Raw genomic sequence first — 56,056 nt, forward strand, 5'->3', positions numbered from 1 at the left:
GATCCGCGTACCGAAAACCCTCGCCCTGCTGGAAGAACAGCTGATCCGCCTGCACGGCCAGCTGTCGCCCGGCGCGCAGGTGATCGCCGCGGCGATGATCAAGCACCTGCCGCGCGCCGCCGGTGATCTGCTAGAGCAGTACATCGGCGCGGTGCAGGCCTCGCTGGCAGTGAAGAAGGCACGTCTGCTCAGCGCAACGGCGAGCGAGAAACCGGCGCCGCAGTCGCCTTACCCGACTCGCTACCGGCTCGATCAGCCAAAACTCGAACTGCTCAACCACGCCAACCTGTTCTGCCGCGAAGGCTTGGACATTGGCACGCGCGCCTTTCTGCCACATCTGCCACAGGCACTCGGTGCACTGCGCGTGGCCGATCTCGGCTGCGGCAACGGCGTGCTCGGCATCGTCTATGCGCTGGGCAATCCGCAGGCGGAGCTGACCCTGGTGGACGAGAGCTACATGGCGGTGCAGTCGGCTCGGGAGAACTGGCAGGCGATCCTCGGCGAACGTCCGGCCGACATCCGCGCCGGCGACGGCCTGGCCGAGCAGGCGCCCGGCTCGCTGGATCTGGTGCTCTGCAATCCGCCATTCCACCAGCAGCAGGTGGTCGGCGATTTCCTCGCCTGGCGCATGTTCACCCAGGCCAAGGCGGCACTGGCCAAGGGCGGCGAGCTATGGATCGTCGGCAACCGTCATCTCGGCTACCACCTCAAGCTCAAGCGCCTGTTCGGCAATGCCGAGCAGGTCGCCGCTACGCCGAAATTCGTGATCATCAAGGCAACCCGCGCCTAGGATTGCTTGCCCAACAACGCCTTGCTGATCGCCTGGCCGACCTGCTCGAACAACTGCCCCGCGTCCCTGCCCTCATCGAGCGCTTCGGCGCAGGCCACCACGACGATCGCGCGGCTCTCGTCCTGCGGCTCGATCACGCCGATGTGACAGGCGCGCTCGAGCTGGGTGCCGGTCTTCTGGATGAAGGGCACGTCCTCCGGCAGCCCGGCCTCGAGCCGGTAGTTGTCATAGGAATCGAGCTTCATGAAGCCGTACAGCAGATCACGGCTCTCGACCGACAGCAGCTCCCCGCGCACCAGTTTTTCCAGCATCGTGCCGTAGGCCACCAGGCTGCTGGAGTTGAGCTTGCGCGCGTAGTAGCGCTCATAGGCCTGTTCCATGCTTGCGGCCTTCAGCTCATCGGCCTGCAGGTTCAGTACCCGCGCCAGCGCCTCGTAGCGCGGCTTGCTGAACGGCGCTGAGGCCAGTTCCACCAGCTGCATGTTGTCGAGCTTGGCTGCATCCGGGTGCACCTCGCCATATACGTCGCGGCGCACCTGAGTGAAGGAGGTGATGGCCTCGAAATCACCGCCCATGCTCTTGCGGGTGCGCGCGTTGAGCTCGTCCTCGCCGACCAGGCGGATCAGCATGTTGGCCGCGGTGTTGTCGCTTTCGATGAGCATTTCCTTGAGCAGATCGCGCAGCGAGTAGTCGACGCCGTTGTCCTGCCAGACCAGATCGCCGGAGCCGTCGACCTTGTCCTCGGCCTCCAGCGTCAGCCGCTGATCGAGGCTGAAGTCGCCATCGTCGACGCCCTGTAGCACGGCCAGGGCGATCGGCACCTTCACCGCTGAGCCCAGGTACCAGAAGCGCTCAGCGTCGTAGCGCAGCTCGGCGTTCTCACCCAGATGCTTGATATAAACACCGAGCTTGCCCGGCGACGCCTCGTCGACACGACGCAGCTCCTGCTCCAGACCATCCTTCCAGGTCGCCTCGGCTTCCTCGGTACAGGCGGTCAGGGCCACCAGCGGCAACAACAATGCGCCTACTGCGATCAACCTGTTCATCGTCGGATCAACCCCGCTGCGGTGACTGCCTCGCCGGTACCGCGCAACGCGCGCTCGGCCTGGGCGGCGGAGGCCACCCCGCGAACGCAGGCGACGATGACCAGGCGTGTGGATAGGGCGCTGTCCGAATCTGGCTGATCCACCAGCCCGGCATCGCAGATACGTGCTCGTTGGGTGCCGGTCTTGTGCGCGAAGCCGGTGCCGGGCGGCAAGCCGGCCTTGATCCGCTGTTTGCCGGTCTCGACCCGGCGCATCACGCTCAGCAGGTATCCGGTACTCGCCGGGCCCAGTGCAGTCCCGGCCTCCAGCGCCGAAAGCACGTCGCCGTAGGCCTTCAGCGTGCCGGAGTTGTACGGCGTGGCGTAGTAGCGCTCGTAGGCCTCGTTCAGGCTGATCGATGCCAACGTGCGGCGCTCCACGCCAAGCAGCCGTGGCAGCAGCGCCAGGCGGCCGGCGTCGTTCGGCTGCTGCCTGAGCGCGAGAAAATCCTTGCCGGAGAGCTGACGCGCCGCCGGGTGCAACTCGCCGTAGATCAACCGTCGCACGTCCGCCAGCGAGGTGATCGGCCCGAGCCCTTCCGGCGCCAGTTCCTGGGCGACGGCATTGACCTGCTCGATGCCGACCAGACGGATCAGCATGTCGCTGGCGGTGTTGTCGCTGTGGATCAGCATCTGATCCAGCAAAAACCGCACGCTCAACGCCTTGCCCGGCGCATGGCTGTTGGTCGGGCCGGCACCATCGACGTAGTCGGACGCCAGCAGTGCCACCGGGCTATCCAGGGTCAGCTCGTCCTGCTCGATCCGGCGCATCACCGCGATGGCGACCGGGACCTTGACCGTCGAAGCCAAATACCAGGGCTCCTCGCCATGGTAGGAGACTGAAATGCCGGTCTGCATGTCCTTGACGTACACGCCGAGATGCCCGGGGGTTTGCCTGTCCAGCTGGGCCAACCGCGCGAGGAAGGGGCCGCTCCACTCGAAGGCCTCCTGGGCAATGGCGGTCTGGCCGGTGCTTGCACACAGCAGTGCGGCGAGCAGCAGGCGCGTGGCAGCGGCGGGTAAACGAAGCAGCGATGACGGGTGCATGGTCCTCCGGCTAGGCGTCGTGCAATTGCGGATATTCGTTCCGACCGCCGCGGCGCCCAGCCGTGCACACGCCCCGATCACCGGTGCAGCGCAACGGCTGGAGCGGATGCGAGTCCCATGCATAGGCGTCGTTTTATGGCGCAACCAATCAATACGGGAGCGAGCAGTGCCGCGCACGGAACATTTCATCGGGCTGGAATGGCTGCGCTTTCTGCTGGCCATCTATGTAGTGCTGTTCCATACCGTGCACGCCTACGTCGAGGGCGAGCCGACCTGGCTCGCGGAGCTTGCCGGCGTCGGCTTCTTCGCCACCAGCAGCTTCTTCGTGCTTTCCGGCTTTCTGCTGGCGCACGTCTATTGTCGCCAGGGCGAACTGCGCGAGCCGGCGCGGCATTTCCTCGGCAAACGCCTGGCCAATCTCTACCCGCTGCACCTGTTCTCCCTGCTGCTGACGGCCATCGTGCTGACCATCATCGCCAAGCTCGGCATTCCCCCGGACGATGCCAAGGCGAGCCTGCGCTACGTGGTCTACGACACCAACGAGGAGCTCAGCGGCGAAGCCCGCGACGCCCTCGAATATTTCATGAACAACCGCGAGCTGGCGCTGAACTTCGTGCTGCAGCTGTTCATGCTGCAGGCCTGGAACCCGCTCTACCTGACGTTCAACCCGCCGCTGTGGTCGATCTCCACACTGTTCTTCTTCTACCTGTGCTTCCCCCTGCTGGCGCCACGCCTGATGCGCCTGCGCCACAAGGGTTGGTGGCTGCTGGCAATCGCCGCGCTTTACCTGCTGCCGCCGCTGTGGGCGATCCAGCAGGACGCCTACGGCATTCCCGTCACCGGCATGCTGCACCGCATGCCGCTGCTGCGCCTGCCGGAATTTCTCGCCGGCATCCTGCTCTGCGGACTGTTCCGCGAATGGCGCGCGGCGGGCGGGCAGCTCGGCATCGCAGCACGGCTGGCGCTGTCGGCATTCGTGCTGGCGAGCTTCCTGGCGACGGTGTGGCTGCTCAAGGGCGAACGCTACTGGTACTTCCTGCTGCACAACGGCCTGCTGCTGCCGGCGCAGCTGGCGCTGGTCTGGCTCTGCGCGCTGATCGCCACGCCACGCAGTGCCGCGTTGATCGACTGGTCACAGCGCCTGGGCGCGGCCTCGTTGCCGCTCTTCGTGCTGCATGTGCCGGTGTTCATCCTCTTCTCGCGCTCGGAGAAGCTGCTCGGGGCGGTGTCGGCGGAATGCCTCGAGGACTGGGCCGATTGCGTGGCACAGGCGGGGGAACTGGCGCTGACGCCGGCCTTCTATCCGCTGTATCTGGGGTTATGCATCGTGGTGTGCGTGCTGGCGCAGGAGCGAGCAGTGGTGCCGGTGAGGCGGTTTTTGCTGAGGCGGGTGATGAAGGTTTGATGCAGGCGTTCACACGCCTCGAACGCAGAGCGCCAACACGGCGTGCACACGCGGGAGCTTGGGCACGACCACCGCTCCATCTGGCCCAGCCGCAGCGGTGCGCCGAGGCCCACCCTGCGCGTCGGCGACTACAGCAACTTATCCAGGGTAATCGGCAGATCCCGCACGCGCTTGCCCGTCGCGTTGTAGATCGCATTGGCCACCGCCGCCGCCGCCCCGACGATGCCGATCTCCCCTACCCCCTTTGACCCCAGGTCGTTGACCACCTCGTCGTGCTCCTCGACGAAGATCACGTCGATTTCGGGAATGTCCGCGTTCACCGGGATGTGGTACTCGGCGAGGTTGTGGTTCATGTAGCGGCCGAGCCTGTGATCGATCAGCGTCTCCTCGTGCAGCGCCTGGCCGATGCCCCAGACCACGCCGCCGACGATCTGGTTGCCGGCGGTCTTCGGGTTGACGATGCGGCCCGCGGCAATCGCGCTGACCACACGGCTGACCTTGATGGTGCCGAGGTCCTCGTCGACGCGCACTTCGACGAACACCGCCGAATGGGTTCCGGTTGCCCAGGCATCGCGTTTTTCATCCGGTTTGACGCTGGCCTCGGCCTCCAAGGCGCCGCTGACCTGCACGATGTCGCGCAGAGCCACGGCATGCTCGCCGGTTTTCAGCCGCAGCTGACCATCGACGAACTCCACGGTTTCCAGATTCGCCCCGGTAAAGGGCGATGCCGGCGACTGCTGCACGGCGTCCAGCAGCTTTTGCCGCAGCCCTGCACAGGCGCGCTGCACGGCGCTTCCCACCGAGGACACGGTGGCCGAGCCTCCCTCAAGCGGCGCCTGCGGCAGGCTGGAATCGCCCAGGCGGAACTCCACCTCGGCCATCGACAGGCCCATGGCGTCGGCGGCGATTTGCGTCATCGCGGTATAGGTGCCGGTGCCGATATCGGCGGTGGCGCTGGTTACCAGCAGCTTGCCGTCGGCATCGATGCAGGCACGGGCACTGGCCGGCATCTGCATGGCTTCCCAGACGCCAGTGGCCATGCCCATGCCGACCAACTGATGACCGTCACGCAGGCTGCGTGGCTGCGCCGGGCGCCGCGACCAGCCGAAGCGTTCGGCGCCCTGCTGGTAGCAGGCACGCAGCTCCTTGCTGGAATAGCGCTTGCCCTCGTTGCCGTTGATGTCGGTGTAGTTGCGCAGGCGCAGCTCCAGCGGGTCGATACCGACTTCATGGGCCAGCTCGTCCATCGCGCACTCCAGCGCATAGACGCCGATTGTCGCACCGGGGGCGCGCATATCTAGCGGCGTATAGACGTCCAGCGGCGCCAGGCGGTAACCGAGGCGCACGTTGTCGCAGGCGTAGAGCATGCCGGACCACTCCACCTCGTGCTCGGTGAAATCCTCGAAGCGCGAGGTCTGGCCGATGGCCTTGTGCTCGATGGCCCGCAGCCGTCCTTCGCCATCTGCCGCGAGCTTCAGCTGTTGGAAGGTTCGCGGGCGGTAGCCGAAGGTGAACATCTGCTGCCGGGTCAGTTCGACGCGCACCGAGGCCTTCAGCTTGAGTGCGGCCATCACCGCCAGCGGCAGCTGGTACTGCGGCCGCAGGCCGGAGCCGAAGGCACCGCCGACGAAGGGCGCGAGCACGCGGATCTTGCCCTGCATGTCGAAGACCTGCTCCAGGTAGCGCTGGCAATTCTGCACGCCCTGGGTCTTGTCATGGATCAGCAGCTCGCCGCCCGGCTGGTACTGGACAATGGAGGTATGCGGCTCCATCGGGTTGTGGTGCTCGACCGGGGTGCCGTACTCGCAATCGATGCGTTTTGCCGCCGCGGCGAACGCCGAGTCGAAATCGCCGCGCGGCTCCGGCAGCTCCGCCGGCGCTTCATGGGCCTGTTCGCGCGCGGCCTGCAGATCGGTCTGGTGCGCTTCGACCTCGTATTCGACGTGCACCAGGCTCGCCCCGTGCCTCGCCAGCGCCTGGGTCTCGGCGACGACCAGCGCCAGCGGCTGGCCGCTGTAGAGCACGCGGTCGTTGTACAGCGGGCGGAACGGCGAGCCGTCGGCGGCGTCGTCATCCTCGTAGGGCTCGTCGTAGCTGGCCACCGGTGGGCGATTCTGATGGGTCAGCACCAATCGCACGCCGGGCAGCGCTTCAGCCGCGGCGGCATCAATACCCTTGATACGGCCGCGGGCGATGCTGCTCGACACCACGGCGCCGTAGAGCAACCCCGGCACCTCGGCTTCGGCGGCGTAGCAGGCCTTGCCGGTGACCTTGAGCGGGCCGTCGACGCGGTCCAGCGGCTTGCCCAGTGGAGAGTTGGCGCTGTTCATCGGACGGTTCCTCCGGCGGCTTCGGTCAGTGCGCGCACGATGGCGCGTCGTGCCAGGTCGACTTTGAAGGCGTTGTCGGCGAGCGGCTGTGCGCCTTGCAGCAGGCGGTCGGCCGCGGCGGCGAAACATTCGGGCTTGGCACGCTTGCCGCTGAGCAGTTCTTCGGCCTCTTCCAGGCGCCAGGGTTTGTGCGCCACGCCACCGAGCGCGATGCGCGCGCGGCGGATGATGTCGCCATCCATCTCCAGCGCCGCCGCGACGGACACCAGGGCGAATGCGTAAGAGGCGCGATCGCGCACCTTGAGGTAGGCGCAGTGGCTGGCGAAACCTTCCACCGGCAGCTCGATGGCGGTGATCAGCTCGCCTTCCACCAGCACGTTGTCCTGCTGCGGCTGGTCGCCGGGCAGGCGGTGGAAGTCCACCAGTTCGAGGCGTCGCTGGCCGTGCGGGCCTTCCACATGCACCCGGGCATCCAGCGCGGCCAGGGCGACGCACATGTCCGACGGGTGCACGGCGACGCAGTGTTCGCTGGCACCGAGAATCGCGTGGATGCGATTGCGCCCGTCACGCGCGCTGCAACCGGAGCCCGGCTCGCGTTTGTTGCAGGGCGTGGCGGTATCGTAGAAGTAGTAGCAACGGGTGCGCTGCAGCAGGTTGCCGCCGGTGCTGGCCATGTTGCGCAGCTGCGGCGATGCCCCGGCAAGGATCGCCTTGCTCAGCAGCGGGTAGCGCTGTTCGATCTGCGGGTGCCAGGCCAGGTCGGCATTGCTCACCAGCGCACCGATGCGCAGGCCACCCTCGGCGGTCTGCTCGATGTCGCGCAGCGGCAGGCCGTTGATGTCGATGAGCTGGCCGGGTTGCAGCACGTTCTCTTTCATCAGGTCGAGCAGGTTGGTGCCGCCGGCGATGTAGCGGCTCTGCGGCCCGTGCAGGGCGATGGCCTGGTCGATACGTTCGGGGCGCTGATAGCTGAACGGCGTCATTGCGCACCCTCCTGGCCGCGCAGCGTCGGCAGTGCGTCTTCGATGGCGGCGAGGATGTTCGGATAGGCGCCACAGCGGCAGAGGTTGCCGCTCATGTGTTCGCGGATCTCGTCACGGCTGCTGGCACGGTTCTCCGCTGCTAGCCCGGCTGCCGAGCAGATCTGCCCCGGCGTGCAGTAGCCGCACTGGAAGGCATCGTGCTTGACGAACGCAGCCTGCAGCGGATGCAGCGTCGCATCGCTGGCCAGCCCCTCGATGGTGGTCAGACTGGCGCCGTCGTGCATCACCGCCAGGGTCAGGCAGCTGTTGATGCGCCGGCCATCGAGCAGCACCGTGCAGGCACCGCACTGGCCGTGATCGCAGCCTTTCTTGGTGCCGGTCAGGCCGAGCTGGTCGCGCAGCAGGTCGAGCAAGGTGGTCCAGGGTTGCACCTGGAGCTCACGGCGTTCGCCGTTCAGCTCCAGGCTGATGGTGCAGGTTTGGCCTGCAGCTGAATAATTTTCGCTCATGGCAGCCTCACGGTTTGGGCGTTGGTATGCGCTGTCCGTGCGTCTTGGGGTACGACTGACGTGGCGCGAAAATCGTTCAGCCCTGCTGGTCGAGTGGCGGCGGCTGACTGAGGGTCATCTCGCCGGGACCGGCGCAGCGCTGCGCTCACCGGCCAATTGATTCGTGCAGGTTTTGGTAGTCGCTACGGCGATTGGCGTTCAGGCCTGCCGGCGATCACCGGGATGGTCGATGTCCTGCAGCACGCCGGGATCATTCAGAGCGAGCTCCAGTACCGGGTGCGCGGCGAACAGCGCCTGCGCGCCACGATCGCCATCCAGCTGCAGCAGCGCATCACGATGGGCGCTGCCGATGCCGCGCGGATGGCCGGGGCGGCCGTCATAGGTCGGCACGACCAGATTGTCTTCGCGGATCGCCGTGGCGATCTCGCGCAGGGTTCGGGGCTGCACATAGGGCATATCGGCCAGCGCCACCAGCCAGCCACGTGCCGCCGGCGCTTGGGCGACGGCCTGCGCGAGGCTGTGGCCGAGGCCGCGGGTTTCCAGCGCGAGCACCTCGCAGTCGGCAGCGTTGGCGCTCAGCCAGTCGCGCAGAGGCAGATTGTCTGCACGGGTCACCACCAGCAGCCGTTCGGCGACACCACGAAGGTTGGCCAGCGTGGCGGCGAGCACCGGCGGCGAAGACGCAGCAGCCAGGCTGGCCGCCAGCAGCTTGTCCGCCCCACCGGCAGCTCGATACCGACTGCCCTGCCCCGCAGCCAGAACGATGGCGCAAACGCCCTGCTCAGGCACAGCGCTGTTCCGGCAACGCCTGGCTGACCAGGGCGCCGTTTTTCAGCGCCACCACCTCGGCCATCAAGGACAGCGCGATTTCCGCCGGTGTACGGCTGCCGATGGGCAAGCCGATGGGGCCGTGCAACCGCTGCACCTGCCGCTCGCCGAGGCCCAGCGAGAGCAGGCGCGCCTTGCGCTTTTCGCTGTTGGCCCGCGAGCCCAGCGCGCCGACGTAGAAGGCTTCGGACTGCAGCGCGGTGAGCAGCGCCATGTCGTCCAGTCGTGGATCGTGGGTCAGCGCGACGATGGCGGTGTGCGCATCCGCTTCGATGGCCAGCACGGCATCGTCCGGCATGCCGGGGACGAAGCGCACCGTCGCCGCATCCCAGTCGTGGGCATAGCCTTCGCGCGGGTCGCAGATCAGTACCTCGAAGCCGAGGCCATGTGCCAGGTCGGCGACATAGCGCGACAGCTGCCCGGCGCCGATCAGCAGCAGGCGCCAGGCCGGGCCGAATGGTGCGCGCAGGGTATGCCCGTCGAACTGCAGCGCGGCGTCGCGGCCGGCGGTTTGCAGCGTTACATCACCACTGGCGATATCCACGCAGCGCAGCAGCCGCTCGTGCCCGGCGCAGCGCCGCAGCAGCTCATCGATCCATCCGGCTTCGCGCAATGGCTCCTGCAACAGGCGCAGCGTACCGCCGCAGGGCAGACCGAAACGCGCGGACTCTTCCTTGCTCACGCCGTAGGTGATCAGCTGGCAAGCCTGCGGTGGCTGGTCGGCCATGACCCGCGCGAGCAGATCATCCTCGACGCAGCCGCCGGACACCGAGCCTTCGACGCGGCCGTCGCCGCGTAGCGCCAGCAGCGAGCCGATCGGGCGCGGCGCGCTGCCCCAGGTTTCCAGCACGGTGTAGAGCACCACGGGATGACCGTCACGCAGCCAGTCGCGGGCCCGTCGCAGTACCGCCAGATCGACACTGTCCATTGATCTCCTCGGATTCAGCCCATTGCTGCCAGGACTCCCGGCAATGCAAGGAGTGACCGATCCGAGGCCAGGTTAGTTCGTCGTTGCCGGCACCAGCATGGCGTCGGCTACTTCGCGGCGCTTGCCGCGACCGGCCAGACGCTCCACCAGGGTCAGCGCGAACTCCAGGGCGGTCGCCGGGCCCTGGCTGGTGATGCAGTTGCCGTCCACCACCACCGGCTGGTCAAGGAAATGCGTGCCGGTGAGGTTGTCGCTCATGCCCGGGTAGCAGGTCACCTGACGGCCCTTGAGCACGCCGTAGGGGTGCAGCGCCACCGCCGGCGCGGCGCAGATCGCGGCGAAATCGAGCCCGGCACGGGCCTGCTGGCGTACGCGCTCGGCCAGCGGTTCCAGTTCTCCAAGTGTTTTCGCCCCGGGCATGCCGCCGGGCAGCACGATCAGGTCGAAATCCTGCGCCAGCACGTCGAGCAGCATGGCGTCGGCGGTGATCCGCGTGCCGCGCGCGCAGGTCAGCATGCGCCGCTCTTCGGCACTGGCCACCAGTACCTCGAACTCGGCGCGGCGCAGCACGTCGATCAGGGTGACGGCCTCCAGGTCTTCGGAACCGTCGGCGATCGGAATCAGGACTCGTTTGCTCATGGCGTTCACCTGCTCAATGGAAATTCAACCGCGCTGCCGGCCGGTGTAAGATGCGCGGCTTTTGCGACGACACGCGAATCGCCCGCCAGAGGCGACAGCCCTCACACTGACCGGCACTTAGAGGATCGACCATGCTGGAAAAGCTATTTCAACTCAAGGCGCACAACACCACGCTGCGCACCGAGGTCCTGGCCGGTATCACCACCTTCCTGACGATGGCCTACATCCTCTTCGTCAACCCGAGCATCCTCGCCGAAACCGGCATGGATCACGGCGCGGTGTTCGTCGCCACCTGCCTGGCCGCAGCCATCGGCTCGGCGATCATGGGCCTGGTTGCCAACTACCCGATCGCGCTGGCGCCGGGCATGGGCCTGAACGCCTTCTTCACCTACACCGTCGTGCTGACCATGGGTTACACCTGGCAGACCGCGCTGGGGGCGGTGTTCCTCTCCGGCGTGATCTTCTTCGGCTTGTCGATCTTCAAGATTCGCGAGTGGATCATCCACAGCATTCCGCTGGCCCTGCGTGCCGGCATCGCCGCGGGTATCGGCCTGTTCCTGGCGATCATCGCGCTGAAGAACGCCGGCATCGTCGTCGACAACCCCGCCACTCTGGTCGGCCTGGGTGACCTCAGCGCCGGCGGCACGCTGCTGGCCTGCCTGGGCTTCTTCCTGATCGCCGCGCTGGCCTATCGCCAGGTCACCGGTGCGGTGATGATCGGCATTCTGGTGGTTACCGGCCTGTCGATCCTGCTCGGCCTGTCGCAGCTCAACGGCGTGGTGTCGATGCCGCCGTCGCTGGCGCCGACCTTCATGCAGCTGGACATCATGGGCGCGCTGGATATCGGCCTGATCAGCGTGATCTTCGCCTTCCTCTTCGTCGACCTGTTCGACACCTCCGGCACCCTGATCGGCGTGGCGCAAAAGGCCGACCTGCTGGACAAGGACGGCAAGATGCCGCGCCTGGGCCGCGCCCTGCTGGCCGATAGCACCGCGACCATGGCCGGCGCGGCGCTGGGTACCTCGACCACCACCAGCTACATCGAATCCGCCGCCGGTACCGCTGCCGGTGGCCGCACCGGCCTGACCGCCTGCGTGGTCGCCCTGCTGTTCCTGCTCAGCCTGTTCTTCGCCCCGCTGGCCGGCGCCGTGCCGGCCTACGCCACCGCCCCGGCGCTGCTGTTCGTCGCCGTGCTGATGATGAGCAGCCTGGCCAACATCGACTGGGACGACCTCACCGTCGCCGCGCCGGTCGTGGTTGCCGCGCTCGCGATGCCGCTGACTTTCTCCATCGCCAACGGCATCGCCTTCGGCTTCATCGCCTGGACGGCGATCAAGCTGCTCGCCGGCCGCTGGCGCGAGCTGAGCCCGGCGATGTGGATTCTCTCGGCACTGTTCGTGGTCAAGCTGGGCTGGTTCGCCGGCTGATCGCAGCGTAGGGTGGATGACGCTTTTCTCATCCACCTTCCGTGCGGCAACGCTGGATGGATGAAGCGTCAGCTGCGCGCCCCGATCCACCCTACAAATAGCGATCCGCAACATGCGTTAATTCGCGGTAAGGCCACCCCACGGAGCGAACTACTGTGGGAGCGGCCGGCGCCGTAAAGCTCCTCAAACCTCTGCACGAAGCCCCCGCCATGCCGCTGCCCAAGCTCGACCCCGCCCAATACGAAACCCAGCTCGCCGAGAAAGCCGCCCGGCTGGTGGAACTGCTGGCGCCGTTCGATGCACCGGCACCAGAAGTCTTCGACTCGCCGCGCGAGCATTACCGCCTGCGCACCGAATTCCGACTGTGGCGCGAGGATGGCCAGCGCCATTACGCGATGTTCGAGCAGGGCGACAAGCACAAGGCCATTCTGATCGACGACTTCCCCATCGCCAGCCGTCGCATCAATGAGCTGATGCCACAACTGAAAGCCGCCTGGCAGGCGTCGGAAGTGCTCAGCTTCAAGTTGTTCCAGGTCGAATTCCTCACCACCCTGGCCGGCGATGCGCTGATCACCCTCGCCTACCACCGCCCACTGGACGAGGCCTGGCAGGCCGAAGCCGAGCAGCTCGCCGCCAACCTCGGCGTCAGCCTGGTCGGCCGCTCGAAGGGCAAGCGCATCGTCATCGGTCGTGATTACGTTGAGGAAGCGCTGGTGGTCGCCGGGCGAACCTTCCGCTATCGCCAGCCCGAGGGCGCCTTCACCCAGCCCAACGGCGAGGTCTGCCAGAAGATGCTGAACTGGGCCTTCGAGGCGCTCGGTGAGCGCGACGACGACCTGCTCGAGCTCTACTGCGGCAACGGCAACTTCACCCTGCCGCTGGCCACTCGCGTGCGCCGCGTGCTGGCCACCGAGATCAGCAAGACTTCGGTCAACGCCGCGCTGGCCAATATCGCCGACACCGGCATCGACAACATCGAGCTGGTGCGTCTTTCCGCCGAGGAGCTGACGCAGGCGCTGAACGAGGTGCGGCCGTTCCGCCGCCTGGCCGACATCGACCTGAAGAGCTACGACTTCGGCAGCGTTTTCGTCGACCCGCCGCGCGCCGGCATGGACCCGGACACCTGCGAGCTGACCCGCCGCTTCGAGCGCATCCTCTACATCTCCTGCAACCCGGAAACCCTGGCGCAGAACATCGCCCAGCTGGCCGACACCCACCGCATCGAGCGCTGCGCGCTGTTCGACCAGTTCCCCTATACCCACCACATGGAATCCGGGGTGCTGCTGGTTCGCCGGTGACCGCCGGCGACTGAACGCCAGCGCCCTGTCAGGGTTCACATCCGTAACCGTTCACACGTTACGGAGGTACACGCATGCTGGTTTTCGAGCCCATCTACACCGACGGCCTGGCGCAGATTTCCTACCTGGTGGGAGACAGCAAGGCCGCGGTCGCCGCGGTGATCGACCCGCGGCGCGACGTCGATATCTACCTCGACCTGGCCCGCGAAAAAGGCCTGCGGATCGCCTACGTCATCGAAACCCACATCCATGCCGACTTCGTCTCCGGCGCCCAGGCGCTGGCCGAACGCAGCGGCGCCGAGATCATCGGTGGCTGCTCGGCGGACTACGGTTTCGAGCTGCGCCAGGCTGCCGATGGCGAGGTGCTGGAACTCGGCCAGGTCAGCCTGGAAATCATCTACTCGCCCGGCCACACGCCGGAACACATCTCGCTGCTGCTGCGCGACGGCCAGCAGGGCGATGAGCCCTTCGCCCTGTTCACCGGCGACACCCTGTTCAACCTCGACGTCGGCCGCCCCGACCTGCTCGGCGAGGACAGCACCAAGCAACTGGCCGCCCAGCTCTATGCCACGCTGTTCACCCGCTACCTGCCGCTCGGTGAGCGCGTCGAAATCTACCCGTGTCACGGCGCGGGCTCGGCGTGCGGCAAGTCGATCGGTGATCGCCGGCGCTCCACCCTGGGCAACGAGTTGTTGTTCAACCCGGCGCTCAACCAGCGACGCAACGAAGCCGAATTCATCGACTGGCTGCTCAGCGGCATGCCCGAGCCGCCGCGCCACTATGCACGGCTGAAGAAGCTCAACGTGCGCCCGGCCACGCACATGCACGGGCCGATGCTGCCAACGCCGCTGTCGCCGGAAGCGTTCGCCGAGCGCAGCGCCGACCACAGCGCCGTGCAGCTGGTGGACCTGCGCTCGATCCTCGCCTTCGGCGGCGGCCATGTGCCCGGCGCGCTGAACATCGCCCTGCAGAACGAATTCGTCAGCTGGGCCGGCTGGATGCTCGACGACCAGCGACCGATCTACCTGATCGGCGAAAACAGCCAGCAGATCCACCAGGCCACGCTGCAGCTGTATCGGATCGGTCTCGATCGGGTAGAAGGTTATCTGCGTAACGGCATGACCGACTGGCAGAACGCCGGCCTGCCCCTGGCCAGCGTCGGCCAATGGACGGTGCACGAGCTGAACCGTCGCCGAGAGGATCCGCAGGTCCAGGTGCTCGACGTGCGCGCCCCCGAGGAGGTCGAGCAAGGCCGCGTGCCCGGCGCCCACCACGCCTTCGTCGCCCATCTGCCCGAGGGCCTGGAACGACTGGACAAGGACCGTGGCGACCTACTGCGGCAGCGGCTACCGCGCCTCGATTGCCGCCAGCATCCTCAAGCGCGAGGGCTTCCGCCACGTGGTGAACGTGCCCGGCTCATGGATCGCCTGGCAGCAACATGATCTGCCGGTGGAGAAAGGCGGCACCAACGGGTAAGGCCCAGCCTCCATCAGTCTGCGCCTGCGCTACTGGCCGGCACTGCAGTGGCCAACGCCGGGCCCGCGGCTTGCCAGCGCGGGCCCGGGCATGCATTGGCCGATCGCCGTCGTTCCTTCGCGGCTGTCAGTACTCCACCGCCAGCCGGGTGCTGGTCGGTACGGCCTGGCAGGCGAGCGTCCAGCCCTGGCGCACCTGCTGATCACTGAGCACCTGGTTGCTGCGCATGCTCACACTGCCCTCCACCACCCGGCAGCGGCAGGCGGCGCAGACACCGGCGCGGCAGGCGCTGGGCGGCTGCAGCCCGGCCTGCTCCATGGCGTCCAGCAGCACTTCACCCTGCTGCACATCCAGTGCATGCCGGCGGCCATCCAGCGCCACCTGCAGGCGGCTGTGCAGCGGCTGGCGCAGCTCGCTGAGCGGCGCCACCGGCGCGGCCGTATTGAAGCGTTCGACGTGAATGGCGTCGCTCGACACGTCCAGCTCGGCGAGCGCCACCGAGGCGCCGTCCATGAACGGCTGCGGTCCGCAGACGAATGCCTCGCCCTGCGGCCAGTCGCCGATCTTCGCGGCGATCGCCGGTGCGCTGGGTATCCCCTGCTCGGCATCCAGCCAGATACGCAATTGCAAGCGTTCGGGGTAGCGTGCGGCAAAGTCGGCCAGCTCTTCGGCGAAGATCAGCGAGGCGGCATCGCGGCTGGCATAGAACAGGAAGACCCGCCCCCGGCCCTGCTCGAGCGCCGCCTGCAGGATCGCCCGCAGCGGAGTGATGCCGCTGCCCGCGCCCAGCAACAGCAGGTCGCCATCCAGATCGTGCGGCACCAGACGGCCCGCCGGTGGCAGCACGTCGATGCGCTGGCCCACCTGCAGGTTGTCCAGCAGCCAGTTCGAGGCCCGCCCGCCAGGCACGCGGCGCACGCTGATGCGCAGCACACCGTCGCTGCCGAGCGGTTTCGACAGCGAATAGCTGCGCAGCAACGGCGGCTCGCTGCAGGGCACACGCAGGGTGACGAACTGCCCCGGTTGCGCGGCGAAACGCTCGCGCAGTTCCGCCGGCACCTGCAGGCTGAAGGAGGCGGCATCGGCCGTTTCGGCCTGGCGCGCGATCACCGTCAGCGCTGCGAATGCCGGCGCTTCGGAAGCGGCGACCGACACCGGCGCACCCGGTTCGGCCGGCTGGCGCGGGCCGCGCAGCATCGCCCAGGCGGCAGTGCGGCGGAACAGCACGACATAGCCGATATGCAGCGCGACCAGGGTCAGCGCCAGGTTGGCGAAGAACTCATGAACCTCCTCGGCATCGCCCAGCCAGCCGACGAAATCGATGTCGCTGGCCGACCCGAACAGATCCGGGCCAACCCCCGGCAGCGCTGCCAGCACATCACCGTTATCCACCATACCCAGGCCGAGAAGACTGGCCAGCGCCAGACTGAGCAGCGTGGCGAAGGTCAGCCAGGTGCCGAACGAAGTCAGACTCAGATTGCGCCGCTGCATCTTTGCCGGCAGCAGACGCGGAACGCCACGCAGACGCAGCGGCGCGATCAGCAGGCGCATCACCAGCAGGGCGACCAGGCCATAGCCCAGCCAGACGTGCAGCAGCTCGGCATCGTCGCCACTGAGGTAGACGGCGACGAAGAAACCGGCGAGCAGCCAATGAAACAGGCGGAAACGCTTGAAGGCAGCCACGATGGCAATCCTCTGAATAGGAAGTGCCACCTTTGTAAACCCGCCAGCTGAAGCGAAGCTGAATGCCATCAAACTGCCATATTCAGCTTCGCGTAAGGCGTCCGGCCTAGGCTGCGCTCATTCCTCACTGGAGCGTGCCCCATGAAAACCCACTGGATCGTCCTGGCCTGCTGCCTGAGCCTGCCGGCGCTGGCCGAAACCGAACACCCACTGCTGCCCGGCTACGCCGCCCAGGCCCGCCAGGAAAATCCCGCCTTCGCCGGCTTTTCCGCCGAGCGCGGCCAGGCGCTGTACGTCGCCGAGGAGCAGCGCAGCGGCAAGACCATGAGCTGCACCAGCTGCCACACCACGGACCCGCGCCAGGCCGGCAAGACGCCCGCGCAGCGCAAGGTCGACCCGCTGGCACCGGTGGCCAACCCGAAGCGTTTCACCGATCTCGCCAAGGTCGAGAAATGGTTCCGCCGCAACTGCGACGACGTTTTCGCCCGCGAATGCACTGCGCAGGAGAAGGGCGATTTCATCAGCTGGATCACTGGCTTGAAGTAGGAGTACGGCCATGAAACCCATCATCGCGCTTTCCACCATCGCCGGCCTGGCCCTGGCACTGACCCTGGCCGGTTTCAGCCTGGCCGATGACGATCATCATGAGCGCAAGGGCTACAAGCGGCCCAAGCGCCTGGCCGTGCCCAGCGATGCACCGCTGGTGTGGAAGGAAGAATGCGCCGCCTGCCACATGCTCTATTCCCCCGGCCTGCTGCCAGCCGATGCCTGGCGCGAGCAGATGCGCACCCTGAGCGATCACTATGGCAGCAACGCCTCGCTGGACCCGGTGCAGGAAAGGGAAATCCTCGAGTTCCTGGTCCGCGCCTCGGCCGCCAACCGCTTGCCGGTAGAGCCGTCGCCGACCGCTGGCGAGCCGCCGCGCATCAGCCAGACCCGCTGGTTCGATCACAAGCATGACGAAGTCAGCGAGGCCAAGTTCGCCCGCGAAGCGGTGGGTGGGCGCTTCAACTGCGTGGCCTGCCACCGCGACGCCGAACGCGGCGACTTCGATGACGACCGGGTGAAGATTCCGCGCTGAAGCGAAAACAGCAGGAACATTTCGCCAACCGTTGCGTTATAGCCCTGCGGTAGTACGGCCGGCAGCCGTGCCTGCGATCAACCCAGTCGAGCGGTCAATGAACGAGTGTGAACAGGAGCTCATCCAGCAAGCGGTGCGCGGTGATCGCCAGGCCTTCGGCGCGCTGGTGCGCGCCCATCAGGCGCGGGTCTTCCACTTCATCCGCCGTTTGCTCGGCAGTACCGACGAGGCCGCCGATCTGACCCAGGAAACGTTCATCCGCGCCTACCAGGCGCTGCCCAGGTGGCGCCCGGAGGCGCGCCTGCAGACCTGGCTGCTGCAGATCGCGCGCAATGCCGCGCTGGATTTGCTGCGCCAGCGGCAGCGGCATGTCGTCCTGGCTGCGGATGAACAGGCCGAACCAATCGACCCCGCGCCATCACCGCTCAGACGGCTGCAGAGCGCACGTGACCTGGAGATGCTGGAACGGCTGCTGGCCCGCCTGCCCCACGAACAGCGCGAGATTCTGCTGCTGCGCGAGGTGGAAGGACTGAGCTACGACGAACTGGCCGCCACGCTGCAGCTCAACGCAGGCACCGTCAAGTCGCGCCTGGCACGTGCCCGCGAGGCGCTGCTGCACGGCTATCGCCAGGCCAACGGAGGCATACTCGATGACTGAGCATCTGGACATGATGACCCTGTCCGCCTACCTCGACGGCGAACTCAGCGCCACCGAACAGCGTGGCGCCCGCGACCACCTGGCGAGTTGTCAGCAGTGTCGCGCCACCCTGGCCGAACTCGACGGGCTCGGCCAGGGCCTGCGCGCGTTGGCCTGCCCGGAATTGCCGGCCGAGCTGCAGGACCGTCTGCAACGGTCCTTCGCACCGCCCGCCCGCAACTGGTGGGCGCGCCACTGGGCGCAGGGCATCGGCGCCGCGGCGTCGGTCCTGCTCGGCCTGCTGCTCGGGCATGCCCTGCCCGGCCAGCCACCGAGCAGCTCACCCAGCCACGACATGCTCGCCGTCCTCGGCAGCGCCCCACCCGGCGCGCTCTGCGCGCGCCCCGAATTCTGCTACCTGAAGGTAAACCTGAAATGAGCAATACCACCCTGCGCAACGCCCTGGTCCTGTCCGTGCTGGTCAACGTCGGCGTGCTCGCCGCCGTCGGCTGGCAGAAACTCAGCCAAGATGGTCTGCCGATGCCCTCCGGCGCGCCGACCGAGCTGTCGCGCGAGCTGCAGCTGAGCGCCAGTCAGCTGCAGCGCTGGCACGATGCCGAAGCGCCGTTCCTGAGTTACCTGCGAGCCTCCAACGCCAGCCTCAACGAACACCGTAACCGACTGATCGAGGCGATCTTCGCCGAGCAGGTGGACCGCACGGTGATCGACGCCGAACAGACTAAGATCGCCGAACTGCAGAACGAACAGCAGCGCCTGCTCATCGACCAGCTGCTCCTGGAACGCGAGATTCTCGAACCGCAGCAGCGTGAGCGGCTCGCCCAGGTGCTGACGCAGCAGTCGTTCGGCGCCGACAGCATCGAGCAACTGCACCGCAAATGACGGATTGCACGGCGCGATGGAACAAATCCGTCGCGCCTGCGTTAGAACACCAGGAGTCGCATTTCGGCGGCTCGCTCAATGGAGTTCTACCGATGATCCGCAAACCCCAGGCTCTGGCCCTCGCCATCATCCTCGCCGGCACCCTCGGCCACGCCGGCGCCGGCCTCGCCGCCAGCAGCCATGACCACGGCCACGGCGAAGGCGCGCCGGCATTGCAGCTCGATGCCGGCAAGCGCTGGACCACCGACGCGCCGCTGCGCCAGGCGATGGGCACCATCAACGACGACATGCGCCAGGCATTGCCGGCGATCCACGAGGATCGCCTGCCCGCCGCACGCTACGGCGAGCTGGCCGAGGTGGTGCGCGGTCAGGTCGCCTACATGGTGGAGAACTGCAAGCTGAGCGCCGAGGCCGACGCGCAGCTGCACCTGATCATCGCCCAGCTGCTAGCTGGCGCCGATGCCATGAGCGGCGCCCCGGCCGGCCAGCGCGACGGCGCGGTGACCGTGGTCGGTGCGCTGGGCGACTACGCGACTTACTTCGCAGACGACAGCTTCAAGCCGCTGGAACACTGATCGCCCGCCGCGCTCAGCCCTTGTCCGGGCGCGCCTGCGGCCCGTTGGCGGTGCGCGCCAGCGCCTCGCCGGCTGGTGTCTCTTCCCGTTCGCGATCGGCCGTGCTGTTGCCCAGCAGGCTGGCGGTAGCCACCTGCAGGTACGCCTGCAGCTGGCGCAGCATCGGCGTCGCGCTGGCGGCATCGACGATTCGCTCGGCCGCGGCATTGGCACCCAGGCGATAGCGGTACAGTTGCGGTTCGAGATCCCTGGGCTGCACCAGAATCCGATCGCCACGGATCATCGCCACGGTCTGATCGCTGCCGGAGGGCTTGATGATGCCGAAACCTGGGTCGCGCTCGTCCAGGGCCAGCAGGTCACGCCCCCAGCACTGATGACGCACCTCGCCACCGAGACGGCCCATGATGGTCGGCACCACGTCGACCTGGGTGCCGACCACTTCGCGGCGGCTGCCGAACTGCTCGGTGATGCCCGGCGCGATCAGCAGCAGCGGCACATGGAAGCGGAACAGGTCCATCTCGGTCAGCTGCTCCGGCGCACCGAAGCCATGGTCGCCGACCACCACGAACAGGGTGTCCTTGTACCAGGATTGGCGCTTGGCCTGCTCGAAGAAGCGGCCCAGCGCCCAGTCGGAGTAGCGCATGGCGGTCAGGTGTGCATCCTGCGAGCCATGGCCACTGACCGCAGGCACTGGCAGCGGCTCCGGCAGCGCATAGGGCGTGTGGTTGGAAAGCGTCTGCAGCAGCGCATAGAAGGGTTCGTCCGCGGCCAGGGCACCGAGCTCCTGCACCGCGCGGTCGAACATGTCCTGGTCGGAGACGCCCCAGGTCGGGTCAGCCACCACCGGGTCGACATAGTCACTACGCCCAACGAAGCGGGTCATGCCCTGGTTGCCGAAGAAGCCGAGCTGGTTGTCCCAGGCGAAATCGCCGTTGTAGACGTAGACGTCGTTGAACGCCCGGGCGCTGAGCAGCTGCGGCAGTCCGGAGAAGCGGTTACCACCCTCCGGGGACTGCATCAGATACTCGAAGCCCGGCAGGTTGGGAAAGCAGGCCATGCTGGCGAACATGCCCTGGTGGGTGTGGGTGCCGTTGGCGAAGAAGCGCTCGAACAGCAGCCCCTCACCGGCCAGGCGGTCGAAGTTCGGCGTGATGCCGTCGCCGTTGCCCAGCGCACCGACATAGCGCCCGGCAAAGCTCTCCATGAGGATCACCACCACGTTGCGCACCGGCAGGCGACCGGCCTCCGGCGACCGGTAGTCGCGGCGCACGGCGGCCAGCTCCGGGTCGGCCAGCTGGTCGTTGCCGGTCAGCAGCAGCTCGCGGGTGACCGCCAGCGCCTCGTCTTCGGGCAGCACCGCCTTCCAGGCGTTGTCGCGATGATCGGAATAGCGGTTCTTCGCCGCCTCGTAGAGGGTCAGCGCGGGATTCAGGCCGAGCTGGTTGATGAACACCGAATCGGTGGTGAAGGCATCGCCCCAGCGTAGCGGAGGCCCCTGGCGCAGCGTGCCGCGGGCGGCGACCACGCTGATCAGCACCAGCGCCAGCAGGGCGGTGCCGCGCCAGGACCAGCCAGCCTGCGCGGACTGCACCGGGCGCTTGGCCAGCGCCGCGTTTGGGCGGCAATGGCGGTCGAGCCAGCCGAACAGCAGCGACCAGAGCAACGTCAGCCCTGCCCAGACACTCAGCAGTTTCACCACCGGAAAGCCGTGCCAGAGCATGCTGAGCACGGTCGCCGGGTCCTCGGCGAGATACTGGAAAACCAGCGCGTTCAGCCGCTGATGAAATTCCTGATAGAAGTTCAGCTCGACCATGCCGAGCAGAATCGCCAGGCTGGCGCAGGCGCCGAGCCAGATCCGCTGCAACCTGCGCGCCGCCATCGCGCGCGGGCTAAGCACCGCCAGTGACAGCGGCACCAGCATGTAGACCAGCACACGCAGGTCGAAGCGCAGACCGTTGCCGAAACCTTCGAGCATCGTAGCGAACGAGGCGTCGCCGAGCAGCTCATGGTTGTACAACAACAGCGCCAGGCGCAGCAGGGCAAACAGCGCCAGCAGCGCGAGGGCGCTGCCGGTGGTGAACAGCAGGTGCTGGCGCAGACCCGGCTGGCCGGCCTGCGCGCGAGCGGTTCCATCGATCATCGGGACATTCCTTGGTGAAACGGAAGGGAGCTCACAGCAGGACCACCGCCCAGACCAGGGCAAGCAGACACAGCGCCAGCAGTTGCGCGGCGCTGCCCATGTCCTTTGCCTGTTTGGAAAGTGGATGCAGCTCGTAGGAGATGCGGTCGATAGCGGCCTCGATCGCCGAATTGAGCAGCTCGACGATCAACACAAGCAGCACCACGGCGATCAGCACGGCGCGCTCGATGCGGCTGACGTCGAGCAGCAACGCCAGCGGCACCAGCAAAAGGCTCAGCCACACCAGCTGGCGGAACGCTGCCTCGCCCGCGTAGGCGGCCCGCAAACCTGCCAGCGAGTAGCCGCAGGCGTGCCAGACACGCGCCACACCGCTGCGACCCTTGAGTGTCGAGCCATCGATCAGCGTGCTGGTCGGTTCAGATGACATCGCAGCGCGCCCGGCTGAACGCAGCATGGGCGGCCAGCAGTCGCTGCCAGTCCTGCTCCGGCATCGTCTGCCGATGGCGCTTGAGCTGGCGCAGGTCATGCCGCGCCGCCGCGCTGCGCCGAAGACGACGGCGACTCTTTTCCAGATCGAGCAGCGCGACCTCCACCCACGCCGCCGTGCCCTCACCGTGAACCTTCAGGAAGATGTGCTTGGGGTAGCAGCAGCCATGCTGCCAGCGCGCCTGATGGATACGGCCGAGGGTGCTTCCGACCGCTTCGAGCATGCGCCCCTGCAGCGTGTCGCCGTAGTAGGCGGGCATGTCTTCGCCGTACCAATCCTCCAGGCTGACAAAGCCGTCCAGCGCCTTCGTCACCAGCAGTGCCTGCCACCGCCCGGCCTGCTGCCGGGTACCGCAATAGACCAGCTCTGGCACGCCCACACTGAGATCGCGCATGGCCTGCAGTGCGTACCGCTCACGCAACGCCGTCGGCCGGCCGAACGGATGGAGCAGCGAGCGGTACAGGTGGCCGATCTGGCGCTTGCAGTACAACGGCGGCTGTTGTGCGTCGCGCAACCGGATGCGCTGCACCCCGCTTTCACCGTCACGCCGGCGATTGGGCTCCTCGACCCATTCGCCTTGAGTATCCCACCAGCGCTGAAAGGTGCTGGTGCGTGGCTCACGGGCGGGCAGTACGAGAGGACGATTCATGCTCACCCCCGCTTGCGCAGCACGTAGACGCGCCACATGGCGTAGCCCGGCAGAAAGTCGTTGCGGTCGAGAATGTCGAAGCCAGCCTCGGCAAACTCCGCCTCGATCACCGAGCGCGCGACGACGAAACGGTTCTGGTTGTCCTTGGCCGGTCGCCGCCGCTCAAGGCGCTTGCGCTTCCAGGCCTTGTAGTTGCCATCGACCCACAGCGAGACGATCAGCGTGTCGCGTGTGACGCGATGGAATTCGCGCAGCATCGCCAGGCGATGCGCCGGATCGGCGATGTGGTGCAACAGGCGCATGCAGAAGATGTTGTCGACCGCGTTGTCGCCCATGTCGATGGCGAAGGCCGACGTCTGAAAGGTCTCCACCCGTTTGAGCACTTCCAGCGGCTGCGAAGCCTCGGCGATCGCCAGCATGTCGGCGGAGTTGTCCGCGGCGAAGATCATCCGGCTCGGATGTTTGGCCAGCAGCGGCCAGAAGCGCCCGGCGCCACAGGGCAGGTCGAGCACCAGATCGGGGTCGCCGGCAATCTTCAGTGCGCGGCGCGCCATCTGTTCGTCACGCCAGTGCGATAGCCGCCGGGCCAGCCCGTCCTGGTGCTTGTGCAGATATTCGTAGGCGTGCTGACGGTCGTACTTGCGCGAGAACTCCAGTTCGATAGGGCTCGATGTGGGCATGGCGGGCATTCCGGTTGAAAACGGAACACCAAACTAACCAGACAGACATCAAGAGCCCGTCAACGGGATGTGAAAAAAACGTCAAACCACGCCGTCATCAAAGCGCACCTGGAAGCAGCTGCCCTGCGGTTGCCGCGGCACCACCCCCACCTGCCAGCTCTGATGCGCGCAGATACGTTTGACCAGCGACAGTCCCAATCCCAGCCCTTCGCCGCGCCCCTCAGCGCCGCGCACGAATGGCTGGAACATGCGTTCCTGCTCCGCCAGGGGAATGCCCACGCCGCTGTCCTCGACGCGAAAGCCACCCTCGCTCAGGACCAGACGCACCGTGCCGCGGTCGGTGTAGTGCAGCGCGTTGCGCAGGAGATTGGACATCACCGTGGCAAGCAAGGTGTGGTTATAGACGCCCTTGTCCTCACCCTCCTCCCGCAGCTCGAAGGCCAGGCCTTTTTCTGCCAGCAACGGTGCCCAACGTTCGCTCTGTTCAGTCGCTACGCTCCGCAAGCTGGTGTCACCCGCCAAGGACGTCTGTTGCGGACGCGCCCGCGCCAGCATCAGGAAGGTTTCCACCAGCTCGTGCATTTCCTGCGCGGCGCGCTGGATGCGCGCCAGCGGTCGCTGCGCAGCTGGCGGCAGCTCGGCCTGCTGTTCAAGCAGCTCGCAGGCACCGAGCACCACCATCAGCGGCGTGCGCAGTTCGTGGCTGACATCGGCGGTGAACAGCCGCTCGCGCTCCAGAGTCTGGCGCAGCTGGCCGAGGGTGCTGTCGAAGGCAGCCGCCACATGGCCGACTTCATCATCCGGATATTGCAACGCCAGTGGCGGCGCCATCGGGTGCAGCTGATCACGATGACGTACCTGTTGTGCCAGGCGTGACAGCGGCGCCATGACTTTCCTGGCCATCAACCAGCCAAGCCCCCAGGCACCGACGATGCTCAGCAGGAATCCGGCCAGCACCACCATGAACAATGCATTCTCGCGCGCCTCGAACTCATGCTGCTCCTCGACCAGCAGATACTTGGCGCCGTCGATTTCGCGTTGATAGACGTAGTAGGCATCGTCGTTGCGGACCAGCTCGGTGAACCCATCGCCGAGCCCCCGAAAGGCTTCGGGAATGGCATAGCCGGGCAGGTTCGAGGCGAAGAATCGGGTGGCGGCGTCGAGCCGTGGTGCATCCCCGTGCACCATCACGTCATTGAGCACGCTATCCAGCTCGCGCCCCAGCTCCTGGGTCACCAGGTGCTCCTCGATGAAATGCACGACCGCGACGATGCCGAGCGAAAACGTGCCGCTGACCACCAGCGTCATCAGGGTGAAGGCAATGACGATGCGTCGGGCGAACGGTTGCTTAGCCAGCATGCTCGCTCTCCGCGAGGCGAAACCCGACGCCGTGCACGGTGTGCAGCAGCGGTGTCGCGAACGGTTTGTCGAGCACCTGACGCAGCTGGTGGATATGGCTGCGCAGGCTGTCGCTGTCAGGCACATCGTTGCCCCACAGCGCCTCCTCCAGCTGCTCGCGGCGCACCACCGCCGGGCTCTTCTGCATCAGGATCGCCAGCAGCTTGTGGCCAATCGGGTTCAACCGCAGCGGCTGCCCGGCACGGGTTGCCTGCAGGGTGTCGAGGTCATACTGCAGGTCACCGACCTGCAGCTTGTTCTTGCGCGAACCCTGGCTACGACGTAGCACGGCCTCGATACGGGCGACCAGCTCGGACAGCGCGAACGGCTTGACCAGATAATCGTCGGCACCAGCGCCCAGCCCTTGCAGTCGGTCGGCCAGCGCGTCGCGGGCGGTGAGCATGATGATCGGAGTGTCGCGCCCGGCGTCCTCGCGCAGCCGCTTGCACACCTGCAGCCCGTCGATGCCGGGCAGCATGATGTCCAGCACGATCAGGTCGTAGTGCTCGGTCGCGGCCAGGTGCAGGCCGCTGAGGCCGTCCTGGGCGCAATCCACCACGTAGCCCTTGAGTTCGAGGTAATCCAGCACGTTCGCCAGGATGTCGCGGTTGTCTTCGATGACCAGGATGCGCATATCGTTTCGCTAGCAGGCAAATGACGGAATTTTCACGCCTTCTTTACGAAGGCCTCACAAGCGGGTGCGCAGACTTCGGCGCGTTCAAACTCACCCGCGGATCATACGATGACACTCCTGCGCCATGCTCAACTTCGTTATCTGTCGCTGCTTGCCGGCCTCTGGTTCGGCGTTTTTCTGATCACCCGCGGCACCTTGCTGTTTGCCCACGGGCAGGATGCAGCTGCCGGCCCGGGCGAACTGTTGCGCGTCTTTGCGCTGGGTACGATCTATGACCTGGCGTTCCTGACCTTTGCCACATTGCCCCTGGGCTGCTACCTCATGCTGTGTCCGCAGCGGCTCTGGGCGAATCGCTGGCACCAGCGCGGGCTCACCCTGCTGCTGGCCCTGAGTCTCTACGCCATGCTGTTCACCGGGCTCGCCGAATGGCTGTTCTGGGACGAGTTCGGCGTGCGCTTCAATTTCATCGCGGTCGACTACCTGGTCTATTCCGACGAGGTGCTGCGCAACATCCTCGAGTCGTACCCGGTCTTTGCGCTGTTGGCCCTGCTGGCACTGATCACGTTACTTGCCACCGCGGTGCTGCAAGCGCCGCTCAAACGAGCTCTGGGCGCACCAAGCCTGCCCTGGCGGGGCCGCGCAACGGTACTCGCCAGCCTGTTGGGCGCTGCGACTGCCAGTGGACTGATCGTCGGCCAGGACTTCCCGCGTGGCAATGGCGGCAACGCCTATCAACGGGAGCTGGCGAGCAATGGCCCGTTCCAGTTCTTTGCCGCCTTTCGCAACAACGAGCTGGACTATGAACAGTTCTACGCCACGCAGCCCGAACGCCGCGTTGCCGAAGGTCTGCGCGCGGAAGTCGCAGAACCCAACGTTCGCTTCATCGGCCAGGACCCGCTGGACATCCGCCGGGTAATCGACAACCCCGGCCAGGCGCGCAAGCTCAACGTCGTGCTGATCACTGTGGAAAGCCTCAGCGCGAAGTACCTCGGCAGCTTCGGCGACAGCCGCGGCCTGACGCCCAACCTTGATCAGCTGCGCCCGCAGAGCCTGTTCTTCAACAACTTCTACGCCACCGGCACTCGTACCGACCGGGGCCTGGAAGCCATCACCCTGTCCGTACCGCCAACGCCCGGTCGCTCGATCGTCAAGCGCGTTGGCCGCGAGAGCGGCTTCGCCAGCCTGGGCCAGCAGCTCCAGGCGCAGGGCTACGACAGCGTGTTCCTCTACGGCGGGCGCGGCTATTTCGACAACATGAGCGCCTTCTTCAGTGGCAACGGCTACCGGGTGGTCGACCAGAGCAGCGTCGACGAGGCGGACATGCATTTCAAGAACGCCTGGGGCATGGCCGATGAGGACCTCTATCGTCTGGCGATCCGCGAGGCAGACGCGGACTATGCCGTGGGCAAGCCGTTCCTCCTGCAACTGATGACCACGTCCAATCATCGTCCCTATACCTACCCGGACGGGCGCATCGACATTCCGTCCGGTGAAGGTCGCGAGGGCGCGGTGAAATACACCGACGCCACCATCGGCGAGTTCCTGCATAACGCGCGGAGCAAGCCGTGGTTCGCCAATACGCTGTTCGTCATCGTCGCCGACCACACCGCCGGCAGCGCCGGCTCGCAGGACCTGCCGGTGGCCAGCTATCACATCCCGCTGTTCATCTACGCCCCGAACCTGATCGAGCCGCGCGAGATGAACCTGGTGGCCAGCCAGATCGACATCGCGCCGACCCTGCTTGGCCTGCTCAACCTGGACTACGTCTCGACCTTCTTTGGCCGCAACCTGCTGCGCGACGACGTCCAGCCCGGGCGCGCACTGATCGGCAACTACCAGCACCTCGGCCTGTTCGACGGCAAGGACCTGGCGATTCTCAGCCCCCGTCGCGGCATCCGCCGGCACGATGACGCGCTGCAGGCCAGCCGCGAAGCCAGCGCTGGCATCGATGATCCGCTGGTAATGCGCGACATCGCCTATTACCAGGGCGCCAGCTACGACTACGGCCATGCGCTGCTGAGCTGGAAACGTCCGTCCTCAAGCGCCACCCAACTCAGCCAGCGCTGAACCTGCCGGCGCCGCTCGCGGCGCCTCTGGAGCATGCGACGATGAACCCGCCGAATCAGATTCCCCACAGCCGGCCGTTCAACTTCACCCTTGGTTTCGGTCTGCCCGCCCTGCTGATGGCAGCGCTACTGTTTGGCGACCCGAGCAACCTCGACTTCGCGCTGTCGCGGCAGTTCTACGAGCCGGGAATCGGCTTTGTCGGCCGCCACAGCTGGCTACTCGAAGACTTCCTGCATGATCGGGTCAAGCAGCTGGTGATCGTCATCGGCGTGCTCGCCATTGCCGGTTTCCTGCTCAGCCTGCTGCCGACCCGGCTTGCGCCCTGGCGCCGCTCGCTGGGCTATCTGGTGCTTGCGCTGGGCCTGTCGACCAGCATCGTCACGCCGCTGAAGACGCTCACCGGCGTTCACTGCCCGTGGAGCCTCGCGGAATTCGGCGGTGCTGAAACCTTCACGCCGCTGCTCAGCGAGCGCGCACCGGCCCTCAAGCCGGGGCGCTGCTGGCCGGGCGGGCATGCATCGGCAGGTTTCTCCCTGCTGGCGTTGTTCTTCGTGCTGCGCGATCGCAGGCCACGTACCGCACGGATTGCCCTGGCGGTGGCGCTTGGATTGGGGACTGTGCTGTCGGTCGGGCGGGTGATGCAGGGGGCGCACTTCTTCTCGCACAACCTATGGACCCTGCTGTTCGACTGGACGATCTGCCTGGCCTGTTACCGGCTGGTGCTGTACCGAGCCGTTCCCGCAATGCCGCCGCTACTTGCCGAGCAACCCGCACGCTAGTCACGCCGGTTGCTTTCAAGGCGCACCGGACCTGATCCCGTGCGCCTTTTTGCGCTCAGCGGTGAAAGGCTTGCGCCTTGGCCTGATCGACGTGGCGGCGCCAGTCGCGGTCGCGATCACGCTCGAGTGCGTTGCTGCGCCAGGCGGTCAGCCCTCCGGTCTCCATCTGCATCGCCTGGCATTGCCGGTAACCATCATTCCAGCCCTCCGCATACAACGGCTGGCTCATATAACGCGGCACGTTTTTGCGAAACTGGCCAAGCGCCCCGGCAGCCTGCCGGCCACTGCCACAACCCGCGCGGAAGCCTTCGGCATATTCAGGTGGATATTCGTCGCCGGCCAGCAGCTCCGGTGCGCTCTGGCAGCCGCTCAGTGAAAGGCCGGCGAGCATCAGGGCAAGTAGCGCCCGACGATGACGTGAAGTGGAGCCACGCCGTTTGCTGGCGCGATGTGGATGCGGAAGGCGAGGAGACATGAGATCACCCGAGCAGAAGGGAACGAAGCCCGCGGCGCGCCACCCGGGCTGCCACGGTACGCTTCGAAGTCTGCTCGGGTTGCTGTCGGGGTTTCGTCAAGCGGGTGTGAACGAAGCGTGAGTACGCTGAGCGGGCATCAACCCTCCGCACGGCGGAAGCTATAGAACAGATTCGGCTCGCTGACGACGAACAGGGTGCCGTCATTGTCGATGGTGACGCCCTCGGGGTGCGGCGCGGATCGTTGCAGGCCACCGAACCAGCGATTGAGGCTGCGATAGCTGAGCATGCGCCCGCTGTCGCTGAGCTCCATGAGCAGGCGCGACTCGTCACTGAGCAGAATCAGGTGCCCGGTGGCGGCGTCGAAGTGGATATCCGACAGATCGGTGGCGAACACCTGATCCGCGATCCAGTCACTGCGATCGCGAATGGTCAGTTGCAGCGGCCCCTCAAGGCTGGCAGCGACGCCACCGACCTCGTAGAGCTGGCGCGGGTCGCGCTCCTTGACGATGAACAGCCGGTCGCCCGCCGCATCGTACGTCAGCCCTTCGAAGCCCTTGTTGCCGTTGAGGTTGATCCCGAGGGAAAAGAACTGCGCCTCGGACGCTTCGATCGGCCGCGGCTGCGCCGGCAAGCGGAAGATGCTGATCTGCTGCGCTCGCTCATCGGAAACGGCCACGCGCCCGTGCCCCATGTAGGTCACGCCTTCGATGTCACCGAAACCCTGCAGCGGATAACGCTCGAGCAACTCACCGGTCTTGCTCAATGCCACCAGCTCGGTCGGACCGCCGTTCACGACCGCGAGCAGGCGATCCAGATCCGCGTCATAGCTGACCGCCGAAAGGTTCTGGCTTATCCCCCTCACCGGCTTGCCATCGATGACCACTGCGTAGCCAGGCAGCCAACGGTTCGTCACGTCCTGCCCGGTCACGTTGATCAGCTGGGTAAGGTTGAAGTACAGCCGCTCGTTCCAGTGCAGCGCCACTGCCGTCACCACGCAGGCGGACAGCAATACGAGCAGGCCGAGCAGCCCGTAGCGACGACGGAGCAATGCGCCCAGACGGTGGCTGCTGTAAAAGCTGGTTTGCATCATCGCGGTTTCCCTCTTCGCTGGCGCTGCCAGCCTGTTCTGCTCCAGGAGCAATTCGATGTTCAGCCTGTCTCGCTTCACGTCGTGCCTGCGGGGCTGGGCACGCCAGCTCAAACGTGACGTCATGACGCTCTGGTGCTGTGCCCGTCACCCGGCTACACCCTGGTGGCTGCGCACGTTTCTGTTTTGTGTGGTCGCCTACGCACTGAGCCCGATCGACCTGATTCCGGACTTCATTCCAGTGCTTGGCTACCTTGACGACCTGCTGCTGTTGCCTCTTGGTATCTGGCTGGCCATACGCCTGATGCCGCCGGCCATCCTCAGCGAGTGCCGCGCTCAGGCGCTTGCCTGGGAGAACACGCCTCGCCCGATCAGCCGGGCGGGCGCTGCCGCAGTCGTACTCATCTGGGTGCTAGCCGCCAGCTCCCTGGCCTACTGGTTGAGCAGGCGCTGATCGACGCGCGACCGAGCATAACCAGGCATATGTGAAAAAATCGTCGCGAGCGCAGATCGTTTCGCCAGCCGACAGACCCGGGACCGGACTTAAGACTGCCTTAAGTTTGCCGTCCAACAATCGCCCCAGGCTTCTAACCGAGGTTCCCCGATGGAACTGCCCTGGGTTGATCAAACTGACGTACTGGCACGTATCGGCCGTGAGCCGGCGCTGACCCTGCAACTGGCGCAGGCCGATGCAGGCGAGCGGCGCGCAGCGCTGGAAGGCTTCATCCGTCAACGCTTCGCCGAGCACTATCAGGCCCGGGTGCGGCACTTCATGCCCTGCTTGCTGGGCCTGCACGACCAGAACGGCGAGGTGCAGGGCGCGGTCGGGCTGCGCAGCGCCCAGCGCCGGCCGCTGTTTCTCGAGCGTTATCTGGATGAGCCGATCGAGCGGGCTGTCAGCCAGCGCTGCGGCCTGGAGGTGGCGCGCGCAGAGATCGTCGAAGTCGGCAATCTGGCCGCTTTCGGCAATGCCTCGGCACGGCTGCTGATCGTCGCGCTGACCGACCTCCTGGTCGCTCAGGGCTTTCGCTGGGTGGTGTTCACCGGCACGTCGGCGCTGCTCAACAGCTTCCAGCGCCTGGCACTCGATCCGCTGCCGCTGGGCCTCGCCGACCCGACACGGATGGGCGATGAGCTGGCCGACTGGGGCAGCTACTACGCCAGCCGTCCGCAGCTGATGGCCGGCGAGATCCTGCCCGGCCACCAGCGCCTGCTACAGCTCGGCCTCTATGCGCGGCTCGGCTATCAGCCGCTGTTCGACACCACGGAGGCGCCCCATGCAGCCTGCAGCTGAACGCTTCTGGACGACGCTCGACCAGCACGCCGGCATCGCGCTGAGCGAAGGGCCGCGCCAGCTGAGCTATGCCGAACTGCGCCATGAGGTCGCGACCCGCGCCTGCCAGCTGGAACAGCTAGGCGTGCAGCGCGTCGCTCTGGCGCTGGACAACGGCCTGGAATGGGCGCTTTGGGATCTGGCCCTGCTGCGCGCCAAGCTGGTCTGCGTGCCGCTGCCGGCATTCTTTTCCGCGGCGCAGCAGGAGCACGTGCTGCAGCACGCCGGTATCGACTGCCTGATCGGCGGGCCGAGCGCGCTCAGCGAGCGTTGCGGCTTCCAGCCAGGCGAAGCCGGCCTGCTGTTGCGCCAGCTGGAGACCGTCACCCCGGTGCCGCCCGGCACGCTGAAGATCACCTATACCTCCGGCACCACCGGCCAGCCCAAGGGCGTCTGCCTGGATGCCGAAGCGCAGCTGGCGGTGGCCGAGAGCCTGCGGCAGGCCAGCCTGGCCTGCGATGTGCAGCAGCACCTGTGCGTGCTGCCGCTGGCCACCCTACTGGAGAACATCGCCGGGCTCTACGCGCCGCTGCTGGCGGGGGCACGGATCGATTTGCGTCCGCTGGCGGAGATCGGTTTCAGCGGCGCCGCAGGTTTCGAGCTGCCGTGCTTTGTCACGACGCTGAACGAAAACCGGCCGCACAGCCTGATCCTGCTGCCGCAGCTGCTGCTGGCGCTGGTCAGCGCCGCCGAACAGGGCGTACCGCTGCCGACTTCGCTGCGCTTCATCGCCGTCGGTGGCGGCCGGGTCGCGCCGCAGCTGCTGGAACGCGCCGAGCGCCTCGGGTTGCCGGTGTTCGAGGGCTACGGGTTGTCCGAATGCGCCTCGGTGGTCTGTCTGAACACGCCTGAGGCGCGATGCATCGGCACGGTCGGCCGGCCGCTGGCGCACGTCGGGCTGCGCCTGGCCGATGATGGCGAGGTGCTGGTCAAAGGCCCGCGCATGCTTGGCTACCTCGGCGAACCGCCGCAGGCTGGCGAGTGGCTTGCCACCGGCGACCTCGGCCATTTCGAGGACGGCTTCCTGATCCTGCACGGGCGCAAGAAGCACCAGTTCGTCACCGCCTACGGGCGCAACGTCAACCCCGAGTGGGTGGAGGCCGAGCTGGTCCAGCAGGCGCCGATCGCCCAGGCCTGGCTGCATGGCGAAGCCCTGCCACAGAACGTCGCGGTGCTGGTGCCGCGGCATCCCGAACTCAGCGATGCGGATCTGCAGGCGGCAATCGACCGGGTCAACGCCGGCCTGCCGGACTACGCCCGCGTGCACCACTGGTTGCGTGCCGACGCGCCTTTCACTGCCGGCAACGGCCTGGCAACCGCCAACGGCCGTCTGCGCCGCAACGCCCTCATCAACCGTTACCAATCGGCGATCGAGACCCCTCAGTCCTGAATTTCGAGGTTCACCATGGATTTCTTTGACCAGTTGCAACACCAGACCAATACCGAACGCGAATACCTGTTGGCCGCACCGATCATTCATGCGGCGCTCGCCGGCACCGCTACCCGCGTGCAGTACATCGCCTTCCTCACCCAGGCCTACCACCACGTCAAGCACACCGTGCCGCTGCTGATGGCCTGCGGCGCGCGCCTGCCGGAACGGCTGGAATGGCTGCGCGAGGCGATCGCCGAATACATCGAGGAAGAGATCGGCCACCAGGAATGGATCCTCAACGATATCCGCGCCTGTGGCGGTGACGCCGATGCGGTGCGCCACGGCCAGCCGGCGCTGCCCACCGAACTGATGGTCGCCTACGTCTACGACCGCATCGCCCGGCACAACCCGGCGAGCTTCTTCGGCATGGTCAACGTGCTCGAAGGCACCAGCATCGCCCTGGCCACCCAGGCCGCCGGCGTGCTGCAGGACAAGCTGCAGCTGCCGGCCAAGGCATTCAGCTACCTCACCTCCCACGGCAGCCTGGACCTGGAACACATCGAGTTCTTCAAGCGCCTGATGAACCGCCTCGATAACGAGGACGACAAGGCCGCCGTGGTGCACACCGCACGGGTGGTCTACCGCCTCTACGGCGACATCTTTCGCGGCCTGACCGCGGCGGAGCACGACCATGCAGCTGCGTGACGCGCGCATCCTGCTCACCGGCGCCAACGGCGGGATCGGCCGAGTGCTGGTCGAGCGACTCTGCGCCGGCGAAGCCCGACTGCTGCTGGTCGGGCGCGACAGTCTCGCCCTCGAGGCGCTCGCCCGACGCTTTCCCGGTCAGGTCAGCCTGGTGTGCGCCGACCTCAGCCAGCGCAGCGGGCGGCAAACGGTGCTCGCCGCCGCACGCCGCTTCGGCGCGCTCAACTGCGTGATCAACGCCGCCGGGGTCAATCAGTTCAGCCTGCTGGAGGAACAGGACGAGGACGCCATCGCCCGGCTGATCGGCGTCAACGTCACCGCCACACTGCAGCTGACTCACCTGCTGCTGCCGCTGCTGCGCCAGCAACCGCGGGCGCTGCTGGTCAATCTCGGTTCAACCTTCGGCTCGATCGGCTACCCCGGCTTCACCGCCTACTGCGCGAGCAAGTTCGCCCTGCGTGGCTTCTCCGAAGCGCTGCGGCGCGAACTGGCCGACAGCCACATCAAGGTGCTCTACGTCGCGCCCCGCGCCACCCGTACGGCAATGAACAGCGCCGATGTGGTGGCGATGAACAACGAGCTGAAGGTGGAGATGGATGATCCGCAAGAAGTCGCGCGGCAGATCGTCCACGCCATCACTGCCGAGCGAGAGGAGCTCTACCTCGGCTGGCCGGAAAAACTCTTCGTACGCCTCAACGGCCTCTTGCCGCGCCTGGTCGACCAGGCCCTGCGCAAACAGCTGCCGGTGATCAAGCGCTTCGCCCGTGCTGAACAACCGCTGCCGCCCTCCCAAACCACTTCGACCGGAGATCACCCATGAAGCATCTGCTCGGCCTGTGCACCCTTGTGCTGGCGCTGGCCTGCCAGCCTTCCTTCGCCCTCAGTCCGGCCGGCGAGTCGTCACTGCGCCAGATCCAGACTCGCTGGGCAGAGATCAACTACCAGCTGCCAGCGACACAGCGCGAGGCAGCGTTCGCCAGGCTCGCCTCGGAGGCGGAAAGCGCGGTGGTCGGCGAACCGCAGGCGGCCGAACTGCATATCTGGCACGGCATCGTGCTCAGCACCTGGGCCGGCGCCAAGGGCGGGCTCGGTGCGCTGGGCCTGGTCAAGCAGGCCAAGGCCGAACTGGAAAAAGCCATCGAACTCGACCCGCAGGCACTCGACGGCTCGGCCTATACCAGCCTGGCCAGCCTTTACTATCAGGTGCCCGGCTGGCCGATCGGCTTTGGTGACGAGGACAAGGCCGCGGCGCTGTTCAAGCAGGCGCTGACGCTGAACCCGGACGGCATCGATCCCAACTATTTCCACGGTGACTTCCTGCTGCGCCAGAAGCGCTATGGCGAAGCACGCGCCGCGTTGGAAAAAGCGCTGGCCGCGCCCGACCGCCCTGGTCGTGAAGTCGCCGATGCCGGTCGCCGCGACGAAGCTCGCGCGCTGCTCGGCAAGGTCAAGGAAAAACTGGAATAACCGCGCTCGGCGGCGTTGAATGCAGAGCAACCCAGGACGACAGGAACGACATGCGCATTCTGCTGGTGGAAGACGATCGTGCCCTCGGTGAGGGCATCCGCACCGCACTCAAGCCCGAGGGCTACACGGTCGACTGGCTGCAGGACGGCGCCAGCGCGTTGCACGCGCTCAGCCACGAGAGCTTCGAGCTGGCGATTCTCGACCTTGGCTTGCCGCGATTGGATGGGCTGGAAGTGCTCAAGCGCCTGCGCGCTGCCGCCAACCCAGTGCCGGTGCTGGTGCTCACCGCACGCGATGCCACCGGCGACCGCATTGCCGGCCTGGATGCCGGTGCCGACGATTATCTGGTCAAGCCGTTCGACGTGGCCGAGCTCAAGGCGCGTCTGCGCGCCCTGCTCCGGCGCAGCTTCAACCGCCCGGAGCCGAGCCTGGAATACCGCGGCATCCTGCTCGATCCGGTCAACCAGCAGGTCAGTTACCAGGGCACGCCGATCAATCTGCCGCGCAAGGAGTTCGTCCTGCTCCACGAACTGCTCGCCCAGCCCGGCCGCGTGCTGACCCGCGACCGCCTGCAACAGGTGCTCTACGGCTGGGACGAGGAAGTCGAGAGCAATGCGCTGGAGGTGCACATCCACCACCTGCGCAAAAAATTCTTTCCCGAGCTGATTCGCACCGTGCGCGGTGTCGGCTATCTGGTGGACAAATGCTGAGGCGTTCGATTCGCCAGCGCACCCTGGCGCTGCTGCTCTGCACCCTGCTGGTAGCGCTGAGCCTGATCTCCTGGCGCAGCTATCGCGACGCCAGTCATGAGATCGAGGAATTGTTCGATGCCCAGCTGGCGCAGAGTGCGCGACTGGTGCAGGGGCTGGTCGGCCACGAGATGGACCCGCAGGCACACCGCGCATTGCAGGCGGCGCTGGACGCGGCGGTGAACGCCCGCCGCGACCAGGGCGTGCCGGGCCATGACTACGAGACCAAGCTGGGGTTTCAGGTGTATGCCGCCGATGGCAGTACCCTGCTGCAATCGGCCGGCGCGCCCAACGGCGCGCTTCAGCAACTGCAGGCCGGTCTCGGCGCGCCGGCGACGCCTCTTGCGCGCCTGTCCGCCGGCTACCACGACGTGATGCTCGACGGGCACGCCTGGCGCCTGTTCCTGTTGCAGGACCGCGAAGACGACCTGTGGATTCTGCTCAGCGAGCGTGGCGACGTGCGCGGCGAGCTGGTCGGCAAGATCGCCCGACGCAGCCTGCTGCCGGACCTGATCGGCCTGCCGCTGCTGGCACTGCTGATCTGGTTCGCGGTCGGCTGGGGCCTGCGGCCGCTGGCACGCATGGCTCAGTTGCTCAAGAGCCGCGATCCAGACAACCTCGCGCCGCTGTTGCTGGCACCACTGCCACAGGAACTGGAACCGGTGGCGGCCTCGCTCAATCGCCTGCTGCAACAGGTCAACCAACTGATCGAACGCGAGAAGCGCTTCATCGCCGACGCCGCCCATGAATTGCGCACCCCGCTGGCGGTGCTGCGCATCCACGCGCAGAACGCGCAGCAGGCACAGGACGAACAGGAGCGTGCGCAAGCACTCGAGCAGCTGGTGGTCGGCGTGGACCGCACCACCCGCGTGGTCACGCAGCTGCTCACCCTGGCACGCCTTGAACCCAGTGCCCAGCAATTGCGTCTGGCGCCCCTGGATCTGCGCGCCCTGGCGCGCGCGACACTGGCCGAGCTCACCCCGCTGGCCATCGCCCAGGACCAGACGCTGACCCTGGAGGTGGACGAACAGGCCGATTGCAGCCTCACCGGCGATGCCGCGAGCCTGACCACCTTGTTGCAGAACCTGGTGAGCAATGCGCTGGAATACACACCCCATGGAGGGCAGATCGAGGTGCAGCTGCACGGCGATGCCGAACAGCTGATCCTCGCGGTGGATGACAGCGGCCCGGGCATCAGCGCCGAACTGCGTCCCCAGCTGTTCGAGCGCTTCTTCCGCCTCGGCGGCGGCCAGGGTGCCGGCCTCGGTTTGTCGATTGTCGCGCGAATCGCCGAGCTGCACGGTGCCAGCGTCGAGCTGCTGGACTCGCCACTGGGCGGCCTGCGGGTCCTCGTGCAGCTGCCGCGGGTTCTCGCGGTGCCTGCTTCCTTCTAGCTGCGGCAAACGGTCCCGCCCGCCGCTAAGCTTTGCTTAAGTTTCGCCACCTAGAATCGCCACGTTACCCACACGCGGAGTAGGTGAAATGAACATCAAGGCAGAAACGGCGAGATACGGGCGGCTTTCCATCGGACTGCACTGGCTGATGCTGCTGTTGATCGCGGCGGTTTACGCGACCATCGAACTGAAGGGCAATTTCCCCAAGGGCAGCGAGCCACGGGAGCTGCTCAAGCACTGGCATTTCATGCTCGGGCTGACGGTGTTCGGGCTGGTCTGGCTGCGTCTGATTGCGCGCTGGCTGCATCCCGCACCAAAGGCGGTGGTCGGGGCCGGTTGGGAACGGGCGCTGGCCAAGCTCATGCACCTGGCGCTGTACGCGCTGATGATCGGCCTGCCGCTGCTCGGCTGGCTGACCCTGAGCGCGGCGGGCAAGCCGATTCCGTTCTTCGGCCTTGAGCTGCCGGCGCTGCTCGGTGCCAACCAGGATCTGGCCGGCGAGTTCAAGGAACTGCATGAAACGCTGGCAGTAGCCGGCTACTGGCTGATCGGCCTGCATGCGGCGGCGGCGCTGTTCCACCAGTACGTGCGCCGCGACGGCACCCTGCAACGCATGCTGCCGCGCCATCGCCAGGCCTGACGCGCAGACACGAAAACGCCCGGTCGATTGATCATCGACCGGGCGTTTTCATGGTTCAGCCGAGCAGTTCGCTGAACGGCAGGTACTGCACCAGCTCGCCTTCGGCCAGGGTACGCCCGCATTCGACGATGGCCAGGCCGTCGGCCCAGGTCGCCGAGGTCAGCATGGCCGAACCCTGGCGTGGGAACAGTCGGACCTCGAGACGGCCATCGACCGCTTCGAGCCGGGCGCGCAGGAACTGCTGGCGCACGTTGGCCTTGCGCCAGGCGAAATCGGCCGGCAGGCGCAGCGGTGTGACCTGCACCTGCGTGCAGCCCTGCGCACGCAACAGGAACGGCCGCGCCACCACCAGCGAGGTGACCAGCGCCGCCGCCGGGTTGCCGGGCAGACCGATCCAGGGCGTACCGTTGACCTCGCCGAAAGCCAACGGCTTGCCTGGCTGGATCGCCAGGCGCCACAGGTGCAGCTCGCCGAGTTCGCGGATCGCCTGCTTGAGGTGATCCTCCTCGCCCACCGAAACACCGCCCGAGGTGATGATCAGGTCGAAGCGGCTCGCCGCATCGGCCAGCGCGTCGCGGCTGGCGCCCAGATCGTCGATCAGGATCGGGTAGTCGTGCACCTCGCAGCCGAGGCTCTGCAACACGCCGAGCAGGCTGTAGCGGTTGGAGTTGTAGATCTGCCCGGCGTCCAGCGGCTCGCCCGGCTCGCGCAGCTCGTTGCCGCTGGACAGCAGCGCCACGCGCAGACGCCGATAGACCTTCACCCGCGCCACGCCAAAGGTCGCCAGCAGGCCGAGCTCCTGCGGGCGCAGGCGCTTGCCGGCATCGATCAATCGCTCGCCGGCGGCGGTTTCCTCGCCCAGGCAGCGCACGTTGTCACCTGCCTTCACCGCCGGCAGCCAGATACGATCGCCTTCAACGCGGCAGTTTTCCTGGGCGACCACGGTATCGGCGCCCGGCGGCAATGGCGCGCCGGTGAAGATGCGCACCGCATGTCCGGCCGGCAGCTGCTGGCTGGCGGTGTCACCGGCGGCGATGCGTCCGGCCAGCGGCAGCGCACCGCCCTCGGCCGGCAGATCGGCGGCGCGCAGGGCGTAGCCGTCCATTGCGCTGTTGTCCCAGGGCGGCACCGGAAAGCTGGCGTCCAGCGGCTCGGCGAGCACGCGACCGAGGGCATCGCGCAGCGCGACCTCTTCCACCGAGGGCGGCGCCGGCACCCGTGCCAGCAGCTCGGCGATGGCCTCGTCGACCGGCTTCAGCCCGCCGGTATCGCAGCCACAGGCGCTCATGAGCGTGGCCCGCAGTATTCGACGGCGGAGGCCTTGAGGTGCGGGACGAAGTTGCAGGGCTTGGTGCGGCTATCCAGCTGCTCGACGAGGATCTTGTTCCAGGCGGTGCGGCAGGCGTTGGTCGAACCGGGCAGGCAGCAGACCAGCGTGCCGTTGCTCATGCCGGCCAGCGCGCGGGACTGCACGGTGGAGGTGCCGATCTCGCCCAGCGAAACGTAGCGGAACAGCTCGCCGAAGCCGTCGACGTCTTTGTCCAGCAGCGGCTGTACCGCCTGTGGAGTGTTGTCGCGGGCGGTGAAACCGGTGCCGCCGGTGATCAGCACCACCTGCACGTTCTCGCTGGCAATCCAGCTGCAGACGCGGGCGCGGATCTGCCAGATATCGTCCTTGACGATGGCCCGCTCGGCCAGGGTGTGGCCGGCGCTCTGCAGGCCGTCGATCAGCGCCTGGCCGGATGTATCGGAATCGATGTTGCGGGTGTCGCTCACCGTGAGCACCGCAATGCTCAGGGGCTGGAATTCGGTGTTGGACAGGTGAGCCATGGCTCGAAACTCCCTTGAAGATGTGTGCGCAGGCTGCACCGGCGCCGTATGCGAACCCATTCCCCATTGGAGGTATGTCCGCGCGGCACGGGTGCCATGAGTCTGACAACGCTGCAGGCGATTGTGCGACCTGGCTCTGCGACAAGGCCCGGCTGCGGCAGCTGGGCACGTGGGTCAAACCGGGGATGCCGGTCGATGGTAGCGAATTAGACGGTTGACTCGTAGCCCATGCTGGCGCCCGCCTCAACCACCACTGGCATTCATGAAGCGCAGCACCTGAACCTCGCCGCTGCTGGAGAATTCATGGCGCAGCGGTTTGCGTTGCAGCGCGGCGTGGATGGCGTCGATCACCGGCTGGTCGCTGGTCGGATGGCGGCGCAGCAGTGCGCGCAGATCGATGGAATTCTCGTGGCCCAGGCACAGCAGCAGGCGCCCCTCTACCGTCAGCCGCACACGGTTGCAGGTGGCGCAGAAGTTGTGCGAATGCGGCGAGATAAAGCCGATGCGCGTCTGCGGATGGTCCGCCAGGCGCACGTAGCGCGCCGGGCCGCCGCTCTGCTCGGCCGAATCGATCAGCGCATGACGCTCGGCGATCAGCGCACGTACTTCGTCGCTGGAGCAGAAGCTCTCGCCGCGCGAACGACCGACGTCGCCCAGCGGCATTTCCTCGATGAAGCTCAGATCGAGCCCACCGGCGATGGCGAAGTCCACCAGGTCGGCGACCTCCTCGGCGTTGCGGCCCTTCATCACCACGGCATTGAGCTTGATCCGCTCGAAGCCGGCGTCCCGTGCCGCGTCGATGCCATCGAGCACCTGCTGCAGCTGACCGGTGCGGGTGATGGCGTGGAATTTCTCGGCGTCCAGGCTATCCAGGCTGATGTTCAGCCGCTTGACCCCGGCCCGCGCCAGCGGTGCGGCAAGCTTGACCAGCTGCGAGCCGTTGGTGGTCATCACCAGTTCGCGCAGGCCCGGCAATGCGGCAATGCGCTCGCAGAGGCCGACGATGCCCTGGCGTACCAGCGGCTCGCCGCCGGTGAGGCGAATCTTCTTCACCCCCAGGCCGACGAAAATGCGCGCGATGCGCTCCAACTCCTCCAGACCGAGCACCTGCTGGCGCGGCAGGAAGGTCATGTCCTCGGCCATGCAGTAGACGCAGCGGAAGTCGCAGCGGTCGGTCACCGACATGCGCAGGTAGTCGATCTGGCGGTTGTGGGCATCGCGTAATTGAGTCATCGCCAAGCTCTCTTTACTTCGTGGGGCGGATGACACTCTGCTCATCCGCCAGGGCCCTCGCAGGCTCGCTCATTTACCGCCAGCTGGATGGATGAGGCGCCATCCAACATTGGCCCTGCTCGGTGGGATGGCTGAAGCGTCATCCAGCCGCCCAGGGCCAAGCCGCCGTTATTGCATCAGTGGCGTTTCCGCGCCCTGCATGAGGATGCCTTCGATGTTCGCCGCACCCACCAGGTTCTGCAGGTACTGGCTGACACCGATCTGCCAGACACGCTGATTGAGTTCGGCGCGAATCGAACCGGCGACTACCTCGTAGGGCAGCTGCTCGCCTTCGATGCGCTGATCGACGAACACCAGGTGATAGCCGTAGCGGCTTTCCAGCGGCTGCGTGCACAGGCCGACCGGCAGACGGAACAGCTGGCGCTCGAACTCCGGCACCGTCTGGCCCTTGCTGATTTGCCCCAGCGCGCCGCCCTGCGCCTTCGACGGGCAGGCCGATTGCTGCAGCGCCAGCTCGGCGAAGCGTTGCGGCGCGGCCTGCAGTTCGGCGATCAGACCCTGCGCCTGTTCGCGAGCCAGGCTGCGCGCCTCGGCGTCATCCGCCGGACAGGCCAGCAAGATGTGCCGCGCGGCCAACAACGGTGCGCTGAAGAAGCGCTGCTGATTGCCGCTGTAGTACTGCCGGCAGGCCGCCTCGTCCGCCAGCGGCAGCGGCACTTCCTGCTCGATCAGCGTGCGGGTGGCCGCCTCCTCCTCGCTCTCGCCGGCTGTCGCCTGCACCACCAGGCCCAGCTCGCCGATGCGCTGCTGCAGTAACTCGCGCAGCACCAGCGCCTGGGTCGCCAGGTAGACGGCCTCTTCGCGGCTTTCGGCCGGGTGGTACTGCAGCTCCTGGGCGATGGCCTGGGAGGCGATCGCCACCCCATTGACCCGCACCCGTGGCCATTCCTGTTCGCTGCTGGCGATCAGCAGCGGCTCACCGGACGCCTGCTCGGCAGCCGGCTCGTTGTCTTCCTCGTGCGGCAGCTCCTCGAAAAGAGGGGCATCTGCCGGCACTTCGATTTCCGGACGCGCGCCGCCACCGCAGCCGCCGCCTCCACCTGTGCTACCACCGCATCCACAACCCATGATGATTACCTCGATAAGACGCTTGAACCTTCGATCCGATCGGCCAGGCTGGCTGACGCGCCAGGCGTCAGCCAGCGAGGGTCATACCGGAGTCTTGCTCTTTGCCGTGGCAGGCACAGCGGTCGGCACTGCAGTTTCGCGGGCCGGGGCTTCGTAGGTGCGCGGACGCTGCGGGCGCGGCACGCTTGGCTTGACGCCCTTCTGGCGGACGATCTGGTAGCGCCGGCCCAGGTACCACACCGGCGCACTGACGATGTGCACCAGGCGGGTGAAGGGGAACAGCACGAACAGGGTCATACCGAGGAACACGTGCAGCTTGTAGATCACGCTGACCGACTCGATGGCGCCTGCGGCCTTGACCGGCTGCAGGGTGACCAGGCTCTGCGCCCAGGTGCCCAGCAGGACCATCACCGAACCGTCCAGATGGCCGGTAGAGGCGACGATGGTCAGCAGACCCAGCACCAGCTGCGCGAGCAGCACGAAGAGGATCATGATGTCGCTGGTGTTGGAGGTGGCACGCACACGGACATCGGTCAGACGGCGATGAATCAGCATCACCAGGCCGATCAGGCAGAGGATGCCGAAGAAGCCACCGGACACCATCGCCACGATCTGCTTCTGGCCGCTGGTGATGAACGAGTGGTACAGCGCCTCGGGCATCAGCAGACCGACGAAGTGACCGGCCAGGATGAAGATGATGCCGACGTGGAACAGGTTGCTCGCCAGGCGCATGCGATTGTTCGACAGCATCTGGCTCGAGCCGGCCTTCCAGCTGTACTGCGAAAGGTCGAAACGCGCCCAGCTGCCGATCAGGCAGATGGCCAGGGCGATGTAGGGGTAGACCCCGAACAGCAGGAAATTGAAGTTAGACATTGCGCACCTCCTGGGCGAGCGCGGCGGCCTGCCCGTCATGCTTGAAATCGGTCCAGTGCAGCGGCACCGGGCTTTCCTCGCGAGCCTTGCCAGGCCCGCTCGGCATGGATGGGCAGCGATCCTGCTGCTCAGCCTGGAGGAAGTTGACCTGCTCCTCCTCCCAGATCTTGTCCAGCGCTTCCAGCGAGTCGTCGCGTTCCTCGGCGGCAACCTGCTCCTGCAGGCTGGCCAGGGTTTCCTGCACCGGCTCGCCGGCGATCTGCAGCAGCGCACGGAAGCACGCGGCATGCGGGCTCTCGCGTTCCTGCAGACGCGCTGCCAGCAGAGCCAGCAGGTGCGACACGTCGGCCAGACCCTCGCGGGCCTCGAGGTCATCGCGGGTGGCGAGATACTCGAGGTACAGCGGGATGTAGTCCGGCAGCTCGCGTACGCCGATGTCGAAACCGGCCTCGGTGTACTGCGCCATCAGGTCGACCATCGCCTGGCCGCGGTCGCGGGACTCGCCATGCACGTGTTCGAACAGCAGCAGCGAGAGTGAACGGCCACGGTCGAACAGGTCGGTATAGCGCTCCTGCACGTCCATCAGGTCGTCTTCGGTCAGCTCGTCGAGCAGGCGGCGCAGCGCGATGCGCTGCTCCGGGCTGATCTCGCGGGCCGAGCCGATGGCCTGGGCCAGTTCGGCATGGCCGTCGCGCAAGTGCTGGTCGGGATAGTCCAGCAGCAGGGAAATCACTTTAAGGATGCGCATGGCTCAGTCCTCCCACAGCTGGACGGTCTTGATGATGTCGCGGCGGTTGGCCTTCTTGGCACCGAACATGTTGGTGTCCGAGGCGCCCGAGCAGCCGCTGCCGAAACTGAAGCCGCAACCGGAGCGCTCGGCGAAGGCGTCGCTCATGGCCTCTTCGCGGTGCGCGGTCGGGATCACGTAGCGGTCTTCGTAGTTGGCGATGGCCAGGTAGCGGTACATGTCCTCCACCTGGGCCACCGACAGACCGACACTCTCCAGCACCTTGAGGTCCTGCACGCCATCGACCTGCTCGGCGCGCTTGTAGGCACGCATGGCGAGCATGCGCTTGAGCGCCAGCTTGACCGGCTCCTCGTCACCTGCGGTGAGCAGGTTGGCCAGGTAACGCAGCGGGATGCGCAGGCTGTCGACGTCCGGCAGCACGCCGTCCATGCTGACGTGACCGGCGCTGGCAGCGTTCTGGATCGGCGACAGCGGCGGCACGTACCACACCATCGGCAGCGTGCGGTATTCCGGGTGCAGCGGCAGCGCCAGCTTCCAGTCGACCGCCATCTTGTAGACCGGCGACTTCTGCGCGGCTTCGATCACCGACATCGGTACGCCGTCGTTGAGTGCCTGCTCGATGACCTTCGGATCGAACGGATCGAGGAAGATCTCCAGTTGCTTGGCGTACAGGTCCTGCTCGTTGACGGTGCTGGCCACTTCATGGATGCGGTCGGCGTCGTACAGCAGCACGCCGAGGTAGCGGATGCGGCCTACGCAGGTCTCGGCACAGACGGTCGGCATGCCGGCCTCGATGCGCGGGAAGCAGAAGATGCACTTCTCGGATTTGCCGCTCTTCCAGTTGAAGTAGATCTTCTTGTACGGGCAGCCGCTGATGCACATGCGCCAGCCGCGGCACTTCTCCTGGTCGATGAGGACGATGCCGTCCTCCTCGCGCTTGTAGATCGCACCGCTCGGGCAGGACGCCGCGCAGGTCGGGTTCAGGCAGTGCTCGCACAGGCGCGGCAGGTACATCATGAAGGTGTTTTCGTACTGCCCGTAGATGTCCGCCTGGATCTTGTCGAAGTTCTTGTCCTTGCGACGCTTGGCGAACTCGGTACCGAGAATTTCTTCCCAGTTCGGGCCCCACTCGATCTTCTCCATGCGCTGACCGGAGATCAGCGAGCGCGGACGTGCAACCGGCTGGTGATCGGAGATCGGCGCGGTGTGCAGGTTCTGGTAGTCGAAGTCGAACGGCTCGTAGTAGTCATCGATGGTCGGCAGGTCCGGGTTGGCGAAGATATTCGCCAGCACGCGGAACTTGCCACCGATGCGCGGGTTGATGGTGCCGTCGCCATTGCGCACCCAGCCGCCCTTCCACTTGTCCTGGTTCTCCCACTCTTTCGGGTAGCCGATGCCAGGCTTGGTTTCGACGTTGTTGAACCAGGCGTATTCCATGCCTTCGCGGCTGGTCCAGACGTTCTTGCAGGTGATCGAGCAGGTGTGGCAGCCGATGCACTTGTCCAGGTTCAGGACCATGCCAACTTGTGAACGAATCTTCATGGCCTATTCCTCAGATGTCTTGCGGCAGGGGTTGCGGCAGGTCGTTGCCGTTCGGGCCGTCGAGCCAGTCGACCTTGGCCATCTTGCGTACCACGACGAACTCGTCACGGTTGCAACCCACGGTGCCGTAGTAGTTGAAGCCGTACGCCTGTTGGGCGTAACCGCCGATCATGTGGGTGGGCTTGAGCACCACGCGGGTCACCGAGTTGTGGTGGCCGCCGCGGGTCTTGGTGGTCTCGCTGCCGGGCACGTTCACGATGCGTTCCTGGGCGTGGTACATCATCACCATGCCTTCCATCACGCGCTGGCTGACCACCGCACGGGCGGTCAGGGCACCGTTGGCGTTGAAGCACTCGATCCAGTCGTTGTCCTCGATGCCGGCCTTCTTGGCATCGACTTCGGACATCCACACGATCGGGCCGCCACGGCTCAGGGTGAGCATGATCAGGTTGTCCGAGTAGGTGCTGTGAATGCCCCACTTCTGGTGCGGGGTGATCCAGTTCAGGACGATTTCGGTATTGCCGTTGCTCTTCTTGCCCTTCACGTAATCGATGGTGCGGGTGTTGATCGGCGGCCGGTAGCTCATCAGCTGCTCACCAAAGGCCTGCATCCACGGGTGATCCTGGAAGAATTGCTGGCGGCCGGTGATGGTGCGCCACGGGATGTACTCGTGGACGTTGGTGTAGCCGGCGTTGTACGACACATGCTCGTCTTCCAGGCCTGACCAGGTCGGGCTGGAGATGATCTTGCGCGGCTGCGCCTGGATGTCACGGAAGCGAATCGCCTCGTGCTCCTTGGGCAGCGCAAGGTGGCTGTGGTCGCGGCCGGTGAATTCCGACAGCGCGGCCCAGGCCTTCACCGCTACGTGGCCGTTGGTTTCCGGCGCCAGACTGAGGATGACCTCGGCCGCGTCGATGGCCGACTCGATCTGCGGACGCCCTTGGCTGACGCCCTCGTCGCGCACCTTGTAGTTCAGCTCGCCGAGGAAATCGACTTCATCCTGGGTGTTCCAGTTGATGCCCTTGCCGCCGTTGCCGAGCTTGTCGAGCAGCGGGCCGAGGGAGCTGAACTTCTTGTAGGTGGCCGGATAATCACGCTCGACGACCGTCATGTTCGGGCAGTTCTTGCCCGGCTGCGGATCGACGCCAGCGGTTTTCCAGTCGGTGCCGCCGAACGGCTGGGCCAGTTCGCCGGGGCTGTCGTGCAGCAGCGGCACGGTGACCAGATCCTTCTCCACGCCCAGATGACCTTCGGCCATCTTCGAGAACGACTTGGCGATACCCTTGTAGATTTCCCAGTCGGAACGCGCTTCCCAGGCCGGGTCGATGGCTGCCGACAGCGGGTGGATGAAGGGGTGCATGTCCGAGGTGTTCATGTCGTCCTTCTCGTACCAGGTCGCGGTCGGCAGGACGATGTCGGAGTACACGCAGGTCGAGGACATGCGGAAGTCGAGGGTGGTAACCAGGTCGAGCTTGCCGATGGCGCCGTCTTCCTGCCATTCGGCCTCGAGCGGCTTGAAGCCGTCGCGCTTGCCGAGGTCCTCGTTCATCACGCCGTTCTTGGTGCCCAGCAGGTACTTGAGCATGTACTCGTGGCCCTTGCCCGAGCTGCCCAGCAGGTTGGAGCGCCAGATGAACATGTTGCGCGGGAAGTTATCCGGGTTGTCCGGCTGCTCGCAGGCAAACTTCAGCGAACCGTCCTTCAGCGACTGGGTGACGTAGTCCACCGGCGACATGCCGGCCGCTTCGGCTTCACGGCAGATCTGCAGCGGGTTGCGGTTGAGCTGCGGCGCGCTCGGCAGCCAGCCGGCGCGTTCGGCGCGGATGTTGTAGTCGAGCATGTGCTCGGGGAACTGCGACTTGTCGGCCAGCGGCGAGAGCACTTCGTGGATGCTCATCTTCTCGTGGCGCCACTGCGAGCTGTGGTTGTAGAAGAAGCTGGTGCCGTTCATCTGGCGTGGCGGACGGTGCCAGTCGAGGCCGAAGGCCAGTGGCAGCCAGCCGCACTGCGGACGCAGTTTTTCCTGACCCACGTAGTGAGCCCAGCCGCCACCGGTCTGCCCTACGCAACCGCACAACATCAGCATGTTGATCAGGCCGCGGTAGTTCATGTCCATGTGGTACCAGTGGTTCATCGCCGCTCCGACGATGATCATGGAACGGCCATGGGTCTTGTCGGCGTTGTCGGCGAATTCACGGGCGATCTGGATCGCCTTCTCGCGGGACACGCCAGTGATGACTTCCTGCCAGGCCGGGGTGCCGGGCACGCTGGCGTCGTCGTAGCTGGAAGCGACGTTGGCGCCACCCAGACCACGGTCGATACCCAGGTTGGCGGCCATCAGGTCGAACACGGTGGCGACCTTGGTGGTGCTGCCATCGGCCAGGGTGATGCTGCGGACCGGCACGCGGCGCAGCTGGATGCTCTCGCCTTCGGCGTGCTGGAAGTGCTCGTGGAGGATGCCGCCGAAGTACGGGAAGGCAACTTCGGCAGTTTCGCCGCCATCGATCTGGGTCAGGCTCAGGTCGACATCGCGGCCGTCCTTGCCTTCGCGGGCTTCGATGTTCCACTTGCCCTTCTCGCCCCAGCGGTAGCCGATCGAACCCAGCGGCGAAACCAGCTCGCCGGTGGTGCCGTCGACGGCGATGGTTTTCCACTCAGGGTTGTTTTCCTGGCCGAGGTTGTCAGCCAGATCGGAGGCGCGCAGGAAGCGGTCGGCGATGTAGCTGCCATCCTTCTCGTTCAGGCGCACCAGCACCGGCAGGTCGGTGTAGCGCTTGGCGTAGTCACGGAAGTAGGCGCTCGGCTTCTCGAGGTGGAATTCCTTGAAGATGACGTGGGCGAAGGCCTGCGCCAGCGCGGCATCGGTACCCTGCTTCGGGTTGAGCCAGAGGTCGGTGAGCTTGGCGACTTCGGCGTAGTCCGGAGTGATGGCAACGGTCTTGGTGCCCTTGTAGCGGACTTCGGTGAAGAAGTGCGCGTCCGGCGTACGGGTCTGCGGGACGTTGGAACCCCAGGCGATGATGTAGTTGGAGTTGTACCAGTCGGCCGATTCCGGCACGTCGGTCTGCTCGCCCCACACTTGTGGCGAGGCCGGCGGCAGGTCGCAGTACCAGTCGTAGAACGACAGGCACACGCCGCCGATCAGCGACAGGTAGCGGCTACCGGCAGCGTAGGAAACCATCGACATGGCCGGGATCGGCGAGAAGCCGACCACGCGGTCCGGACCGTACTGCTTGACGGTGTAGACGTTAGCGGCGGCGATGATCTCGTTGACTTCTTCCCAGCTGGAACGGATGAAGCCACCCATGCCGCGCTTGCTCTTGTAGGACTCGGCCTTGGCCTTGTCCTCGACGATGCTGGCCCAGGCGTCCACCGGGCTCATGTTGCGTCGCGCTTCACGCCACAGTTTCAGCAGCGGCTTGCGCACCTTGGGGTACTTCAGGCGGTTGGCGCTGTAGATGTACCAGCTGTAGCTGGCCCCACGCGGGCAGCCGCGCGGCTCGTGGTTGGGCAGGTCGTTGCGGGTGCGCGGGTAATCGGTCTGCTGGGTTTCCCAGGTGATCAGGCCGTTCTTCACGTAGATCTTCCAGGAGCACGAACCGGTGCAGTTCACGCCGTGGGTGGAACGCACGATCTTGTCGTACTGCCAGCGGGAACGGTAGACGTTCTCCCAGTCGCGGGATTCGATGCGGGTTTCGCCATGACCATCGGCGAACTCGCCTTGCTTCCTGTTGAAGAAGCGCAGTTGATCGAGCAAGTGGCTCATTGTTTTCTCTCCTCACTCCGGTTGCGAACCACTGGCCCGACCGGTCGGCTTATCAATCTCGGCTCGCGCCAGCCACACGGGCTGGCGCATCTCGGTACAAATCTCAGGAAGCGATCTTCTGGCGGGCCTCCAACTCGCGGTCCACGCTGGACACGTAGTACTCGTCGGAGAACGCCCCCTCGGGCTCCTTCAGCCAGAGCAGGCAGAGCCCGAAGCTGACGAAGGCACCGGCGGCAATCACCATGAAGAATTGCGATGGGGTCACGAAGGTGAACAGGGTCAGGTAGCAGACCGCGCCAACGTTGCCGTAGGCCCCGGCCATGCCGGAGATCTGCCCGGTAACCCGGCGCTTGATCGAGGGGATGATTCCGAAGGTCGCGCCCTCGGCACCCTGGACGAACACCGAGCAGAGCACGGTGATTGCCACGGCGACGATCAGCGGCCACTTGGAGTTCATCAGGCCCATCAGCAGGAAGCCGACGGCGATCCCCAGCATGTACGCCAGCATCACGAAGCGACGGTTGCCGAAGCGGTCGGAGACCAGGCCGCCCATCGGGCGCGCCACCAGGTTCACGAAGGCGAACGACGCGGCGATGATGCCCGCAGTGGTCGGGGTCAGGCCCCAGGTCTGCTCGAAGAACATCGGCAGCATCGACACCACCGCCAGCTCCGCACCGAAGTTGGCGAAGTAGGTGGAGTTGAGTGCAGCTACGGTGTTGAAGGGGTATTTGTCGTCTTCCGGGACGCCCTTCTTCAGGATCGGCACGTTGACGCGCAGGATCTGCACCACCTGGAAGATCACCACCAGGGCGATCACCGCGTAGCAGATCATCGCGCCGGTGGAGCCCAGGTAGCCCAGGCCCTCGATGCGCCAGACCAAGATGCCGAGCACGCCGACCATGGGGATGGTCCAGACGATCAGCTTGATCATGTCGGCCCAGGTGCTGACTTCCAGCGCGCTGGCCTTGTGCGGCTTGCGGTGGATGGTGCCAACCGGGCCATCGGTGAGGGCGAACCAGTAGTACACGCCGTACAGCGCCATGATGATCGCCGAGCTGGCAATCGCCCAGCGCCAGCCTTCCGGACCACCGAAGGCATGGATGGCGATGGCCGGCAGGCTCATCGCGGCGGCAGCGGAACCGAAGTTGCCCCAGCCGGCGTAGAAGCCTTCAGCGAAACCGATGTCCTTGGGCTTGAACCACATGGCGGTCATGTGGATACCGACCACGAAGCTGGCACCGATGGAGCTGAGGATCAGGCGCGACACCAGCAGCTGGGTGCGGCTGTCACCGAAGGCGAAGAACAGTGCGGGTGCGGCCATCACCACCAGCAGCACCGAGAACACCCGGCGCGGGCCCCAGTGGTCGAGCGCCATGCCGACCAGGATGCGTGCCGGAATGGTCAGCGCCACGTTGGCGATGGCGAACAGCTTGAGGTCTTCGGGCGTCAGCCAGTTCACGCTTTTCAGCATGCTCGAGGCCAGCGGCGCCATGCCGAACCAGACGAAGAAGCAGATGTAGAACGCGATCCAGGTCAGATGCAGAGCTCTGATTTCGGGGCGCTTCCATTCGAACAGCGTAGAAACTCTCATGTTGAGCTCCTCACTCAGGGGCAGGCTTGAATCAGGACCGGGCAAGGCGCCCGGCGGGCCAGGAATGCGCTGACGCTGCCGAAGGTCATGTAGTCGAGTTCGTCGACCAACAGATTCAGCGAGCGGGAGATGAAGCCGCCGTCCGGTTCGTTGGAATGCCGCGCGATGACCAGCAGGTCGGGCTTCTTGTGCTCGGCTGCCTTGAGAATCATCTTGCGGGCGTCGCCCTCGGCGATGATCACGTCGGCGTCCAGGCCGAAGGCGCTGACCTTGTCAGCGGCCTCCTGCAGAAAGCTCTGGAACTCGCCACGCTCGCGCTCGTAGAGCTCGACGGCCGAATCACTGGTGTCACGGGTTTCTTCCACCACCCCGATGAGCATGATCAGCGGCTTGAGCGGGCCGAACATGTCGAGGGTCGCTTCCAGGGCTTTCCTGGCATTACGCGAGTTGTCGTAGGCAATCATGATTTTCATGGCGGCACTCCAGACTCAGGGGTTCTTCACGTAGGCGTTGGGGCGCAGGTAGAACCACCAGTTGAGGATCAGGCACAGCGCGTAGAACACCGCGAAGCCGTACATGGCCACCTCGGGGGTGCCGGCCTTGACCTGCTCGCCGATCACGATCGGGGCGACGAAGGAGCCGTAGGCGGCGACAGCGGAGGTCCAGCCGAGTACCGGGCCAGCCTTCTCGCGGTCGTAGATCACGCCGATGGTGCGGAAGGTGGAACCGTTGCCGATGCCGCTGGCAGCGAACAGCACCAGGAACAGCACCAGGAAGAGGAAGAAGTACTCTTCAGGCTGAGCCGAGCCGTAGGCCTGCTGCATCACATAGCCGGCGGCTACCGAGGCACCGACCATGACCACCGAGATCACCTGGGTGACGATCGAGCCGCCGACCTTGTCGGAGATCCAGCCACCCAGCGGACGGATCAGGGCGCCGATGAACGGGCCGATCCAGGCGTAGGTCAGGGCGCTTGGTGCATTCGGGTTGGCAATGCGGGTTACGGTGCCGTCAGCCGCCACTTCGTTCATGAAGCCGAAGATCACGGTGATCGACAGCGGCAGCGCCATGGAGAAGCCGATGAAGGAACCGAAGGTCAGGATGTAGAGGATGCTCATCGACCAGGTGTGCTTGTCCCGGAAGATGGTGAACTGGCGCTTGATGTTCGGCTTGATGCTGCCTGGCAGCATGCGCAGCATGCCGAGGGTCAGGCCGATGGTGAGCAGCATCACGCCCCACATGTTCAGCACGCCGAGACCGGTCGGGGCTGGCAGGTAGAGGTACAGGCCAAGCGCGGCAGCGACGAAGGCCACGCCGTAGAGGCCGAGAATCTTGCCAAAGGCGTTCAGCGGGTAGCCCGGAGTCGGCGAGATCACCAGCAGGTTGTTCATGCCGAACCAGCCGGCGAAGGCCAGCGGGACGAGGAACAGCAGCCAGACCCAGCCGGCGTTCTGGATCCAGGTTTCGGTACCGGCCGAGATCTTGCCGATCAGCGTACCGCTGTCCTTGATCAGCTCCATCGGCGCACCAGCTACAGCACCGAACACACCGGCGGTCATCACCAGCGGGATCAGGATCTGCATGGTGGTCACGCCGAAGTTGCCGAGGCCCGCGTTCAGACCCAGGGCCAGGCCCTGCTGGTTCTTCGGGAAGAAGGTGCTGATGTTGCTCATCGAGCAGGCGAAGTTGCCGCCGCCAATGCCGGAGAGGAAAGCCAGCAGCTGGAATACCCACAGCGGGGTGTCCTGGCTCTGCAAGGCGAGACCGGCGCCGGCCGCCGGGATCATCAGCAGCGCGGTGGTCAGGAAGATGGTGTTGCGTCCGCCGGCGATGCGGATCATGAACGACGCCGGAATGCGCAGCGTGGCGCCAGTGAGGCCGGCGATGGCGGTCAGGGTGAACAGCTCAGCGGGCTGGAACGGAAATCCCAGATTGAGCATCTGCACCGTGACGATGCCCCACATCAGCCAGATGGCAAAGCCCATCAGCAGGCTCGGGATGGAGATCCAGAGATTGCGATTGGCGATCCGCTTGCCGGTGGTGTCCCAGAATTTCTGGTCCTCCACGTCCCACTTTTCGATATTGCTCATGGTCGATCCTCTTGGCGCCAGGACCCTGCTTGCAAACGCAGCGGGATCAGGAATGGCTCGCACGCTAAGCGGAGCGGACCGAGCGAAATTTGACTCAGGTCAATACACGACTGGTGGCAATTTGCTTGGCCGGGTCTTTCTACCTCTTTGGAGATACCCTGAATCCTTCGAAAAAATCGTTTTATTTCAACAGGTTAAACGCACTAGACGGAGCGCCTCATGGGCCCCGGATTAACCCTCAATGCATTGGGAGTACACCCCCACCGTGGCAAGCCTTCGAGACAAGGCGCAGAATGCGAACACCGCCACAGCGACGATCAAGAACATGCCCCACTCCGAAAGCGAGCAGCTCGCCACACGCCATTCGATCGTGTTCAACACGCTGGTTGCCTTCGTCGTGATCATCGGGTTTTCGCTGATCAGCATGCTCGCCAGCCTGTACCTGGCCGACGCCCTGGAGGGTGATGCCGAAGCGATCAACCAGGCCGGCAGCCTGCGCATGCAGGCCTATCGCCTGGCCTTCACCGCCGAACATGGCCCGCAGGATCTGCTTGCCGAACGGATCGAGACACTCGAGCGCACACTGCGCTCGGCCTCGCTGCGCTCGGCGCTGCACCGTCATGGCGACACGCCGCTGCCGGGGCTGCATGCCGGCGTGATGCAGCATTGGCAGGAGCGGATGCGACCGCTGCTCGATGCGCAACCGGCGCAGCTCGATGACTACCGTCAGGAAGCACCGGAGTTCGTCAGTGAGCTGGACGTCTTCGTACGCACCCTGCAGGAGGCATCCGAAGGCAAGCTCGGCGTCATCCGCGCCCTGCAGGCCGGCACCCTGTTCGTCATCGTGCTGATCGCCTTCGTGCTGATCTACGGCTTGCACAACAACCTGGCCTCGCCGCTGCGCAGCCTGACCAGGATGGCCCGCGACATCGGCAAGGGTGACTTCAGCGGCCAGGTGCAGATTCCCGGTGACACCGAACTGAGTCTGCTGGCGCGCACGCTGAACCAGATGAGCCAGGAGCTGGCCGGCCTCTACGCAGAAATGGAGCAGAAGGTCGACGACAAGACTGCCGCCCTCACCCGCAGCAATGCGACCCTGCAGTTGCTGTTCAACAGCGCGCGAATGCTCTACAGCCAGCCGGATGACCCCTCGCAGATGATGGGCTCGCTGCTGGCCAAGGTGCAGCAGATCCTCGGCACCGGCCCGATCTCGCTGTGCCTGAACCGTACCGCCGAAACCGGCAGCCACACCGCGATGACCTCGAACGACCTGCAGCCGCCGGATTACTGCAAGCTGCCGCAATGCGATGTCTGCCTGGTCAACCAGACCGGCCGGTTGCCCAGCGGCGAGGAGCTGGTGACGTTCGAGCTGCGCTCGGGCCAGGATGACCTCGGCTCGCTGCGCGTCGCTCATCCGGAAGGGCAACCACTGGAATCCTGGCAGACGTTGCTGCTGACGACCCTGGCTGACCTGTTCGCTGCCTCGCTGAGCCTCGCCCAGCTGGGTCAGAAACAGGCGCGCCTGGCGCTGATGGAGGAACGCGCGGTGATCGCCCGCGAACTGCATGACTCCCTGGCGCAGGCGCTGTCGGCGCAGAAGCTGCAACTGGCCCGCCTCAAGCGCCTGATGCAGAAGGACAGCGGGCAGGCGCAGCTGGACGACAGCGTGCAGCAGATCGACCGCGGCCTGAACTCGGCCTATCGGCAGTTGCGCGAGCTGCTCACCACCTTCCGCATCAAGGTCAACGAACCGGGCCTCAAACCGGCGCTGCAGGCGACCGTCGAGGAGTTCGGCGCCAACTCCGGCCTGCAGATCATCAACGACTACCACCTGGACCACTGCCCGCTCACCCCCAACGAGGAAGTGCACTGCCTGCAGATCATCCGCGAGGCATTGAGCAACGTGGTCAAGCACGCCGAGGCCGACCACTGCTGGCTGAAGCTGACCCAGGACGAGATCGGCACCATCCACGTGAAAATCGAGGACGACGGGATCGGTATCAGCCCGGAAGAACAGCGTGCCGGCCATTACGGCCTGATCATCCTGCGCGAGCGCGCCAACAGCCTGAACGGCAACATCAGCATCGGCCTGCGCCCCGGTGGCGGCACCTCGGTGCATCTCCGCTTCCCGCCAGCCTATCGCCACATTCCCCTGAAACAGGAGCCAGTCACGTATGAACGAAGGGACATCCACACGAATCCTGCTGGTCGACGACCATCCCATGATGCGTCGGGGTCTGCGTGACCTGCTGGAGCTGGAAGACGACCTGGAGCTGATTGGCGAGGCAGGCAACGGCGAAGAGGCGATCCGCCTGGCGCTGGAGATCGAACCCGACCTGATCCTGATGGACCTCAACATGCCGGGCATCGACGGCCTGGAAACCACCCGGCGCATGCGCGATGCCGACATCGACGCACGCATCGTCATGTTCACCGTCTCCGACGAGCAGAGCCACGTGCTCGAAGCGCTGCGCAACGGTGCTGACGGCTATCTGCTCAAGGACATGGACGCCGAGCAGCTGATCGAGCAGATCCGCATTGCCGCCACCGGACGCATGGCGCTCAGTCCGGAGCTGACCCAGGTGCTGGCCGAGGCGATCCGGGTCCGCCCGAAGCCGTCGGGCCAGGTGCAGTTCTCCAGCCTGACCAAACGCGAGAAGGAAGTGCTGCGCCTGATCGCCAAGGGCCAGAGCAACAAGATGATCGCGCGCAAGCTCGGCATCACCGAGGGTACGGTCAAGGTCCACGTGAAGAATCTGCTGCACAAGCTCGGTCTGCGCTCGCGGGTCGAGGCCGCGGTCTGGGTGCTGGAGAACGAAGCGAAAGCCTGACCACAGCACCACCGCCGGCGGTTTCTGTGCGCCAACACCCAACCCGCAGCGACGCCGGCACGCCCTTGACGATCATCAATGCCATCGCAGTGGAGCGCTCTATCGTCTCGTCCTCGCCGAGCTGACTACTCAGTCAGCATCGCGCCCCGCCCGGACGTAAGGAGCGCCCATGTTCAGATTCCTGCTACCCACCTCACTGCTGCTGGGCCTGCTGGCCGGCAGCCTGTCCTGCCAGGCCGCCATCAGTGACGCGGAAGCCGTCAACCGCGCCGGCATGCAACGCATGCTCAGCCAGCGCATCGCCAAGAACTACCTGATGATCGGCACCGATACCCGGGTCGACCTTGCCGGGACACAGCTCGACAGCAGCATTGCCAGCATCGAAGAGAATGCGCAGCTGCTCAACGATTACGCCCCCAGCGAAAGCATCCGCAAGGCACTCAACGAGGCAAACCAGACCTGGGTTCAGTACCGGCAGATCGCGCTGACCCGACCGGATCGCGGACAGTCCGCCGAGCTGCTGCGCCTGGCCGAGCGCTTTCTCGGCCAGAGCGAAGCCTTGGTCCAGGAAATCGAGCGTCATAGCGGCAATCAGGCCGCACGCCTGGTCAATCGCAGCGGCCGCCAGCGCATGCTCAGCCAACGCATTGCCATGCTCTACCTGGCCATGAGCTGGAAGCTGCCGGAGCAACGCCTGCGCGGCGACTTCGACGCTGCGGTGGCCGAGTTCGAACGCGGCCTGGAAGA

At 65.9% G+C, this 56,056-nt stretch carries 53 protein-coding genes and 1 pseudogene (2 of these 54 only partly in view); 26 read left to right on the plus strand and 28 right to left on the minus strand.

Going from position 1 to position 56,056, the window contains the following annotated elements:
- A protein-coding gene (locus tag PSEST_RS16705) for a methyltransferase (protein ID WP_015278151.1) crosses the window boundary here: on the plus strand, positions 1-790 show its 3' portion. 338 nt of this gene lie to the left of the window's left edge; the window shows 790 of its 1,128 coding nt (coding positions 339-1,128); its start codon lies beyond the left edge, outside the window; the stop codon is at positions 788-790.
- On the opposite strand, the gene PSEST_RS16710 is transcribed toward PSEST_RS16705, so the two are convergent.
- A complete protein-coding gene (locus PSEST_RS16710; RefSeq protein ID WP_015278152.1) occupies positions 787-1,836 on the minus strand; it encodes a serine hydrolase in 1,050 nt (349 codons plus the stop codon). The two genes, PSEST_RS16705 and PSEST_RS16710, sit on opposite strands and share 4 nt — an antisense overlap.
- Positions 1,833-2,921, minus strand: coding sequence for a serine hydrolase (locus PSEST_RS16715; RefSeq protein ID WP_015278153.1), 1,089 nt, complete (start codon positions 2,919-2,921; stop codon positions 1,833-1,835). Before PSEST_RS16715 ends, PSEST_RS16710 begins: the two co-directional genes overlap by 4 nt.
- A gap of 166 nt (positions 2,922-3,087) precedes the next feature.
- Here PSEST_RS16715 and PSEST_RS16720 point away from each other — a divergent pair, with 166 nt between their 5' ends.
- Positions 3,088-4,326, plus strand: a complete 1,239-nt coding sequence (locus PSEST_RS16720) for an acyltransferase family protein (protein WP_015278154.1) — start codon at positions 3,088-3,090, stop codon at positions 4,324-4,326.
- Positions 4,327-4,454: 128 nt separating this feature from the next.
- On the opposite strand, the gene PSEST_RS16725 is transcribed toward PSEST_RS16720, so the two are convergent.
- The 6 genes from PSEST_RS16725 to PSEST_RS16750 form a co-directional block, all read right to left on the minus strand.
- Entirely contained in the window at positions 4,455-6,656 is a 2,202-nt protein-coding gene (locus PSEST_RS16725; RefSeq protein ID WP_015278155.1) for a xanthine dehydrogenase family protein molybdopterin-binding subunit, read from the minus strand.
- Positions 6,653-7,639, minus strand: a complete 987-nt coding sequence (locus tag PSEST_RS16730; RefSeq protein WP_015278156.1) for an FAD binding domain-containing protein — start codon at positions 7,637-7,639, stop codon at positions 6,653-6,655. The genes PSEST_RS16725 and PSEST_RS16730 overlap by 4 nt, the downstream gene beginning before the upstream one ends.
- Positions 7,636-8,148 (minus strand): (2Fe-2S)-binding protein, encoded by a 513-nt coding sequence (locus PSEST_RS16735; RefSeq protein ID WP_015278157.1) that lies wholly within the window; start codon positions 8,146-8,148, stop codon positions 7,636-7,638. Before PSEST_RS16735 ends, PSEST_RS16730 begins: the two co-directional genes overlap by 4 nt.
- 198 nt (positions 8,149-8,346) lie before the next feature.
- Complete coding sequence (locus PSEST_RS16740) at positions 8,347-8,937, minus strand: nucleotidyltransferase family protein (RefSeq protein WP_015278158.1); 591 nt, start codon at positions 8,935-8,937, stop codon at positions 8,347-8,349.
- Positions 8,930-9,904, minus strand: a complete 975-nt coding sequence (locus PSEST_RS16745) for an XdhC family protein (RefSeq protein WP_015278159.1) — start codon at positions 9,902-9,904, stop codon at positions 8,930-8,932. The genes PSEST_RS16740 and PSEST_RS16745 overlap by 8 nt, the downstream gene beginning before the upstream one ends.
- Positions 9,905-9,976: 72 nt before the next feature.
- On the minus strand, positions 9,977-10,543 hold the full coding sequence (locus PSEST_RS16750; protein ID WP_015278160.1) for a DJ-1 family glyoxalase III: 567 nt from the start codon (positions 10,541-10,543) through the stop codon (positions 9,977-9,979).
- 131 nt (positions 10,544-10,674) lie between these two features.
- Between PSEST_RS16750 and PSEST_RS16755 the strand changes: the two genes are divergently transcribed.
- The 4 genes and pseudogenes from PSEST_RS16755 to PSEST_RS22530 all read left to right on the plus strand — a co-directional run bounded on the left by PSEST_RS16755 (position 10,675) and on the right by PSEST_RS22530 (position 14,744).
- Positions 10,675-11,970, plus strand: a complete 1,296-nt coding sequence (locus tag PSEST_RS16755; RefSeq protein ID WP_015278161.1) for an NCS2 family permease — start codon at positions 10,675-10,677, stop codon at positions 11,968-11,970.
- Between the two features lie 209 nt (positions 11,971-12,179).
- On the plus strand, positions 12,180-13,268 hold the full coding sequence (gene trmA, locus PSEST_RS16760) for a tRNA (uridine(54)-C5)-methyltransferase TrmA (protein WP_041756764.1): 1,089 nt from the start codon (positions 12,180-12,182) through the stop codon (positions 13,266-13,268).
- A 74-nt stretch (positions 13,269-13,342) separates the two neighbouring features.
- Positions 13,343-14,512: pseudogene (locus tag PSEST_RS16765) on the plus strand (rhodanese-like domain-containing protein); the annotation flags it as partial.
- Positions 14,513-14,591: 79 nt separating this feature from the next.
- Positions 14,592-14,744 carry a rhodanese-like domain-containing protein gene (locus PSEST_RS22530; protein ID WP_330216877.1) on the plus strand — a complete coding sequence of 51 codons (153 nt, stop codon included), beginning with the start codon at positions 14,592-14,594 and terminating at the stop codon, positions 14,742-14,744.
- Between the two features lie 126 nt (positions 14,745-14,870).
- On the opposite strand, the gene PSEST_RS16770 is transcribed toward PSEST_RS22530, so the two are convergent.
- Positions 14,871-16,427: a 2Fe-2S iron-sulfur cluster-binding protein gene (locus PSEST_RS16770; RefSeq protein ID WP_015278164.1), complete on the minus strand. Its 1,557-nt coding sequence runs from the start codon at positions 16,425-16,427 to the stop codon at positions 14,871-14,873.
- A 141-nt stretch (positions 16,428-16,568) separates the two neighbouring features.
- Between PSEST_RS16770 and PSEST_RS16775 the strand changes: the two genes are divergently transcribed.
- From PSEST_RS16775 to PSEST_RS16800, 6 genes are all read left to right on the plus strand, one after another.
- A complete protein-coding gene (locus tag PSEST_RS16775; protein WP_015278165.1) occupies positions 16,569-16,973 on the plus strand; it encodes a DUF1924 domain-containing protein in 405 nt (134 codons plus the stop codon).
- Positions 16,974-16,983: 10 nt separating this feature from the next.
- Complete coding sequence (locus PSEST_RS16780) at positions 16,984-17,508, plus strand: diheme cytochrome c (protein WP_015278166.1); 525 nt, start codon at positions 16,984-16,986, stop codon at positions 17,506-17,508.
- A gap of 97 nt (positions 17,509-17,605) precedes the next feature.
- A complete protein-coding gene (locus PSEST_RS16785; protein WP_015278167.1) occupies positions 17,606-18,166 on the plus strand; it encodes an RNA polymerase sigma factor in 561 nt (186 codons plus the stop codon).
- Positions 18,159-18,584: an anti-sigma factor family protein gene (locus PSEST_RS16790; RefSeq protein WP_015278168.1), complete on the plus strand. Its 426-nt coding sequence runs from the start codon at positions 18,159-18,161 to the stop codon at positions 18,582-18,584. Before PSEST_RS16785 ends, PSEST_RS16790 begins: the two co-directional genes overlap by 8 nt.
- Positions 18,581-19,045 (plus strand): periplasmic heavy metal sensor, encoded by a 465-nt coding sequence (locus PSEST_RS16795; protein ID WP_015278169.1) that lies wholly within the window; start codon positions 18,581-18,583, stop codon positions 19,043-19,045. Before PSEST_RS16790 ends, PSEST_RS16795 begins: the two co-directional genes overlap by 4 nt.
- Positions 19,046-19,137: 92 nt before the next feature.
- Positions 19,138-19,620: a hypothetical protein gene (locus tag PSEST_RS16800; protein WP_015278170.1), complete on the plus strand. Its 483-nt coding sequence runs from the start codon at positions 19,138-19,140 to the stop codon at positions 19,618-19,620.
- Between the two features lie 13 nt (positions 19,621-19,633).
- Here PSEST_RS16800 and PSEST_RS16805 read toward each other — a convergent pair whose 3' ends face one another.
- The 6 genes from PSEST_RS16805 to PSEST_RS16830 form a co-directional block, all read right to left on the minus strand.
- Complete coding sequence (locus tag PSEST_RS16805) at positions 19,634-21,760, minus strand: LTA synthase family protein (RefSeq protein WP_015278171.1); 2,127 nt, start codon at positions 21,758-21,760, stop codon at positions 19,634-19,636.
- Positions 21,761-21,791: 31 nt separating this feature from the next.
- Positions 21,792-22,187 (minus strand): diacylglycerol kinase, encoded by a 396-nt coding sequence (locus PSEST_RS16810; protein WP_015278172.1) that lies wholly within the window; start codon positions 22,185-22,187, stop codon positions 21,792-21,794.
- Positions 22,177-22,896 carry a lipopolysaccharide kinase InaA family protein gene (locus tag PSEST_RS16815; protein WP_015278173.1) on the minus strand — a complete coding sequence of 240 codons (720 nt, stop codon included), beginning with the start codon at positions 22,894-22,896 and terminating at the stop codon, positions 22,177-22,179. The genes PSEST_RS16810 and PSEST_RS16815 overlap by 11 nt, the downstream gene beginning before the upstream one ends.
- Positions 22,897-22,898: 2 nt before the next feature.
- The gene (locus PSEST_RS16820; RefSeq protein ID WP_015278174.1) at positions 22,899-23,576 is read right to left on the minus strand and encodes a class I SAM-dependent methyltransferase; all 678 of its coding nucleotides are present in this window, start codon (positions 23,574-23,576) and stop codon (positions 22,899-22,901) included.
- 81 nt (positions 23,577-23,657) lie between these two features.
- Positions 23,658-24,935, minus strand: coding sequence for a sensor histidine kinase (locus PSEST_RS16825; RefSeq protein ID WP_015278175.1), 1,278 nt, complete (start codon positions 24,933-24,935; stop codon positions 23,658-23,660).
- Positions 24,925-25,608 carry a response regulator transcription factor gene (locus PSEST_RS16830; RefSeq protein ID WP_015278176.1) on the minus strand — a complete coding sequence of 228 codons (684 nt, stop codon included), beginning with the start codon at positions 25,606-25,608 and terminating at the stop codon, positions 24,925-24,927. Before PSEST_RS16830 ends, PSEST_RS16825 begins: the two co-directional genes overlap by 11 nt.
- A 108-nt stretch (positions 25,609-25,716) precedes the next feature.
- Between PSEST_RS16830 and PSEST_RS16835 the strand changes: the two genes are divergently transcribed.
- Positions 25,717-27,675 carry an LTA synthase family protein gene (locus tag PSEST_RS16835; RefSeq protein ID WP_015278177.1) on the plus strand — a complete coding sequence of 653 codons (1,959 nt, stop codon included), beginning with the start codon at positions 25,717-25,719 and terminating at the stop codon, positions 27,673-27,675.
- Positions 27,676-27,716: 41 nt separating this feature from the next.
- Complete coding sequence (locus PSEST_RS16840) at positions 27,717-28,454, plus strand: phosphatase PAP2 family protein (protein WP_015278178.1); 738 nt, start codon at positions 27,717-27,719, stop codon at positions 28,452-28,454.
- 55 nt (positions 28,455-28,509) lie between these two features.
- Here the strand turns inward: PSEST_RS16840 and PSEST_RS16845 are convergent, their stop codons facing one another.
- Together PSEST_RS16845 and PSEST_RS16850 are read right to left on the minus strand one after the other, a co-directional pair.
- Positions 28,510-28,929 (minus strand): hypothetical protein, encoded by a 420-nt coding sequence (locus tag PSEST_RS16845; RefSeq protein ID WP_232422559.1) that lies wholly within the window; start codon positions 28,927-28,929, stop codon positions 28,510-28,512.
- A 137-nt stretch (positions 28,930-29,066) separates the two neighbouring features.
- Entirely contained in the window at positions 29,067-30,020 is a 954-nt protein-coding gene (locus tag PSEST_RS16850; protein WP_015278180.1) for an SdiA-regulated domain-containing protein, read from the minus strand.
- A gap of 55 nt (positions 30,021-30,075) precedes the next feature.
- Here PSEST_RS16850 and PSEST_RS16855 point away from each other — a divergent pair, with 55 nt between their 5' ends.
- The 9 genes from PSEST_RS16855 to PSEST_RS16895 all read left to right on the plus strand — a co-directional run bounded on the left by PSEST_RS16855 (position 30,076) and on the right by PSEST_RS16895 (position 37,677).
- Positions 30,076-30,471 carry a YkvA family protein gene (locus tag PSEST_RS16855; RefSeq protein ID WP_015278181.1) on the plus strand — a complete coding sequence of 132 codons (396 nt, stop codon included), beginning with the start codon at positions 30,076-30,078 and terminating at the stop codon, positions 30,469-30,471.
- A gap of 150 nt (positions 30,472-30,621) precedes the next feature.
- Positions 30,622-31,311, plus strand: coding sequence for a thermostable hemolysin (locus tag PSEST_RS16860; RefSeq protein ID WP_015278182.1), 690 nt, complete (start codon positions 30,622-30,624; stop codon positions 31,309-31,311).
- Positions 31,295-32,740 (plus strand): AMP-binding protein, encoded by a 1,446-nt coding sequence (locus PSEST_RS16865; protein WP_015278183.1) that lies wholly within the window; start codon positions 31,295-31,297, stop codon positions 32,738-32,740. The genes PSEST_RS16860 and PSEST_RS16865 overlap by 17 nt, the downstream gene beginning before the upstream one ends.
- 15 nt (positions 32,741-32,755) lie before the next feature.
- Positions 32,756-33,427 (plus strand): TenA family transcriptional regulator, encoded by a 672-nt coding sequence (locus PSEST_RS16870; protein WP_015278184.1) that lies wholly within the window; start codon positions 32,756-32,758, stop codon positions 33,425-33,427.
- Entirely contained in the window at positions 33,414-34,247 is an 834-nt protein-coding gene (locus tag PSEST_RS16875; RefSeq protein ID WP_015278185.1) for an SDR family oxidoreductase, read from the plus strand. The genes PSEST_RS16870 and PSEST_RS16875 overlap by 14 nt, the downstream gene beginning before the upstream one ends.
- Positions 34,244-34,894: a tetratricopeptide repeat protein gene (locus tag PSEST_RS16880; RefSeq protein ID WP_015278186.1), complete on the plus strand. Its 651-nt coding sequence runs from the start codon at positions 34,244-34,246 to the stop codon at positions 34,892-34,894. Before PSEST_RS16875 ends, PSEST_RS16880 begins: the two co-directional genes overlap by 4 nt.
- Before the next feature lie 50 nt (positions 34,895-34,944).
- Positions 34,945-35,604 carry a response regulator transcription factor gene (locus tag PSEST_RS16885; protein ID WP_015278187.1) on the plus strand — a complete coding sequence of 220 codons (660 nt, stop codon included), beginning with the start codon at positions 34,945-34,947 and terminating at the stop codon, positions 35,602-35,604.
- Positions 35,598-37,037 (plus strand): ATP-binding protein, encoded by a 1,440-nt coding sequence (locus PSEST_RS16890; RefSeq protein ID WP_015278188.1) that lies wholly within the window; start codon positions 35,598-35,600, stop codon positions 37,035-37,037. Before PSEST_RS16885 ends, PSEST_RS16890 begins: the two co-directional genes overlap by 7 nt.
- Before the next feature lie 88 nt (positions 37,038-37,125).
- A complete protein-coding gene (locus tag PSEST_RS16895) occupies positions 37,126-37,677 on the plus strand; it encodes a cytochrome b (protein ID WP_015278189.1) in 552 nt (183 codons plus the stop codon).
- Between the two features lie 55 nt (positions 37,678-37,732).
- Here the strand turns inward: PSEST_RS16895 and glp are convergent, their stop codons facing one another.
- The 11 genes from glp to PSEST_RS16950 all read right to left on the minus strand — a co-directional run bounded on the left by glp (position 37,733) and on the right by PSEST_RS16950 (position 52,478).
- A complete protein-coding gene (gene glp, locus PSEST_RS16900; protein ID WP_015278190.1) occupies positions 37,733-38,965 on the minus strand; it encodes a gephyrin-like molybdotransferase Glp in 1,233 nt (410 codons plus the stop codon).
- Positions 38,962-39,507, minus strand: a complete 546-nt coding sequence (moaB, locus tag PSEST_RS16905; RefSeq protein WP_014821507.1) for a molybdenum cofactor biosynthesis protein B — start codon at positions 39,505-39,507, stop codon at positions 38,962-38,964. The genes glp and moaB overlap by 4 nt, the downstream gene beginning before the upstream one ends.
- A gap of 243 nt (positions 39,508-39,750) precedes the next feature.
- Positions 39,751-40,740 carry a GTP 3',8-cyclase MoaA gene (gene moaA, locus PSEST_RS16910; protein WP_015278191.1) on the minus strand — a complete coding sequence of 330 codons (990 nt, stop codon included), beginning with the start codon at positions 40,738-40,740 and terminating at the stop codon, positions 39,751-39,753.
- Between the two features lie 168 nt (positions 40,741-40,908).
- On the minus strand, positions 40,909-41,868 hold the full coding sequence (locus PSEST_RS16915) for a peptidylprolyl isomerase (protein ID WP_015278192.1): 960 nt from the start codon (positions 41,866-41,868) through the stop codon (positions 40,909-40,911).
- A gap of 81 nt (positions 41,869-41,949) precedes the next feature.
- Positions 41,950-42,741, minus strand: coding sequence for a respiratory nitrate reductase subunit gamma (narI, locus tag PSEST_RS16920; protein WP_015278193.1), 792 nt, complete (start codon positions 42,739-42,741; stop codon positions 41,950-41,952).
- Positions 42,734-43,489: a nitrate reductase molybdenum cofactor assembly chaperone gene (gene narJ / locus PSEST_RS16925; RefSeq protein ID WP_015278194.1), complete on the minus strand. Its 756-nt coding sequence runs from the start codon at positions 43,487-43,489 to the stop codon at positions 42,734-42,736. The genes narI and narJ overlap by 8 nt, the downstream gene beginning before the upstream one ends.
- Before the next feature lie 3 nt (positions 43,490-43,492).
- Positions 43,493-45,031, minus strand: coding sequence for a nitrate reductase subunit beta (gene narH / locus PSEST_RS16930; RefSeq protein ID WP_015278195.1), 1,539 nt, complete (start codon positions 45,029-45,031; stop codon positions 43,493-43,495).
- 10 nt (positions 45,032-45,041) lie between these two features.
- Positions 45,042-48,797, minus strand: a complete 3,756-nt coding sequence (locus PSEST_RS16935) for a nitrate reductase subunit alpha (RefSeq protein WP_015278196.1) — start codon at positions 48,795-48,797, stop codon at positions 45,042-45,044.
- 103 nt (positions 48,798-48,900) lie between these two features.
- Positions 48,901-50,388: an MFS transporter gene (locus PSEST_RS16940; protein ID WP_015278197.1), complete on the minus strand. Its 1,488-nt coding sequence runs from the start codon at positions 50,386-50,388 to the stop codon at positions 48,901-48,903.
- 14 nt (positions 50,389-50,402) lie between these two features.
- Positions 50,403-50,861, minus strand: coding sequence for a universal stress protein (locus PSEST_RS16945; RefSeq protein ID WP_015278198.1), 459 nt, complete (start codon positions 50,859-50,861; stop codon positions 50,403-50,405).
- Positions 50,862-50,876: 15 nt separating this feature from the next.
- Positions 50,877-52,478 (minus strand): MFS transporter, encoded by a 1,602-nt coding sequence (locus PSEST_RS16950; protein WP_015278199.1) that lies wholly within the window; start codon positions 52,476-52,478, stop codon positions 50,877-50,879.
- Between the two features lie 265 nt (positions 52,479-52,743).
- On the opposite strand from PSEST_RS16950, the gene PSEST_RS16955 reads away from it, so the two are divergent.
- The 3 genes from PSEST_RS16955 to PSEST_RS16965 form a co-directional block, all read left to right on the plus strand.
- Positions 52,744-54,723: an ATP-binding protein gene (locus PSEST_RS16955; RefSeq protein ID WP_041757073.1), complete on the plus strand. Its 1,980-nt coding sequence runs from the start codon at positions 52,744-52,746 to the stop codon at positions 54,721-54,723.
- Positions 54,701-55,309, plus strand: coding sequence for a two-component system response regulator NarL (narL, locus tag PSEST_RS16960; RefSeq protein ID WP_015278201.1), 609 nt, complete (start codon positions 54,701-54,703; stop codon positions 55,307-55,309). The genes PSEST_RS16955 and narL overlap by 23 nt, the downstream gene beginning before the upstream one ends.
- A gap of 169 nt (positions 55,310-55,478) precedes the next feature.
- Positions 55,479-56,056: the 5' portion of a type IV pili methyl-accepting chemotaxis transducer N-terminal domain-containing protein gene (locus tag PSEST_RS16965; protein WP_015278202.1), read on the plus strand. 208 nt of this gene lie beyond the right edge of the window; the window shows 578 of its 786 coding nt (coding positions 1-578); the start codon lies at positions 55,479-55,481; its stop codon lies off the right edge, out of view.

Origin of the sequence: Stutzerimonas stutzeri RCH2, assembly GCF_000327065.1 — a bacterium.
Taxonomy (GTDB): domain Bacteria; phylum Pseudomonadota; class Gammaproteobacteria; order Pseudomonadales; family Pseudomonadaceae; genus Stutzerimonas; species Stutzerimonas stutzeri_AE.

Bases quoted from the DNA above. Each gene is read 5' to 3' on its own strand.
- PSEST_RS16850 (WP_015278180.1), bottom strand. From the start codon at position 30,020: ATGATGCAAACCAGCTTTTACAGCAGCCACCGTCTGGGCGCATTGCTC.
- PSEST_RS16795 (WP_015278169.1), top strand. From the start codon at position 18,581: ATGAGCAATACCACCCTGCGCAACGCCCTGGTCCTGTCCGTGCTGGTC.
- PSEST_RS16940 (WP_015278197.1), bottom strand. From the start codon at position 50,388: ATGAGAGTTTCTACGCTGTTCGAATGGAAGCGCCCCGAAATCAGAGCT.
- PSEST_RS16810 (WP_015278172.1), bottom strand. From the start codon at position 22,187: ATGTCATCTGAACCGACCAGCACGCTGATCGATGGCTCGACACTCAAG.
- PSEST_RS16805 (WP_015278171.1), bottom strand. From the start codon at position 21,760: ATGATCGATGGAACCGCTCGCGCGCAGGCCGGCCAGCCGGGTCTGCGC.
- PSEST_RS16875 (WP_015278185.1), top strand. From the start codon at position 33,414: ATGCAGCTGCGTGACGCGCGCATCCTGCTCACCGGCGCCAACGGCGGG.
- PSEST_RS16820 (WP_015278174.1), bottom strand. From the start codon at position 23,576: ATGCCCACATCGAGCCCTATCGAACTGGAGTTCTCGCGCAAGTACGAC.
- narJ (WP_015278194.1), bottom strand. From the start codon at position 43,489: ATGCGCATCCTTAAAGTGATTTCCCTGCTGCTGGACTATCCCGACCAG.
- PSEST_RS16840 (WP_015278178.1), top strand. From the start codon at position 27,717: ATGAACCCGCCGAATCAGATTCCCCACAGCCGGCCGTTCAACTTCACC.
- narI (WP_015278193.1), bottom strand. From the start codon at position 42,741: ATGTCTAACTTCAATTTCCTGCTGTTCGGGGTCTACCCCTACATCGCC.
- glp (WP_015278190.1), bottom strand. From the start codon at position 38,965: ATGAGCGCCTGTGGCTGCGATACCGGCGGGCTGAAGCCGGTCGACGAG.
- PSEST_RS16935 (WP_015278196.1), bottom strand. From the start codon at position 48,797: ATGAGCCACTTGCTCGATCAACTGCGCTTCTTCAACAGGAAGCAAGGC.
- PSEST_RS16750 (WP_015278160.1), bottom strand. From the start codon at position 10,543: ATGAGCAAACGAGTCCTGATTCCGATCGCCGACGGTTCCGAAGACCTG.
- PSEST_RS16715 (WP_015278153.1), bottom strand. From the start codon at position 2,921: ATGCACCCGTCATCGCTGCTTCGTTTACCCGCCGCTGCCACGCGCCTG.
- PSEST_RS16885 (WP_015278187.1), top strand. From the start codon at position 34,945: ATGCGCATTCTGCTGGTGGAAGACGATCGTGCCCTCGGTGAGGGCATC.
- PSEST_RS16785 (WP_015278167.1), top strand. From the start codon at position 17,606: ATGAACGAGTGTGAACAGGAGCTCATCCAGCAAGCGGTGCGCGGTGAT.
- trmA (WP_041756764.1), top strand. From the start codon at position 12,180: ATGCCGCTGCCCAAGCTCGACCCCGCCCAATACGAAACCCAGCTCGCC.
- PSEST_RS16945 (WP_015278198.1), bottom strand. From the start codon at position 50,861: ATGAAAATCATGATTGCCTACGACAACTCGCGTAATGCCAGGAAAGCC.
- PSEST_RS16915 (WP_015278192.1), bottom strand. From the start codon at position 41,868: ATGGGTTGTGGATGCGGTGGTAGCACAGGTGGAGGCGGCGGCTGCGGT.
- PSEST_RS16800 (WP_015278170.1), top strand. From the start codon at position 19,138: ATGATCCGCAAACCCCAGGCTCTGGCCCTCGCCATCATCCTCGCCGGC.
- PSEST_RS16835 (WP_015278177.1), top strand. From the start codon at position 25,717: ATGACACTCCTGCGCCATGCTCAACTTCGTTATCTGTCGCTGCTTGCC.
- PSEST_RS16755 (WP_015278161.1), top strand. From the start codon at position 10,675: ATGCTGGAAAAGCTATTTCAACTCAAGGCGCACAACACCACGCTGCGC.
- PSEST_RS16860 (WP_015278182.1), top strand. From the start codon at position 30,622: ATGGAACTGCCCTGGGTTGATCAAACTGACGTACTGGCACGTATCGGC.
- PSEST_RS16870 (WP_015278184.1), top strand. From the start codon at position 32,756: ATGGATTTCTTTGACCAGTTGCAACACCAGACCAATACCGAACGCGAA.
- PSEST_RS16880 (WP_015278186.1), top strand. From the start codon at position 34,244: ATGAAGCATCTGCTCGGCCTGTGCACCCTTGTGCTGGCGCTGGCCTGC.
- PSEST_RS16950 (WP_015278199.1), bottom strand. From the start codon at position 52,478: ATGAGCAATATCGAAAAGTGGGACGTGGAGGACCAGAAATTCTGGGAC.
- PSEST_RS16780 (WP_015278166.1), top strand. From the start codon at position 16,984: ATGAAACCCATCATCGCGCTTTCCACCATCGCCGGCCTGGCCCTGGCA.
- PSEST_RS16775 (WP_015278165.1), top strand. From the start codon at position 16,569: ATGAAAACCCACTGGATCGTCCTGGCCTGCTGCCTGAGCCTGCCGGCG.
- narH (WP_015278195.1), bottom strand. From the start codon at position 45,031: ATGAAGATTCGTTCACAAGTTGGCATGGTCCTGAACCTGGACAAGTGC.
- PSEST_RS16825 (WP_015278175.1), bottom strand. From the start codon at position 24,935: ATGCTGGCTAAGCAACCGTTCGCCCGACGCATCGTCATTGCCTTCACC.
- PSEST_RS16815 (WP_015278173.1), bottom strand. From the start codon at position 22,896: ATGAATCGTCCTCTCGTACTGCCCGCCCGTGAGCCACGCACCAGCACC.
- PSEST_RS16790 (WP_015278168.1), top strand. From the start codon at position 18,159: ATGACTGAGCATCTGGACATGATGACCCTGTCCGCCTACCTCGACGGC.
- PSEST_RS16855 (WP_015278181.1), top strand. From the start codon at position 30,076: ATGTTCAGCCTGTCTCGCTTCACGTCGTGCCTGCGGGGCTGGGCACGC.
- PSEST_RS16830 (WP_015278176.1), bottom strand. From the start codon at position 25,608: ATGCGCATCCTGGTCATCGAAGACAACCGCGACATCCTGGCGAACGTG.
- moaB (WP_014821507.1), bottom strand. From the start codon at position 39,507: ATGGCTCACCTGTCCAACACCGAATTCCAGCCCCTGAGCATTGCGGTG.
- PSEST_RS16735 (WP_015278157.1), bottom strand. From the start codon at position 8,148: ATGAGCGAAAATTATTCAGCTGCAGGCCAAACCTGCACCATCAGCCTG.
- moaA (WP_015278191.1), bottom strand. From the start codon at position 40,740: ATGACTCAATTACGCGATGCCCACAACCGCCAGATCGACTACCTGCGC.
- PSEST_RS16890 (WP_015278188.1), top strand. From the start codon at position 35,598: ATGCTGAGGCGTTCGATTCGCCAGCGCACCCTGGCGCTGCTGCTCTGC.
- PSEST_RS16895 (WP_015278189.1), top strand. From the start codon at position 37,126: ATGAACATCAAGGCAGAAACGGCGAGATACGGGCGGCTTTCCATCGGA.
- PSEST_RS16845 (WP_232422559.1), bottom strand. From the start codon at position 28,929: ATGTCTCCTCGCCTTCCGCATCCACATCGCGCCAGCAAACGGCGTGGC.
- PSEST_RS16865 (WP_015278183.1), top strand. From the start codon at position 31,295: ATGCAGCCTGCAGCTGAACGCTTCTGGACGACGCTCGACCAGCACGCC.
- PSEST_RS16730 (WP_015278156.1), bottom strand. From the start codon at position 7,639: ATGACGCCGTTCAGCTATCAGCGCCCCGAACGTATCGACCAGGCCATC.
- PSEST_RS16725 (WP_015278155.1), bottom strand. From the start codon at position 6,656: ATGAACAGCGCCAACTCTCCACTGGGCAAGCCGCTGGACCGCGTCGAC.
- PSEST_RS16745 (WP_015278159.1), bottom strand. From the start codon at position 9,904: ATGGACAGTGTCGATCTGGCGGTACTGCGACGGGCCCGCGACTGGCTG.
- narL (WP_015278201.1), top strand. From the start codon at position 54,701: ATGATGCGTCGGGGTCTGCGTGACCTGCTGGAGCTGGAAGACGACCTG.
- PSEST_RS16710 (WP_015278152.1), bottom strand. From the start codon at position 1,836: ATGAACAGGTTGATCGCAGTAGGCGCATTGTTGTTGCCGCTGGTGGCC.